Genomic DNA, 45,002 nt, shown 5'->3' on the forward strand with positions numbered 1-45,002 from the left:
TTGGCTTGGCTGAGCGGCCCCCCGCCGCGGGCGGGGCGGGGCAGGGGGGGCCCCCGCCGCCGCGCAGGCCCAACAACCTCAGGAAAGGCCCGGTGGCATGACAGGGAGCCATCCAGTCCTGACAATGGCGGGGATCACCAAGTCGTTCCCCGGGGTACGGGCGCTCGACAACGTGGACTTCCGCCTCTTCCCCGGCGAGGTGCACGCGCTGATGGGCGAGAACGGTGCCGGGAAGTCCACCCTCATCAAGGTGCTCACGGGCGTCTACGGCATCGACGGCGGCACCGTGTCGCTCCATGGTGAGCAGGTGTCGTTCAGCGGCCCCATGCAGGCCACCGCGGCCGGTGTGAGCACCGTCTACCAGGAGGTCAACCTCTGCACCAATCTCTCGGTGGCGGAGAACATCTTCATCGGCCGGGAACCGCGCCGGCTGGGTGCGGTCCGGTGGGGCGAGATGCGCCGCCAGGCCCGGGCCCTGCTCGCCCGGCTCGACCTGGACATCGACGTCAACGCACCGCTGGCCAGCTATTCGCTGGCCGTGCAGCAGATGGTGGCGATCGCCCGGGCCATCGACATCAAGGCCCGGGTCCTGGTCCTCGACGAGCCGACCTCCAGCCTCGACGCCACTGAGGTCGCGCAGCTGTTCAGAGTGATGCGCCAACTGCGCGACGACGGGATCGCGATCCTGTTCGTCACCCACTTCCTCGACCAGGTCTACGACATCGCCGACCGGATCACCGTGCTCCGCAACGGCCAGCTCGTCGGCGAGTACGCGACGACAGAGCTGCCCCAGCTCACCCTCGTGGAGAAGATGATCGGCAAGGAACTGGACGTGCTGGAGCGCCTCGACGAGCAGCCCCGGCGCGACGTCGCCGCCGCGGCGGAGGGCGCACCCCTGCTCGACGTGCAGGAGCTGGGACGCCGGTCGGCGGTGGCGCCGTTCAGCCTGGCCATCCACGAGGGAGAGGTGGTCGGCCTGGCCGGCCTGCTCGGCTCGGGTCGTACCGAGGTGGCGCGGCTGCTGTTCGGCGCCGACCGGGCCGACCACGGCAGCGTTCGGGTGCGCGGCACCCCCGCGTCGCTGCGCACGCCGGTGGCCGCCATCGGTCACGGCATCGGCTTCTGCTCCGAGAACCGGCGGGCCGAAGGCATCATCGCGGAGCTGTCGGTGCGGGAGAACATCATCCTCGCCCTGCAGGCCGCGCGGGGCTGGCTGCGCCCCATCCCCGGCCGTCGGCAGGACGAACTGGTCGAGCGGTACGTGCGGGCCCTGAGCATCCGGCCGGCCGACCCGGACATCCCGGTGGGGAACCTCTCCGGCGGCAACCAGCAGAAGGTCCTGCTCGCGCGCTGGCTCATCACCGAGCCTCGCCTGCTGATCCTCGACGAACCGACCCGGGGCATCGACATCGGGGCGAAGACCGAGATCCAGCGCCTGGTGGCGCAGCTCTCCGACGGTGGAATGGCGGTGCTGTTCATCTCCGCCGAACTCGACGAGGTGCTCCGCCTCAGCCACCGGATCGCCGTGATGCGTGACCGCGAACTGGTCACCCAGCTCACCAACGACGAGAGCGTCGACGCCGACCGGATCATGCAGGCCATCGCCGCCGGCGCGGGGCACGAAGGGGTGCCGTCATGAACCACGGAAGGACCGGCTACCGCGCGCTGACGACACACCGGCTCTTCTGGCCGGTCGTCGTCCTCGTCGTCATGCTGGCCGCCAACACGATCTACCGGCCCGGCTTCCTCTCCGTGCAGCTACGGGACGGTCACCTGTACGGCAGCCTCATCGACATCGTCCGGCTGAGCGCGCCGCTGATCCTGGTCGCGCTCGGCATGACCCTGGTGATCGCCACCGGCGGCATCGACCTGTCGGTCGGCTCGCTCTGCGCGATCAGCGGCGCCATCGCCTGCCTCTACATCAGCCGGCAGCCCGACCAGAACAGCCTCGGCGGCGTGCTGACCGCGCTGGCCCTGGCACTGGGGGCGGCCCTGGTGCTCGGCGCGTGGAACGGTGTCCTGGTCGCCGTCATCGGCATCCAGCCGATCATCGCCACGCTGATCCTCATGGTCGCCGGCCGGGGTCTCGCCCAGCTGATCACCGAGGGGCAGATCCTCACCATCAACTCCGACCCGTACAAGGCGATCGGCGTCGGCCACCTGCTGACCCTGCCCCTGGCCATCTTCCTGGCGCTCGCCGCGGCCCTGGTCATCGCCGCGGTGACCCGCCGGACGGCCCTCGGCCTGATCATCGAGGCGGTCGGCGGCAACGCGCGGGCCAGCCGCCTGGCCGGCATCCGGTCCGCGCGGATCACCTTCCTCGTCTACGTGATCAGCGCTGTCTGTGCCGCCGTCGCCGGCTTCATGATGACCGCCAACGTGTCCAGCGCCGACGGCAACGCCGCCGGCCTCTGGGTCGAACTCGACGCGATCCTCGCGGTGGTCATCGGCGGCACGTCGCTCGCCGGTGGCCGGTTCTCGCTGAGCGGCACCATCCTCGGCGCGCTGATCATCCAGACCCTCACCACCACGGTGTACGCCATGAACATCTCGCCCCAGACGTCCCTGCTGTTCAAGGCGGTCGTGGTCATCGCGGTCTGCCTCATCCAGGCGCCCGGCTTCCGGGCCCGGTTCGCCCGACGCAGAGCCCCGGTGGTCACCCAGGCCACCGTCAACGATCAGCCGAAGGCGGAGGTGCCGGCATGACCACGACGTCCCTCACCGGCGGCCGCACCTGGTCGCGCCTGCCCCGGCGGCACGTGCCGGTCCTGGCCACCCTCGCCCTGCTGCTGGTCCTCTACGGCGTCGGGGTCTCCCAATACCGGGCGTTCTCCAACATCCAGGTCATCTTCAACGTCTTCATCGACAACGGGTTCGTGCTCGTCGTCGCGGTCGGCATGACCTTCGTGATCCTCACCGGCGGGATCGACCTCTCCGTCGGCTCGGTCGTCGCCATGACCGCGATGGTGTCGGCGTTCCTGCTGCAGGAAGGGTTGCCGGCGGCGCTGGTGCTGCTCATCGCGCTGCTCATCGGGCCGACGCTCGGGTTCCTGATGGGCTGTGTGATCCACTTCTTCGACATCCAGCCGTTCATCGTCACCCTGGCCGGGATGTTCTTCGCCCGCGGCATGTGCACCTTCATCAGCGGCTCGTCGATCCCGATCACCGACGGGTTCTGGACCAGCATGTCCCAGGAGAGGATCGGCAACCCGAGCGGCAACTTCGTGTCGATCAGCGTGCTCATCGCCTTCGCGGTGGTCGCCGTCGCCGCGTACACCCTCGCCTACACCCGGCTGGGCCGCAACGTGTACGCCATCGGCGGCAACGCGCAATCGGCCCTGCTCATGGGGCTTCCGGTGGGGCGGACCCGGATCGCTGTCTACACGATCAGCGGCCTGTGCGCGGCGATCGGCGGGATCCTGCTGTCGTTCTACACGCTCTCCGGCGCCCCGCTGATCGCGGTGGGCATGGAGCTCGACGTCATCGCGGCCGTGGTCATCGGCGGGACCGTGCTCACCGGCGGCTCCGGCTACGTCTTCGGCACGGTGCTCGGGGTGCTGGTCCTCGGGGTCATCCAGACACTGATCACCTTCGACGGCAGCCTCAACTCCTGGTGGACCAAGATCGTGATCGGCGGTCTGCTCTTCGCGTTCATCCTGCTCCAACGTCTGATCGGAATCCGCTACAAGTGACCGACCATCTCGCGGAAGGCAACCCCATGGCAACGCACGCTGAGCCTGAGATCTGGTTCCTCACCGGCAGCCAGGCCATGTACGGCGAGGACACCCTCCGACAGGTGGCCGACCAGTCGCGGCAGATCGCCAAGGCGCTCGACGACTCGCCGCACATTCCCGCCCGGGTCGTCTGGAAGCCGGTCCTGACCACCAGCGCCGACATCCTGCGGGTGTGCCGCGACGCCGCCGCGCAGGGCGCGATCGGGGTGGTTGCCTGGATGCACACCTTCTCGCCGGCGAAGATGTGGATCGCCGGCCTGGACGCGCTGCGGACACCGCTGCTGCACCTGCACACCCAGGCCAACGTCCTGCTGCCGTGGGACGACATCGACATGGACTTCATGAACCTGAACCAGGCCGCGCACGGCGACCGGGAATTCGGGTTCGTCCAGACCCGCCTCGGGGTGGCGCGCAAGACGGTCGCCGGGCACGTCAGCGACCCGCGCGTGGTCTCCCGCGTCGGTGCCTGGGCGCGGGCGGCGCTCGGCTGGTCGGCGATGCGGTCGCTGCGACTGGCCCGCTTCGGCGACAACATGCGCGACGTCGCGGTGACCGAGGGCGACAAGGTGGAGGCGGAGCTGCGCTTCGGCGTCTCGGTGAACACCTACGGCGTCAACGATCTCGTCCGGGTGGTCGGCGAGGTCGCCGACGCGCAGGTGGACGACCTCGTCAAGGAGTACGACGACAGCTACCGGGTGGTGCCCGAGCTGCGCCCGGGAGGCGATCGGCACGACGCGCTGCGGTACGCCGCCCGGCTGGAACTCGGTCTGCGGGCGTTCCTGGAGGCCGGCGGGTTCCGGGCCTTCACCACCAACTTCGAGGACCTCGGCGGGCTTCGTCAGCTGCCCGGCATCGCCGTGCAGCGCCTGATGGCCGACGGCTACGGCTTCGGCGGCGAGGGTGACTGGAAGACCTCCGTCCTGGTCCACACCCTCAAGGCCATGGCGGTCGGGGTCGACGGCGGCACGTCGTTCATGGAGGACTACACCTACGACCTCACGCCGGGCCGGGAACTGGTCCTCGGCGCGCACATGCTCGAGGTGTGCCCGAGCATCGCCACGGGCGTGCCGTCCGTGGAGATCCACCCGCTGAGCATCGGTGGGCGGGAGGATCCCGTCCGACTGGTCTTCGACGCCGAGCCGGGTCCCGCGGTGGTGCTCGGCCTGGCCGACATGGGGGAGCGGTTCCGGCTCGTCGCCAACGAGATCGACGTGGTCTCTCCGCCGCAGCCGTTGCGCCGGCTCCCGGTGGCCCGGGCCGTCTGGCGTCCCCGGCCGCACCTGGCCGGCTCGGCCGAAGCGTGGATCACCGCCGGCGCCCCGCACCACACGGTGCTGTCACGCGCGGTGGGAGTCGAGGAGCTGCACGATCTGGCCGAGATGAGCCGGACCGAACTAGTCGTCATCGACGCCGACACGAACCCACGCCGGTTCGCCGAGGAGATCCGCTGGAACCAGGCCTACTACCGGCTCGCCAAGGGATTCTGAGGCATCGACGGCGGGTACCTCGCTGCCCTTCCCGTTGCGCCCGGCGGCCGGGATGCCGGCCGCCGGGCCGGGGGAGTGCTCCGGTCAGCAGGTGGAGTTGGTCTGGGTGAGCAGGCCGAGCCGCCAGGGCAGGCTGTTGTAGTCACCGCCGGCGCTCGGGTCCAGCCCCTGGTAGAGGTAGCGCAGGTTGCAGGGGCTGACGGCGAGGGTCTGGTCGTGACCGCTGCGGATCATCTCGCCGTGGCTGATGTCGCGCGTCCAGGCGCCGCCCGGGAAGGTGACGTTGTTGGCCCGCGCGAACGGGTTGCTCTCGGTGTCGGCCAGCGGCTGCCAGGGTCCGGTGATCGCCGGGGCGGTCCAGGAGCGGAAGTACCGGCGGCCGTCGCTGCCGATCGCCTCGACCAGCAGCAGGTACTGGTTGCCGACCCGGTAGACGTTGGACGCCTCGAACAGCCGGTTGCGGTCGCTGTCCTGCATGGCGATGACCGTGTTGGTCATGCCGTTCGGGAAGTTCGCCAGGGCCGTCTGCGACCGGTAGAGGTGCCCGTTGTCGTCGGAGGAGAACAGGTAGCAGTTGGCCGAGTCGCAGATCACCCACATGTCGACCCAGTAGCCGTTGCCGATGTTGTCCCTGATGATCTGGGGCATGTCGCTGTAGAAGTTCTTGGGCGCGCTCCACCCGGCCGGGTTGCTGATGTCCGGGTTGCTGGAGTACGACGCGTTGCCGGTCTGGTAGACGAGGTACCACAGCCGCTGCGGTGCGAAGTAGAAGACCTGCGGGGCAGCGCGGTAGCCGGCGCCGATCGGGGTCTGGTCGAGATAGGTGAACGGCGCCGAGCCGGCCTGGGACCAGTCGGTGAAGCTGGTGTAGACGAGGTTGTAGCCGGAGGATCGCGCGGTGCTGGCGAAGACGTGGTACTTGCCGTTGTAGTAGACGACGGAGGGGTCCTTGATGCCGGCGATGCCCCGGCCGTCGTTCTTCGGGCCGATCAGGGCGCCGCTGGAGGACCAGCGGAAGGTGCTCGGCAGGGTGCCCGTGGGCGGCGGTGAGCTGGGTGGGGGAGAGCTGGGCGGGGGCGTCGTGCCGGGCGGCGGGGTGGCTGTGCCGCCGGTGCAGGTGGTGCCGTTGAGGGCGAAGCTGGTCGGCGCGGGGTTGCTGCCGGTCCACGAGCCGTTGAAGCCGAACGACACGGCGGCGTTGGTGCCGATGCCGCCGTTGTAGCCGACGTTCACGGCCCGGACCTGGCCCCCGCTCTGGGTGATGGTGGCGTTCCAATACTGCGTGACCTGCTGACCGGCCGCGTAGGACCAGGTCAGCGTCCAACCGTTGACCGGGTCGCCCAGGTTGGTGACGGTGACGTTGGCGCCGAAGCCGCCCTGCCACTGCGAGGACACCTGGTAGGTGACCGAGCAGCCGGCGGCGGCAGCCTCCGCGGGCAGGGTTACGGCCGCCGCGGCGGCGACCAGCCCCGCGGTGGCCGCGAGCGTCACCGCCCTGACTCTCCACGTCGTACGCATCGAAGGTCCTTCCATGGTGGGTGGGGTATGCCGGCCCGGACGGCGGGAGGGGAAGCGCTGAACGAGTGATCCGGCCGGACGGAGCCGCCAGCGAGCCGGACCGCTGCGGGTGCGGTCGACCGGCCTCCGCGCGATGGGGCGCGATCGGGTCGGACGAGATCTCAGACGGGTGACCGTTGCGGCTCGGATCCGTCACCCACGTCGGCCGGGATGTGCCCGGTGCCCTTCGACGTCGGTGGTCCGAACAGGAGGATGCCCTCGGCTCCTGGGCGCAGAACATAGCATGTTATCGATAACACGCTCAACCGTGCCGGTCGGTCCGTTGTCACCTGAGCGGCAGAGTGGCGTGGCCCTCCGCATGGCGGGCCGGGTCACCATCGGTAGGTCACGATGTTATCGATAACGGGCCGCATGGCCGCACGGGAGCGATGGGTCGCTGCGGCAGCTCTCTACAACGGCGTGTACCCGGAACCCGTCCATGGCTCAAACAGCTGGAACCCGACCGGCTGCGACCTCAACGAGGCCCTGATCCGGCAGTTGCCATCCTCAGCGTCGGAAGCGCGACGCTGTGGAACTGGCCAGGCACGAGCCGGCCCTGCACGCCGGATTTGATCTGCCGTCCGCGCTCGGCAGGGCGTAGCCATGTGCAAGAGTCATCCAGCGAGTTCTCGCAGGATGCTTCTTCGGTCGTCACCCCACAGTTCAACCGAGTAGCGCAGGCCCGCAGCCGCGAGGACGGCAGCGAGTTCGTCCACTCGGGATGGATCGACGACCCCGCTGAAAAGGCACTCATCGGGTGACGGCTCGACCAGTTCGATGCACACCCACTCGTGCTCGACCTCATACGCGGTCCACGAGCTTGCGCGGGCCCGCCATCCTGCACGTACGAAAATCCCCGCCACGGCCTTCGCCCCCGGGGCACGGGGGAGGCGGCCGTAGACGTTGTTGTCGAGAACGGCCAAATGGTCGGCAAGGCGCGGCCCGGGCGTACCGCCAGAATTGAGCTCCATGTTCCCTCCCAATCTCCCGTCGTGCCCAGCGCGAGCCCTGACGTCGCGGAGCCGGTGGCGCCTCCCCGGTTGGCCGCGCCATCGGCGCGTTCACAGCATCGACACGGGCACCAGGCGCACCGCCTCGACGCCATCAAGGCGTCCGATCTCCGGCAGCCCCGTGCCACCCTTTCCGTTCAAGGGAAGCTGGAGTCGCAGCGAGGGGCGCGCCGCCTGCGGATCGAGTTGTGTCGCGAGATCGCCCTTGCCCTGGCACTGCTTGCGCAGGCGCTCGTAGGCGGCGTCACGGTCCTCGAACTCGATCGATTCACCGTGGGGTAGCGCCCGGACGGCCTCCTCCACGGAGGCTCGCTGCTCTTCCGTAGCGGTCGGTTCCAGCCGGACGATCGCCCCGATCCGCGAAGGCAGGGGGTCAACATCGGCAATCTTGAGGCCGACCCACTCGACGCCGTCGACCGTGCCCATCATCAGATCGACTGCCTCGGCGACCGACGCGTCCGTGACAGTCGCGCGAAGGGACTCCGGCAGGTTCTCCGGACCGAGATCCCCCAGCAGGTCCGGCGAGTCCTTCCGCAGTTTCTCGTAGGCCTGATCGCGGGTCTCGAAGGCGACGCCCTCCACGCTCGGCATCGCGCGTAGCCGCTGCTCCACCACATCTTTCTGGGCTGCCGTCACGTCGTGATCGAGCAGGACGGTCAATGTGGTGTGCCCGATGTCCTTCGGCTCGGAGGTGCAAGCGGACGAAGCGGTCAGGAGTAACAACGCCAATACCGGCGCAACGCGACGCATGGGTCAGATCGTAGGTGGGCGTGCGGCATCGAGTGATCCCTGGGACGTGTTGAGCGCAGGGGGAAGGAATGCCGGGACTTTAATCACGGAGCAGTCCGTGCGCAGCGGCGTAGGTCGCAAGGCGGTCCGCCAGCTCGTGGGGACGGCTCAGCGCGGGGGTGTGCCCGCCGTCGATCTCGTCCGGGGTGATGCCCAGGCGCTCTCGCGCGACGCGGCGGAGGAACCCAGCGGGGAACAGGCGGTCATCGCGACAGATCAGGATCCGCGTGGGGACATCGGGCCAGGCTCGCAGCGGCGACGGTTCTCCCATCCGGGTCTCGGACTGCGTGCGCGCCCGCTTCAGCGCCTCCGCGGCCAGCTCCGGCGGGACATCCTGGTAGAAAAGGGCGACGGCATCGTCGTAGTCGCCCCGCACCTCCTGGTCGTATCCCGTATGGACCCAGTATTCGGCGGGCGCTTCCGCCGGCGCGGGGATCATGGGCGCGATCAGGACGAGCAGTTCGACCGCCACCCGGTCGCAGACGAGCGGGGCTGTGAAGCCGCCGAGCGATTGCGCGACGACGATCAGATCGGTGCGGCCGCCGATCGCCCCGACCACGGCGTCGGCGTATTCGGGCAGGCCGGCCGAGTCGTCGTCGCACGGCAGATCCGGCGAGACAGTGTCATGGCCCCGGGCGCGGAGTTCGGCCTCCACCAGATGCCAGTACCAGCCGACGTCGCCAGCGCCGTGGATCAAGACAAAAGTCGCCACCCAGCCTCCTTGGCAAAGCCTCCGGGCCAGCACGCGCCGTCTGGTTCCCGTGTGAGTCGACCGGCGGGCCGCGGTTGGCTGTTCCGTGGGTGAGGTTAGGCGGCGATGCTGACATTCTCGGCGTCGCGCCGGGTTGATTGGCGGAGCCGTGCCAGGTGCCGGCGACGCCCGATCCGCACCGCCCCGGTCAATCGGGGTGGCGGTGATCGCCGACGGATCGCCGCCCGAACTTGCCGGCGACCGCATGCTCGGTGTCGGTAACTTCTCCCGTCTCCAGGAGCTGCTTCAGCCTGCGCAGGTTCGCGGCTACCTCGGCACCGGGCGGCTTCCCGGCCAGGGTCAGCACTACGCGGCCCAGTCTTCCGAAGGGTGTCTTCAGCACCTCGTGAACCTCGGTCCGGCCCGGGTCGGACCCTGGGGTGAACCGGACCGTCCAGCGAGATCTCATGCCGGGTGCGGCGGTCGTCTCGTACCGGAGCAACTGGTTTGTGCGCTCCTCGGTGAGCCGTACCGTGGATTTCAGTCTGACGCCGAGTGGTCCCCGAATTGTCCATCGGAATGTTGCTGGCCCGATTTGTTCGCTGGCCATGACATCGCCCAGGAAGCGGGGCAGGTTCCGAAAGTCGCGGTAGAAGTCGAAGACGTCCGCGACCCGGCGCTCGATGATCACTCTCGCCTCGGCCGGATTCTCCCCTGCGCGGTGTGGTGAGTGGCGCATCGCTGCCTCCGACGGATTGTTCCCACTACAGCCCTGCTGCGATCCAGGCCGTCTGCCCGGGTGCCCGTCCGCTAAACATCGAGCGGCCGAGCCCCCTGGCCGCCGGCCCCACCCCGACGGCGGACGACGCCGGCGCGGCCCGCGACGCCAGCCCTGAGCGCTCGGTCAGTCGGCCGCTTGTGCCGTGGGCTGCGCGCCCGGGGCGCTGCGGCAGGCCGCCGTGGCTGCCTGCCTCAGGCGGGCGGTGACTCTCCGGCGCTGTTCAAGGGAGTGCCGTCGAGAGCGGTGTCCGTCAGCGTCATGTTCAGGCGGACGTTGATTTCCGTTCTGCTGTGGGGCCAGCGGGTGAGTGTGAAGTGGATGAACCCGCTTCTGTGCTGCCCCCTGACCATCTCGCCCAGCGGTCGGCTGTCGATCCCCTCGAAGAGCCAGGCGTGCAGACCTTGAATGTCGTCCTCCTGCCAGCCCGGCAGATCGGCGGCGTGCGCTCCCAGGGCGAGCTTCTCTGCCAGGTACCCCGGATCGGCGACGCTCCGGATCTCGATATCGAGAAGATCAAACGTGTGCCCTTTGCCAAACTGCCAGTTGGCTACGACATGGGTGACTCCCTGCGAGACCGGCCGGGCTTCCAACATCCACCCGTACTCGTCGATGAACGGGGCGTGGCGTTCCCACCACATCCGCTCGTCCTCGCGCCGCACGATCCAAGGAGAGGGGATCTCCGGAACGTCGGGCCACTCGACCTCCGGGAAGTCCCAGCCACCGACCCATAACTGGACCTTCTCCCGGTTCGCGACAACCTTCGCCCTAAGAGCGTCCACGTCCTGTCGCTTCGATCGGCGGAACAGCAAGGTGCCTCCTCAGCGGTCCCCGTGGTCGCGGGCGGTGGCGGCGTCCAATAGGGATTGTCGCAGGCGTGGCAATGGTCTGGCGCCGTGCCGGCAGGTGCCGCCGGAGCCCCGGACGCAGCGGGGCTGACGCGTCGGCTGCGCACAGGTGCCGGCAGGATTGGTCAGCGCCAGCGTGGTGGTTCGCAGGATGGAACTCAGCAGTACGACGAACGACCCCTCGGAATGTGCGGCGACCCGCCGGCCTCACAGTTCCGTGTGCTGCCTCGTCGAACTGGCGAAAGCGGACGCGACCAAGGGAGCCGGCGACACCATGACCACCCGATCCGAGACAGGAGACGGCCGGCCCGATCCGAGCTTCGGCGCGATCATGAGCGAGCGGCAACGGCTGATCAACCTGGCGTACCGGCTCCTCGGCTCGCTGGCCGACGCCGAGGACGTCGTCCAGGAGACGTACGCCCGCTGGTACGCCATGTCCCCGAAGCAGCAGGAAGCCATCGACTCGCCCGGAGCCTGGCTGACGACCGTCGCCAGCCGTATCTGCCTCGACCTGCTGCGCTCGGCGCGCGCCCGGCGGGAGCGCTACGTGGGCGAATGGATTCCGGAGCCGCTGCCCGAACCGACGGAGTGGCTCGGCGGGCGGTCGGACGGCATCACCGCCGACCCGGCCGACCGGGTCACCCTCGACGAGTCGATCAACATGGCCTTCCTCGTCGTGCTCGAGTCGATGACTCCGGCAGAGCGCGTCGCGTTCGTCCTGCACGACGTCTTCCGCTACTCCTTCGCCGAAGTGGCAGAGATCGTCGGCCGTACCCCCGCGGCGTGCCGCCAACTGGCCTCGTCGGCCCGGCGTCGTATTCGCGCGTCGCGGGCTCCGGCGACTCCGGTGGCCCGGCAGGCCGAGATCGTCAGGGACTTCAAACAGGCGTGGGAAGCCAAGGACATCGACGCCCTGATCGGCCTCCTCGACCCGAATGTGACGGCTCTCGGCGACGGCGGCGGCCTCGTCAGCGCCGAACTCCGCCCGATCGAAGGCGGCGAGCACGTCGCACGCGTGCTCGTCGACGTCACCGGCAAGGCGCCCCACCTGCGGATCGTGGAGCGTACGGTCAATGGTCGGCCCGGCCTCGTGGCCCAACTGGACGGCGTCACGGTGACGGTGATCGCGTTCGACATGGCAGGCGACCGGATCACGCACATCTGGGCGGTCCGCAACCCGGAGAAACTCCGGCCGTGGACGACGGGGTGACGGGCATCTGCAGGTCCAGCCGCCGCCGCGTCGGCTGCGAAATCCGCTGTCCGATTGTCGGAGCACGGTGATGGACAGCCGCAGTGGTAATGACTCTGGACTTCCCCGTCCTGCTGCGGCTGATCGACGAACGGTCGACCGCGTTCCGGACCGCGGTCGCCTCCGCGCCCACCCTCGACGTGCAGGTGCCGACCTGCCCCGGCTGGACGCTGTCGCGCCCGGCACGATGCCCGCCAGCGCAGCCGGCGAGGAGCCGGACGCGGCCGACGCCTCCGCCCGAGGCGCGGCCAGCGAGCTGGTCCTCGCCTTTACGGCCGTATTCCGGTGGACTCCCTGGAGCTCGACGGCGACCGGCGTCTCTTCGACCTGCTCATTGCGTGGGAACCGGATGAGTAGGACGTGACGATGGGCCACCCGGTGTCGAGGGGGACACAGCCGCTCAGCTCGGCCAGCACATCGGCATCGCTTTCAAGCCCACAAGGGCGGACCGACGGCACGTCTCCGAGCTGGCCGTCCACAGGCCGCCGACCTCCGTCATAGGCTGCATCTCGCACGTGATGGACGGGAGGTCGAGGTGGCCGAGACGACGCTGACCGACGTGCTGGCCGAGCTGGCCGCGCTCGAGGACCCGAAGACACGCGAGGTGAACGAGAGACACGGTGACGATCACGGTGTGAACCTCGGCAAGCTGCGCGCCCTCGCGAATTGGCTGAAGACGCAGCAGGAACTCGCGTGCCGGCTCTGGGAGACGGGTGACACCGCGGCGAGACTGCTGGCGATCCTGGTCTGCCGCCCGAAGGCGTTCGAGCGTGACGAGTTGGACGTCATGTTGCGCCAGGCGCGCAGACCCAAGGTGCACGACTGGCTCGTGAGCTACGTGGTGAAGAAGAACCCGCACTCCGAAGAGCTGCGCGTGGCCTGGTCCGCCGATCCGGATCCGGTGGTCGCGAGTGCCGGCTGGGCGCTGACCACCGAGCGTGTGGCGAAGAAGCCCGAGGGCCTCGACCTCCCAGGACTGCTCGACGTCATCGAGGCGGAGATGAAGGGCGCCCCGGATCGCCTGCAGTGGGCGATGAACCACTGCCTGGCTCAGATCGGGATCGAGCACGCCGAGCACCGTGCCCGGGCGATCGAGATCGGCGAGCGCCTGGAGGTGCTCAAGGACTACCCGACCTCCCCGGGCTGCACGTCTCCGTTCGCGCCCGTCTGGATCAGCGAGATGGTGCGCCGACGGCACGACTAGCCGACGCGCGCGGTGGTCGGTCCCGACCCCCTCTGGCAACCCGCAGAGAATCCTGACTAAAGTCAGGCATATGAACTCGGAGCTCATCGCCACTGTGCGGCGGTTCAACCGGACGGTCACCCAACGGGTGGGCGCCCTCGACGATCAGTACATGTCCCGCGACCGGCCGCTCGCGCAGGCGCGGCTGCTGTGGGAGATCGGCCCCGACGGCGCCGAGGTCGCGGCGCTGCGGGCCCGGCTCGGGCTGGACTCCGGGTACCTCAGCCGGCTCCTGCGCACCCTGGAGGGCGACGGGCTGGTGAGCGTCGGCCCGGCCGCCCGGCCCGGCGGCGACGGGCGGGTACGCGTCGCCGCACTGACCGAGGCCGGACGGGCGGAGTGGGCCGAGCTGGACGAGCGTTCCGACGAGCTGGCCCAGTCCATCCTCGAACCGCTCAGCGACCAGCGGCGCGAGCGTCTGGTGGCGGCGATGGCGGAGGTGGAGCGACTGCTGGTCGGCTCGATGGTGGTCGTCGAGCCCTGCCCGCCGGGAGATCCCCGAGCCCGCGCCTGCGTGCGGGCGTATGCCCGTGAGGTCGCGCAGCGCTTCGACGACGGATTCGACCCGGCGCTGAGCAAGCCGGTCCGCGACGAGGAACTCGTCCCACCCGCCGGCGTGTTCCTGCTCGCCACCCTCAACGGCGAGCCGGTCGGCTGCGGGGCGGTCAAGCTCCACCCCGACGCGCCGGCGGAGATCAAGCGGGTCTGGGTGGCGGACACCGTACGCGGTCTCGGTGTCGGCCGGCGGCTGTTGGACCAGCTGGAGCGGTACGCCGCCGAGCGCGGCTGGACCGCTGTCCGGCTCGACACCAACCGCAACCTGACCGAGGCGATCGCCATGTACCGCGCCGCCGGCTATCGGGAGATCGAGCCGTACAACGACGAGCCCTACGCGCACCACTGGTTCGAGAAGCGCCTGGCGCTGTGACGTGACAGGTGTTCATATCTGGGCGATACGACCCGATGGGTATGGCCAAAAATCCATTGATATCAATACGCTGTCCGCAATCTCGAAGCAGGTGCGCTCCCCGAGGCGCACCGGTCCTGATGCGGAGGAATCCATGGTTCGCTGGCGCACCCTCACCGGCCTGTTGGCCGCCGCGCTGGCCGCGGTGACCGGCGACCCTGGGCGTGGTCGACCTCCAGTCGTCCAGCCGGATCACCGTCCGGTCGAGCCCCGGGCTAGAACGGCAGCGGCAAGGACTGGGCGCTGATCCGGCTGGCCACCCCGGTCACCGGGCTGAGCACCCTGAAAATCGCCAACACCACCGCGTACGACAACGGCACGTTCACGATCGCGGGCTGGGGCGCGGCGACCGAAGGGGGCGGGCAGCAGCGGTACCTGCTCAAGGCGACCGTGCCGTTCGTCAGTGACGCCACCTGCAGCGCGAACTACGGCGGCGACATCATCCCCGCCGAGGAGATCTGCGCCGGTTACGCCGCCGGCGGCGTGGACACCTGCCAGGGCGACTCGGGTGGTCCGATGTTCCGCCGCGACGCCACCAACGCCTGGATCCAGGTCGGCATCGTCAGCTGGGGCAACGGCTGCGCCCGGCCCAACTACCCGGGTGTCTACACCCAGGTGAGCTACTTCTCCTCGGCGATCGCCTCGGCCGCCGCGAGCCTCGGCGGCTGACCGTACGACCGGACGGGCGGCCCGGCTCACGACCAGCCGGGCCGCCCTTGCCTGCGCCTCGTCGGCAGGCCGGGTCAGGCGTAGAGCGGACTGCCGGTCTCCAGCAGCGACTTCAGGTCGCTGAGGACCTGGGCCCAGCCGCCACCGGCGCTCTCGACCTCGCCGTTGACCTGCGCCATGGTCTGCGGCGCGCCGGCCAGCTCGTGGGTCACCGTCAGCGAGGTGACGCCGTTGCCCCGCTCCGCGATCTCGTACGTCAACCGGGTGGCCGGCTCGTCCAGCCAGGTCGGCCGCCAGGTCTGGACCAGCCGGACCGGCGGGTCCACCTCGATCACCTCGCCCTCCACGGGCACCTCCGGCATGCCGGCCTCCCGGTGCTCGGGGATGGCCAGGGCCCGGTACCGGCCGCCCGGCCGCAGGTCGTAGTCGGCTATGCCCTGGTAGCCGTACTTCCGGGTCCACTCCGGCTTGGTGATCGCGTCCCAGATCGCCTGCGGGGTGGCCTTGATGTAGACCCGGTAGACCTTGGTCGTCCCGGCCGTCGTCGTGGTGGTCATCGGTTCTCCTTCGGGTCGTCGCGTTCGAGTTCCGCCTTGAGCTCCAGCAGTGTCGCGGTGTGGTGCTCGGTGTACTTGTCGATCCACCGGGCGTGGATCGACCGGATCGGCACCGGGTTGAGAAAGTGCAGCTTCTCCCGGCCCTGGCGTCGGGTCACGACGAGGCCGGCGTCCTCGAGCAGGCGCAGGTGCTTCATGACGCCGAAACGGGTCATCGCCAACGCGGACTCCAGCTCGGTCAACGTCTGGCCGTCGCGAACGAAGAGCCGGTCGAGCAGGGCGCGTCGGGTCGGGTCGGCGAGCGCCTTGAACACCAGATCGTCGTCGTCGCTCACGGGACCAGCATAGGTGACCAAAAGGTCACATGTCAACGATGGCCGGGCCCGTGCCGGGGCCGGGGCAAGCCGCAGAATAGGGATCGATTCGCTGTTCGACCGACTGGTGCTCCGGCCCGGGGTGTTCGGTCAGGGCGAACCGGCCGCCTTCCTGGCCGCTGCGGACAGTCACGGGGATCGTGCTGCCATCCTCGAACGCCAGCGTGAAGGCGGGGTCGAGGTCGCAGAGGAAACGAAGCCCCTCGTGCTCGTCGATGTCATCGCTGATCAGGTGGCCCTCGGCGTCCCAGCCGCCGGCGGTGGCGGCAATGACCACCGCGATCTCCGCGACGAACGCGGTGGAGGAGTTCGCCCACCAGTTCAGCTGGCAACGGCCCTCGAAGCGATCCATGCCCGCCATCATCGTGCTTCGCCCGACCAGGGGGCGGGGCTCGCGGCAAGTCCGGTGCAGGCGTGCAGGTCCGCGTACTCCCGGCGGATCCGGGCGGCGCCATCCCCTCCGGCGAGTTCGGGTCGACCCACGCCTCGGGAGATCACCGCGGGCACCAGTTCCGTCTTCGAGATCGCCGAACCGTCGAGGGTCACCCGCAGCACACCCGTGTCGTTGCTGTACGCGTCGTCCCGCCACCAGAGGAAGTTGCCGAGTCCGTACTGGACGAAGGTCTTGCCGAGCCATCCGTCGCCGAGCAGCAGGTGGGCGTGGGTGCCGACCACGAGAGTGGCACCCGCCTCGGCCATCTCGGCGGCGAACGCGCGAGCCTCGGGGGGTGGACACGCCTCGCCCTCCGTGCCCCAGTGGACGTATACGATGACCACGCCGGCCTGGCGCCGGGCGGCGCGCACCGCGGCGACGGCGCGCGGCAGGTCCCGGGTCATCGCGATGCCGGCCCGGGTGTCGGTGGCTCTCCACTCCGACCACAGCTCGGAGACCTGGCTGAAGCCGAGGACGGCGATTCTGGTACCGCGTATCTCGGTGATCCACGGCCGGTACGCCGCCGCCGCGTCGGCGCCCGCCCCGACGGCCGGCATCCCGGCGGCCCTGGCCGCGTCCACGGTGTCGGCCAGCCCTGTCCGCCCGTAGTCCAGCACGTGGTTGTTGGCGATCGACACGACGTCGACGCCGGCCGCCTTCACCGCGGCATACGCGCTTGCCGGTGCCCGGAAATGGAACTCCTTCGGCTCGGGAACCCCGCGCGCGGTGACCGCCGTTTCCAGGTTGACCATCGCCAGGTCTGCGGCCGACAGGGTCGACGAGATGGACCCGAACGCGGTCGCCGGATCGGCCAGCAGATCCGCCGTACGGTCGGCGAAGTGCACGTCGCCCGCGAAGGCCAGGGTGATCTCGGCGGGGTGCGACGGGGACGCCGCCGCCGGGGCGGAGCGGGTGGGCGCACCGGCTGGTGGGGTCCGGGCGGCATCGCACGCCGTGACCGCCAGGGTCACCGCCAGCGCGACGAAGGATCGTGCCCACTTCACTCCGGCAGCGTACGGAAACCCGCCCGACCCCGGGCCTGCTTGGCCGGGATTGCCGTCGGCCTGACCTGCGGGATGTCGAAGCCGAGAGGCAAGTAGGAGACAACGGGCCGGCACCCGAGCTCTCGGGTGCCGGCCAGCGTCAGTTCCCGTCATGGGCGAGGGCTGCCCCGGCCCTGTGAGCAGCACCCCGGCATAAGGATGAACCGGCTCAGGTCATGCGACGAAGCGACGACGCCGTTGCGCGAGAAGCAGTACGAGGCCGACCGCGACGAGGCTGCCTCCCGTCGCGGCGAGTCTGCCGAGCGTCGGACCGGAGATTCCCGCGTCGGTCACCGGCAGGCTGGCAGGTGTCCCGCCGGCCGCCGGGCAGGTCTGTGCCAGGTCGAAAGTTCCGTCGCTACCCGTGATCACCGCCGTGGCGCTGGTGAGGGCGAACGGATTCACCACCTCGCCGGTGGAGGACAGGCCGGCTGGCGTCCTGATCCACGCCCTGTTGCCGACGATCGCGCGGTCAGCGGCGGGTGTGGTCGTGATGGTCTCCGTGACGGGACCACCCTCGGTGGCGAACTCGATGGTCAGTGAGATGAAGGTGCCCTGATTCGCAGCCGGCAGGGCGAAGACCCAGACGTCCTCGGCCTGGAAGGGGCCACCACCGAGGTTCGGGTCGCACGTATGAGTGCCGAACGCCGCCGCCGTCGGGGGCCGGAGGTCTGTGATAGGCGACCGGCTTGCGGGTTGCAGGGCGCGGTGAGCCGGCGGCGCACGGGCTGGGGGTCACGCTCGATGCCGAGCTGGTGGTGGTCGTACCTGCCTCCTAGTCTCGGTGGGTGACCGTGCACACGCTGTCCCGCGGCGACGCCCGCCGCCTCGCGGTGCGCGCCCAACTGCTCGACGCCCACCGCCCGAGCGACATGTTCGACGTCGTACGCCGGTTGACGCTGCTACAGAACGACCCCACGTCGGCCGTCGCGCCCAGCGCCGATCTGGTCCTGTGGAGCCGTCTCGGCTCCTCGTACTCCCCGGCGCAGCTGCGCGACGCCCTCGACGAGCAGACCCTGCTGGAGCTGCACGGCCTGGTCCGTCCGCCGGAGGACCTCGCGCTTTACCGGGCGGAGATGGCCGAGTGGCCCGGCCGCCCACCGCTGCGCGATTGGCAGGAGGGCCTACGTGACTGGGTCGATGCCAACAACGGCTGCCGGCTGGACATCCTCACCCGGCTCCGCACCGACGGCCCCCTGCCCGCTCGCGAGCTGCCGGACACGTGCGTGGTCCCATGGCGCTCCTCCGGCTGGACGAACGACCGCAACGTCCGGAAGATGATCGATTTCCTCGTTCAGCGGGGAGAGGTCGCGGCCGCCGGTCGGCGCGGCGCCGATCGGCTGTGGGACCTCGCGGAACGGGTCTACCCGGACGAGGTGGTGCCCTACGAGGAGGCGTGCCGGATCCGTGACGAGCGGCGGCTGCGCGCGCTGGGCATCGCGCGCGCCCGGGCTCCGGAGAGCCCGGGCGAGCCGAACGACGTACGGACCGCGGGCGAGCTCGCGGTGGTCGAGGGCGTGAAGGGCCAGTGGCGGGTCGACCCCGAGCTGTTGGACCAGGCGTTCACCGGCCGCGCGGCGTTGCTGTCGCCGCTGGACCGGCTCGTCTTCGACCGCCGGCGGATCGCCGAGCTGTTCGAGTACGACTACCAGCTGGAGATGTACAAGCCGGCCGCCAAACGCCGCTGGGGATACTGGGCGCTGCCGATCCTGTACGGGGACCGGTTGGTCGGCAAGCTCGACGCCACCGCCGACCGCAGGGCCGGTGTGCTGCGGGTGGACGCGATCCACCAGGACGTTCCGTTCACCAGGGAGATGACCGCCGCGGTGCGACACGAGATCACCGAGCTGGCGAACTGGCTCCGGCTGACCCTTTCCCTGACGACCTGAAGCCGCGGCGCCGACCCAGCTCACCGGCTTCGATCCTCGCCGCTGGGCGGGTCCGATGCCGGGACAGCTCGGAAGGCGCGCCGATCCGGCACCGGGGGTCAGGGCCGATCGGCGATCATCACCCGGCTGTGGCGCAGCGAGATGGCGCGGCGGACCGGTAGGCCCAGCGCCCGCGCGGTGTCGAGCAGGTGCTCGTCCCGGGTGACGGTGTAGCCGTGCCGGGCGAGCAGGGCGGCCATGGCGGCGGGCTTCCAGGTCGAGCGCCACGGCTCGTTCGCCCAGACGCTCGACCGGCCGGTGGAGGCCGTTAGCAGCCGGGCCAGGACCCGGCCCAGGTTGGTGGAGGTGGCGGGACTCTGGAAGTTGACGATCAGGCGACTGCCCGGCGCCGAGCAGGCGGCTAGCGCCTCCACCGTGGCGGCCACCTCGGCCCTGGTCAGGTACGGCACGACGCCCTCCCAGATCCAGGTCGTGGCGAGGTCGGCGCGGTGCCCGTGGGCCGCCAGTGCCTCGGCCAGCCGGTCGCGCCCGAAGTTCACCGGGACGAACCTGGGCGGCGCGCCGGCCAGGGCGGCGGCCCGGTCGCGCTTGTCCTGCTGGGTGGCTGGCTGGTCGACCTCGAAGACCGTCACCCCGGCGAGTTCCGGCATGCGCCAGGCGCGGCCGTCCAGCCCGGCGCCCAGAATCACCACCTGGGGAGACGGATGGGCGCGTACGGCGTCGTCGATGGCAATCGTCCGGGGCGCCATCAGCCCGGCGGCGGCGCGTACCGTCTCGTAGTCGATCCGCTGCTGCCACGTCCGGGGCGGCACACCGGCGCGTACCCACTCGACGGCCTCCCGCTCGTCCGGGCGCAGCAGGGGCAGGGCGGTCGGATCCGCGAAGCGGCCGGGGGCGATCAGCGCGTCGGCGGCGGCGCGACCCTGGCACACCAGCACCGCGGTGCGGCTCGCTCGCGGAGTCCTCGGCATCACGTCCTTCTTCCGGCGGGGACGTCGGCTCTGCGGCCGACGTTAACGCCGGCCTCGGTCCGGCACCGCTGACATTTGTCACGGCTCAAGACGTCGTCACGAAGCCATCCACCTGATGCCGGCGGCGCGTCCGACTGCGCTGCCTGGCATTATTTCAGGTCTTGAAATTAATCATCATCGAAAGTTAGGCTCCGGGAGCGGGAGCTGATCATCCCCGCCCGTGTCTCCGAGACGCGAGTACCACCCTCCACTCGCAACCACGGACGGCACCGACACCGGCGCCTGCCGTGAGGACACTCCTATGACAACCTGGAGGCGCCGTGAGGCAATCCATCACCGCGGCACTCGCCGTCGCATCGGCAACGGTCACCGTGCTCGCGGCCGCGCCCGCGTCGCCGGCGGCGGCCGGCCGCGGCTCTGTCGTGACCGGGACATACTCGACCGGCGCCGAGCACCAGTGGCAGCCGTTGCCCACCAGCCGCGTGGGCAGCGACCCGGGCGGACCCGCCGACGCGACCATCGTGGTCGACCCCAGCAGGCCGCGTCAGCCCTACCGCGGCGTCGGCTTCTCCATCGACGAGACGAGCGTCTCGAACCTGTGGAAGCTCGACCCGGCGAAGCGGGAAGAAGCCGTCCGCCTGCTCGTCGACCCGAAGACCGGGGCGGGCCTCGACCGGTTCCGCGTGACGATCGGCAGCCCCGACCTCATCGAGCACCTGCCGTTCTGGTCCTACGACGAACTGCCCGCCGGCGTCACCGAAGACTTCGAGCTGAACCACTTCTCCATCCAGCGCGACATCGACCTGCACATCATCGACACCATCAAGTTGATCCAGCGCTACAACCCGCACGCCACGTTCTTCGCGTCCGCGTGGAGCGCCCCGGCCTGGATGAAGACGAACAACCGGTTCACCGGCGAGGTCGCTCTCCGGCCGGGCAGCACGACCAGCTACTACCAGGTCGGTAAGCTGCGCGACGACTGCATCGACGTGTTCGCCCGCTACTACGTCAAGTTCGTCCAGGCGTACGCCCGGCAGGGCATCAAGATCGATGCGTTGACCCTGCTGAACGAGCCCGGCATGGACGTCGTCTATCCGGCGATGGACATCAGCGTGGAGCAGCAGCAGAAGCTGGCCATCGCGGTCAAGCGCGAACTCGCCGCGGCCCGGCTCGGCACCCAGCTCTTCGTGCACGACTTCAACTTCTGGGACTGGCGGGACCCGAACAGCACCGAGACGAAGAACTACTACCGCATCTTCGAAGACGCACCGGATGGCTCGGTGACCGGAGCCCAGGTCCAGGCAGCGGCCGACGCCATCGCCTTCCATCCTTACTGGGGCGACCCGACCGTCATGCGCGAGGCGTACGAGCAGTACGGCAAGCCGGTCGAGATGACCGAGACCGGTAGCGTCTCCCCGGATGACCTGCTGAGCTACTTCCGCCTGGACGCCAGCTCCTACATCATGTGGGCGCAGACCACCGACCAGGATGGTGGGACGCTGCACTGGACGCCCGCCCGCGACAACAACGTCGACTGGGCAGAGGTCGGCCGGACCACGAAGTGGCCCAACCGCCTGGTCACTGTCAACACCACCACCCGCGACTTCACCGTCCGCGACGAGCTGTACCAGTTGGGGCAGTTCGCCCGCTACCTCAGCCCGGACGACGTACGCCTGGCGTCGAGCGCCCCGGCGAACGGCATCAGCAACGTGGTCTACCGGGACAGGGCCAACAACTTCGTCGCCGTCCTCCGCAACAGCAACGCGGCTGACACCAGGGCACGCGTGGTGCTCGCCGGTCAGTCCTTCGTCGCCACCGTACCGGCGCAGTCGTTCGCCACGTTCCGATGGAAGGGCGAGCGGCCGAGGACGAAGAACAATCAGGCCCCGGTGTTGAACGACGTGGCCGGTGTGGTCGCCGACCAGTACAGCACCGTGCAGGTGCCGCTGACGGCGACCGACGCCGACAGTGACCCGCTCGCCTTCTACGCCACCGACCTGCCGGACGGCGTCGGCATCGACGGCACCACCGGGCTCGTGACGATCCACCCCACGGTGGCCGGCGAGCAGGACCTGACCTTCGTGGTCACCGACGGCCAGGCGAACGACGAGGTGACCGTACACGTGACGGTGCGGCCGCACGGCGCGCCCGTCGGCGCCCGGGTGGAGGCCGAGTCGTACGTCGAGCAGCACGGCTGGGTCGAAGGCGGCTGCTGCTTCGTCGAGAGCAACCCGGCCGCCAGCGGCGGCCGGAACATCGGCTGGACGGCCGCCGGCAACTGGCTGAAGTACCGCATCGACGTCGCGCAGGCCGGAACGTACGACCTGGAGCTGCGGGCCGCCAACGGCACGGGTGCCGTCGCCGCGAACGCACTGTCGTTCCGCGACGCGAGCGGCCAGGTGCTCGCCACCGCGTCGGTGCCGGACACCGGCGGCTGGGGTACGTACCAGTCGGTGCACGTGCCGGTGGCTCTCCCGGCGGGCGATCAGCTGGTCACGGTGTACTGCGAGACGGGCGGGTTCAACCTCGACTACTTCCGGCTCGCGCCGTAGGTCGGCCTCCCGGCGCTCGCGCGGCGAGGTCGAGTCCGCCGGACTCGACCTCGCCGCGGACGTCGTCCGGAGCGATGTGCCGGCCGCGAGAAACCGGGTCCGCCGGCCGTCCACCGGCGTAGCCGCCACATCCACCTCAAGCGGCAGGAAGCCGCCGTCCAGCATGCGCAAGATGCCCTAAAGTTCGGATAAGGGATGTTTCGGGCAGCGCGTCGCGAGGGGCGGTAGGAGTCCTTTGACAGCCGGTACAGGGCAACAGGGTGAGGCTGATCTGCTGGCGGACCCGCCAGGCCCGCCACCGACCCGGCGTTCACGCCGACGAATCGTCACGGTGCTGATGCTGGCGCTGGCCGTTTTCCTGCCCATGCTCGCGCATGCCCTCGAACTCAGATCGAATCGGGTGGCCGCTCCGCCCGTGATCAACACCTATCACGTCAGCCCGACCGGGGATGATGCCCGGGATGGCTCGTCGCCCGCCACAGCATGGCGATCGCTCGACAAGGCCGCCGCCTTCGCCTTCAAGCCGGGAGACAAACTCCTCCTCGAAGGGGGCGCGCACTTCCGCGGAAGCCTGACCTTCGGGCCCGGCGACGCGGGTGACGCGGCAAATCCGGTCGTCGTCACCACCTACGGCGCCGGTCGCGCCACGATCGAGGCCTCCGGCGGCCCAGGGATCAGGGTGCACAACACCGCCGGCGTCGAGATCCGCGACCTGGTGATCGTCGGGGGCGGCGCGGACAGCAGGACCACCGGCGGGATCGAGCTCTACTCCGACGTGACCGACGGCCGGAGACTCGACCACGTGGACATCTCCGGGGTCGAGGTGAGCGGATTCAAGAACGGAATCCAGATCGGTGCCGGCCCGCGTTCCACCGGCTTCCGAGGCGTACGGATCCGTGCCGCCGACCTGCACGGCAACACGGAGAACGGGCTGATCAGCTTCGGACCCCGGTTCGACGCCGCGGCGCCGCGCTATGCGCACGAAGACGTCGTCGTGTCGGAGGTCGAGGTGCACCACAACCTCGGCGACCCGGCCAACCACTTCAGCAACACGGGAAGCGGAATCGCGCTCGGAAGTGTGCGAGGCGGGCGCATCGAGCGGTCCAGCGCGCACGACAACGGGCGGTCGGCCGCGGCGCCCGAAGGTCCGGTCGGCATCTGGACCTGGGATTCGACCGCCGTGGTCATCGAGCGCAACGTCTCGTTCCGCAACCACACCGCCGGCCAGAAGGACGGCGGCGGCTTCGACATGGACCAGAACGTGTCCTCGTCGATCCTGCAGTACAACCTGTCCTACGACAACGACGGCTCCGGGTACCTGCTCTACAGCGGCCAATCCAATGCCGCGCACACCGGCAACGTCGTCCGTTTCAACATCAGCCTCAACGACGCCCGCAAGCTGCCGGAGTACGCCGGAATCCACCTGGCCGGGTCGGTCAACAACGCCGAGGTCTACCACAACACCGTGGTGATGGAGGGGAAGGGCCGGGCCCCCGCGGCCGTCCGCCTGCACAACTTCTTCCGTGGCTTGTCCAACGTCGCCCTGCGCAACAACCTGATCGTCTCTGGCGGGACGAACCTGCTGATCGCCGACAAGTTCCCGACGGCCGCTGTCCTGTTGCAGGGCAACAACTTCTTCGCCGAATCGGGCACCTGGGCCGTCTCGTGGGCCGGCGCCTCCTATGCCGATCTGGAATCCTGGCGCGCGGCGACCGGGCAGGAACGCCTCGGGGGGAAGGCGCGCGGATCGAGCGCAGACCCGCGTTTCACGACGGTCGGTCGCTCCGGCTCGCCGGCCCAATGGGCGGAAGCCCTCACGCCGCGCCCCGATTCGCCGCTGGCAGGCCGCGCCCTCGACATCCGTTCGCTTTTCGACGTCGATCCGGGACCGGTGGACTTCCTGGGCCGGCCGATCGTCGGGGCCGGCACCGTCGGCGCCATCCAGCCCGCCCCCTAGTCGCCGAGGACCCGCTCCCACAGCAGCCCGTCCCGCCAGCTCCCGTCGAGGAAAATCGAGGAGTGCGCGACGCCGTACGGGGTGAACCCGTTGCGGCGCAGCACCCGCTGCGACGGCAGGTTCTCCAGATTGGTGGACGCCTCGGCGCGGTGCAACCCGAGTTCGTCCGTCATCACCCGGAGCACAAGCCCGACGGCGTGCCCGGCATGCCCTTGATTCTGGGCGACGCTGGCGATCCAGTATCCGACGGAGCCGCGGCGCAGGTGCGGCTGCGGCAGGATGCCTGAGACGGTGACCTGCCCGATCACCTGGCCGTCGGCGAGCACCACGCCCGGCCAGACCGCGCCGGCCCGGTATCCGGCCAGCAGGCTGTCGATCCGCTCCGCCTGGCCCTCCGGGGTGAAGTAGCCGGCCGGCCGGGCCGGTTCCCACGGCCGGAAAGCCTCGACGTCCCGCGCCCGGTGCGCGGCGATCGGGGCGGCGTCGGCGGGCTCGATCAGGCGGATCCTGGTGCTGCTGGGCATGGGCTGATCCTCGTCGCAGGTGCGTCGGATGAGATGGCCAGCCTATGCAGCGCAGCGGTCGAGCCCGAACTCGACGAAGCCGAGCGGCGCGCTAGTTCGCCAGGCTCCTGGTCGTCGGATCCGGCGTATCGAGCGATCGGGCGGTCGGAATGGCGGCATGTGCCGTCAGGTCGTCGTCGAGTCCGGCGGGATTCAGCAGCTGGAAGCGCCACGCGTCGCGGCACATCGCGGCGAGGTCCCGGGTCGTGCGCCAGCCCCACTTCCGGGCCGCCGCGCCCGGGTCGGCAACCAGTGTGGCTACATCGCCTTGCCGTCGTCCGACGATCTCGTACGGCAGGGACCGTCCGCACGCCGCGCTGACCGTCCGTACGAGGTCCAGGACCGACGTCCCCACGCCGGTTCCGAGATTGAGGGTCTCCAGTCCCGTCACCTCGTCGAGACGCTCCAGTGCGATGCGGTGCGCCTGGGCGACGTCCATGACATGGATGTAGTCGCGCACCGCCGTCCCGTCCGCGGTGGCGTAGTCGCGGCCGAAGATGCTCAGCCGTTCGAGCCTGCCGACTGCGACCTGCATGAGATAGGGCATCACGTTCTGCGGGATGCCGCGGGGGTCCTCGCCGAGCATCCCGCTGGGATGTGCGCCGACCGGGTTGAAGTACCGCAGCGAATAGGCCGCCAGTTGCGGTTGCTGCCGGCAGGCGTCGGCGATGATCTGCTCGCACATCCATTTCGATCTGGCGTACGGGTTCGTCGGCCGGGGCGGGGCCTGCTCGTCGATCGGGATCCGAGCCGCCTCCCCGTAGATGGAACACGACGAGGAGAAGACCAGGCGGTGCACGCCGTTCTCCCGCATGCTTCGCAGCAGGCTCGTCGTGCCGCCGACGTTCGTGTCGTAGTAGTCGACGGGGATACCCACCGACTCGCCGACCGCCTTCCGCCCGGCGAAGTGAATGACCGCGTCGATGGCGTTCTCCGCAAGGATCGCCGAGAGCGCTCGAGGATCACGTACGTCGGCCTCGTAGACGCCGAGCAGGGGACGGCCCGCCACCTTCTCGACCCGGGTCGGTGCCGCTCGTGAGCTGTTCGCGTAGTTGTCGACGACGCACACCTCGTAGCCGTGCTCGAGCAACTCGACGCAGGTGTGGCTCCCGATGAAGCCGGCGCCGCCGGTCACCAGGACGGTCTTCGGACCAGACATGGGAATCTCCTTCCGGTGCGTCCGCGCATCGGGGTTATCGGGTATGGAGCGGCACCGCCGGGCCGGCGTAGCCGGCGATCGCCGCGGCGAGCGGGAGGAGCGCCACCACGCCGACGAGCAGGGGCCCGGCGGCGGTCGGAACGGCCGACCGTAGGCGCAGCCCGGCGGCCCGGGCTGCCTCCATCACATGCAGGGCGGGCACGGCGAGGCCCGCGGCCGCGTAGCAGAGCGCGCCGAGGATGCAGAGGAACACGTACCCCGGCGTGTGTGTGGACCGCTCGCCCAGCAGGGCGGCGGCGGACAGCACCACGGTGATCACCGCATAGGGCAGGACGAGTCGGGTGGGGAGTGGCTCCAGGCCGGTGCGCGCCTTGGGGGTGACCTTGAACGAGACCTGCCTGGGCCGCGCGTTCAGCCGGGTCGCGGCCAGGACCCCCCACACGACGTACGGCCAGCGGGTCAGGGCGAACAGGACACCTTCCCAGCTCAGGACCGGCACGGATCGGGGGCGTAACAGCCCCCGCCGGCGGAGCAGCAAGGTCAGGAGCGGCAGCCACAGCGATACCGCGGCGAGATGGGCCAGGAACTCCAGGTAGTTGACGTTGACCCACGGCAGCCCGGTGACCGCGGCGAACGGGGGCAGGGCGAGGCCGACGACCGTCGCGATCGCCAGCAGCGGGTAGTAGGACAGCTGAAACGCGAAGCGCAGCCGCAACGCGGCGCCCATCCGCCGCAGGTGATCGGGCGCGAGGTCGTAGCGCAGCGTGGTGAGGCTGCGCGACCACTGGAACTCCTGGATCAGCATGTCGGCGACCGTGAGCGGGCCGTCGCCGTGCGCCTCGGCGTCGATGGCGAAGGCACCCTGCCAGCCGGCGGAGGTGAGCAGGAACGTCGTGGAAAAGTCCTCGGCCAGTTCGGGGCCGAGACCGCCGATGTCGCGCAGCGCCTTCGTCCGTACCGCGTAGTGCGAGCCGATGCACAGGGGGGCGAGGCCGCGGTTGTGGCCCAGCTGGACCGGGCCGTGATAGGTCGCCTCGCGGTGCAGCCGTCCCCGCGCCGCCCACGAGTTCGCGCTGTTGGCGTCGCAGACGCTCGGTGCGGCGACGTAGCCGATGGCGGGATCGGCGAATGGTCGCGTGATCGCGGCAAGATAGGTCGGCTGGGGCACGTGGTCGCAGTCGAGCTGGGCCACCACGTCGTAGTCCCGGTAACCCCAGTGGTCGTAGAAGTAGGCGAGGTTGCCTTCCTTGCAGCGGGTACGGCGAGGCCAGGTGGCCCGGTGGTAGGCGGCGACGCCACGCCGACTGGACACCCGGACCCCCCTCGCGACGCACCATCGCAGAGCCTGCTCGGACGGGTCCTCGTCGCAGAGCCAGACGTCGTACGGGTAGGGGTACCGCTGGGCCAGCATCGCGGTGAGCGTGCGGTGGACGAGCGACCAGGGTTCCGACGGTGCGCGGGTCACCACAAAGGCCACCCGCAGCCGGGGCACGCGGAGCGCGGGATTGACCTGCCGGAATCGCGAGACGGCGAGGAGGTAGTAGGCGGGCAGCCCGGTCAGATACAGCAGAAGCAGACTGTTCAGGGCCAGCCCCGCCCAGCCGACGCGGTGCGAGGGCTGCCACCACCACAACCAGAAGGCCACGAAGCAGGTCGCCCAGCCGGCGGTCAGCCCGGCGACCGCCACCCGGTCGCGCCGGCGCAGGGTCGATACGAAGGTGGATGCCCGGGTGGCGCGCAGCTGCCGGACGGGCGCGAGGGTCGGTCCACCGGGCCCGGCGCGGAGGACGTTGCCGCCCGAGAGATTCCGGATCTCCGTTTCCAGCGCCTCTGGCGCTGGCCGGGTCGGCGCGCTCATGCCGCGGTCCGTGCCCGCGGCCCGGCCCAGATCTCGGGCGCTCCTCCCGATCGCCGGACGCCCTCGCCGGGGCAGTGGTGCCGACCGGAGTGTTCCCTACCGGGTGCGTCCGTCCGTCGAGGCCCGCCGGCTCGCCGATTCCCCGAAGTCTGCACGTGCACTTGCGTCCCCGTATCTATATCGACCAGCATCGATGCCATGGCGCTCAGTGGTTCCAGGTCTGTCCGACAGGAGGCGTCCTGGATCAGCGCGAAAGCGACTAAAGCGATGCTAGCGGGAGCAAACTCCCAAAACCCGAATACCGGGGCATAGGGGACACCATCGGGGTGCCGCGGAACCTCCGGGGACGAGGACCGCGCCCGCAGGCGCTCGACGACTCGTTCAGCCGGTCATCGTCCGCGGCCGCGTCATCGAGTGGTCGATCATGTCGTCGTCGGTCCTACCGCCGGCTCGGCGGGTCGGCCGACCAGCGCGGCCAGCTTCTTCGGGGCCAGGACGCAGTAGCTCTCGGTGAGCAGCTCGCCGACCTCGTCCCAGTCGACCCCGCCGTCGAGCACCATGCCGACGACGTCGGCGCCCCAGTCGGGCTTGTAGAAGGGGTGGCCGCCGGCGAGCAGCGCGGCGATCTCGTCGCCGGGGGAGCGGAAGGTCAGCACGCAGATCGGCTCGTCCGAGGCGGCGGCACGGGCGTGGGCGGCCGGGTGGTCGGGGCCGACGGTGAGCACGTGGGCGAAGGTCCGCTTACGGATCCGCCAGCGGGTGCCCACCCACGCCGGTTCCTCGTAGGCCTCCGGCAACCCGAGGCAGACGGGCCGGAGCCGGTCGAGGATCTCGGGTGGGACGTCGCCAGGATCGCTCACGCCCGGGACGTTACGCCGCCCCTCCGACAGTTCCCCGTCCCGGTTGCAGTTCGTCGAGCGGCACGTCGGGGTCGGCCAGTCGGTCGAGGTCGACCGGCTGGGCGCCCGCGACGAGCCGCCGGATCGACGGGACGACGTCCCACACGTTGACGTTCATGCCGGCGAGCACCCGCCCGCCGGCGGTCCAGAAGGCGATGAACTCGCGCTTGGCGACGTCGCCCCGGACGACGACCCGGTCGGACGCCCCGGGCGGGGCGTGTCCGACGTACTCCATCCCCAGGTCGTACTGGTCGGTGTAGAAGTAGGGCAGGTCGTCGTAGCTGACCGCCTGTCCCAGCATGGCGCGGGCCGCTGCGGGGCCGCCGTGGAGTGCGTTGGCCCAGTGCTCGACGCGCAGGCGCCGGCGCAGCACGGGATGGTAGGCGTTGGCGACGTCGCCGGCGGCGTGGATGTCCGGGTCGGCGGTGCGCAGGGACGCGTCGACGAGGATGCCGTTCTCGACGGTGAGGCCCGCCGCTGTCGCCAGCTCGGTGTTCGGCTGCACGCCCACGGCCGCCACCACGGCGTCGGCGGGCAACTCCGTGCCGTCGGCCAGCAGGACCGAGGAGACCCGACCGGTGCCGCGGACCTCGCGGACCTCGGTGTCGAAGTGGAAGGTGACGCCGTGGTCCCGGTGCAGGTTGGCGAACACCCGGGCGATCTCGTCGCCCAGCACCCGGCGCAACGGCAGCGCGGCCGACTCGACGACATCGACGGTGGCGCCGCGCTGCCGGGCGGCGGCGGCGACCTCCAGGCCGATCCACCCCGCTCCGACGATCACGAGGTGCGCGCCGTCGACCAGCGCCGCGGCGATCCGCCGGCTGTCGGCGAGGGTGCGCAGCCGCAGCACCCCGTCCAGGTCGACGCCGGGTACCGCGAGGTGGCGGGGCGCAGCGCCGGTGGCCAGCAGCAGCTTGTCGTACCGGACGTGCCGGCCGTCGGCGAGCCGGACCTCGCCCGCGGAACGGTCGACGGCGACGGCGCGGGCGGTGGTGCGCAGGTCGACGTCGTGCTCGGCGTACCACCCGGCCTCGTGCACGAACACGCTGTCCGGTTCGGCGCCGCCGGTCAGCAGGCCCTTGGACAGTGGTGGCCGCTCGTACGGTCGCTCGGGCTCGTCGCCGATCACGACGATGCCGCCGTCGAAGCCCTCCTCCCGCAGCGTCTGCGCGGCCCGCGCGCCGGCGAGCCCGGCTCCCACGATCACGAACGTGCCGGTCTTCGACATCGGTCCAGCTCCTTTCGGGGGTACGGCGATCAGCGGGGGCCGACCCGGGCCAGGGTGAAGAACTCGGCGCGCGAGCGGTGGTCGTCGCGCAGGGTGCCGAGCAGGGTGGACGTGATGGTGCTGCTGCCCACGGCCTGGACGCCGCGCAGCGTCATGCACAGGTGTTCGGCTTCGATGACGACGCCGACCCCGCGTGGGCGGAGCTGGCTGGTCAGCCAGTCGGCGATCTGTTTGGTGAGGCGCTCCTGGACCTGCGGCCCGTGAGCGAACAGTTCCACCACCCGGGCCAGTTTGGACAGCCCCAGGATGCGTTCGCCGGGCAGGTAGCCGACGTGCGCGACGCCGACGAACGGCAGCAGGTGGTGTTCGCAGACCGACCGGATCGGAATGCCCCGGGCCAGCACCAGCTCGTCGTAGCCTTCGTCGTTGTCGAAGGTGGTCAGCTGGAACTCGCGTGGGGTGAGTAGTTCGGCGTAGGCGCGGGCCATACGGCCCGGGGTGTCGGCGAGCCCGTCGGCGGAGAGGTCCACGCCGAGCGCGGCCAGGAACTCCGCCGCCGCCCGTTCGGCCGCCGCCGGGTCGCGGCGGGGGCGCTGGTGCTGCACGCGCAGTGCGGTGACACCCATCAGGAGCTCTCCTCGTCTGCTGCACCGAGCGGGATTTTCGCCAGCGCTCATTGGTGTTATCGATCATGCTGCCCCAGCGCGACCGGAATTTCAATAGCCTTCGTTGGTGATAACCTCCGGACTGTGAGCACGGGGGAGCGTTGGAGCGCGATGGCCGCTCTCGTCGACCGGTCCCGACGGGCGCTGTACGACTACGTGTGCCGGGCCGACCACCCGGTCACCCGCGAGGAGGCGGCCGAGGCGCACGCCATGTCCCGCAACCTCACCGCTTTCCACCTCGACAAGCTCGTCGAGTCCGGGCTGTTGCGGGCCCACTACCAGACGCCGGCCGACCAGCCCCGAGGGCGCGGCCGGACGCCGAAGGTCTACGAGGCGGCCGGCGACGGCGTCGCGATCACCGTTCCCGAGCGGCGCTACGAACTCATCGCCGAGATCCTCGCCGACGCGGTCGCCGACGACCCGCACGACGCCCCCGAGGCGGCGCGGCGGCACGCCCGGCAGCGCGGCCGGGACATCGGAGCACGGGTGCGGGACGCCGACGAGGACCTCATCGCCGTGCTCGCCGGCCTGGGCTTCGAACCCGAAGCGCTCAGTGACCATGTGCTGCTGCGCAACTGCCCGTTCCACGCCCTGGCCAGCCGGCAGACCGCCCTGGTGTGCGGGCTCAACCACGCGTTCCTCGCCGGCGTGCTCGACGGTGCCGGACGTGCCGACCTGCTGCCCCGGCTCGCGCCGCGTCCCGGGGCCTGCTGCGTCCGGCTGGACGGCGTGCCGGACCGGTAGCCGCGTCTCGGCGCGCTGCCGGTCAGGGTGAGATGCGGACCTCGACCGAGCTGATGTACCACCGGAAGTCGGAGCTGCTGTCGATGGAGACGTCGTTGGTGCCGCTCTTGTCGAAGGAGCGCGTGCCGGCGCACACGATCACCGACTGGCCCGCCGGCACCGGTCCCGCGCTGAACAACTGCGCGAAGTAGTGGGCGCCGCGGGTCAGCTTCTCCTGGTGGAAGCTCTCGTCGTCGTCGGTCGTCTCGTCGAGGTTCGACATCTCGGCGTACGACGGCTCGGCCACGTTGGGATGCAGGACGTCGAGCATCAGGAAGTTCTGCTGGCTGGTGTGGGAGTTGGACCAGCCCCACTCGTCCGTCGTCTCCAGCCGGTGCGTCGCCTCGACGCACTGCGCGTCGATGAGGATCTCGACCAGACCGGTCGTCGGCGGAACGAACGCGAAGGCTATCGCGCTGAAGGCGTCGCCGGACGCGTAGTCGAAGTCGCCCGCGTCCCCGTCCTCCATGGTGATGGAGATGCCGACGTCCCCGACCGACGGGTTCAGCGTGTGGACGCGATCGACGACGAAGTTGTCGTTGTGCACCGGGACGAAGCCGAAGTTGAACCCGAAGAAGGGCGGCCGGAACACCTCCCACCGGTGCGGGTCGTCGCTGTCGTCCGGCTCGAAGACGCCCCAGGGGAGCGCGCGGTCGTGGAACGGCGACAGGCTCAACCACTTGTCGAGGTTGTTCGAGAGGTGGTAACCGGGGCTGACGTTCTCGTCGGTGGCGAACACGTCGCTGATCGCCCGGTGGTAGTCGGCGGCGATCGCCACGATCGCTTCACGGCGGACGTCCCGGCTGCGCAGGAACGCCTTGGCCGTCCGCCGCCGGGCCCGGTTCACATCGTCGTAGCTCGCCGTCAACCCTCGGGGCGGTTGAAGCAGGTCACGAAGAGTCAGGCGTTCCTGTCGCATCAGGTCCCGCAGGTCCGCCCAGGTGTCGTCGCCCAGGAGGCGCCGCAGCCGGTGACTCGCCTCGGCCGACGCCTTCTCGGCCCTGCTGCTGCGCTTCCGGGTGACGGCCCGGAGGCGTTGTTCGCGCTCCTCCGCTGACGCCTCGGCCGATCGCCGGGCTTCCAGGGGGAAGTGACGGAAACCGTGAACTGCCAGGTCGGTGCTGACCATGGGAACCACCCATCAGAGCCTTGCCTACATCCTGCTGCGGAAAGCTCCGGCGGGCCATACGGGTTGTGCCATGCTGGCAACGCCGCATCTCCTGGCAAAAGGTCCCAATCAACGCGGCCCCCACGGAAGTGGATCTCTGCCGTATGGTGCGCTGATGCGTCGCCGCGTACCACTCACCTTGCTCCTCGCACCGCTGCTCGTCACCGCGTGCACCACCGATCCGTCCGCCCCGGCCGCCGGCTCCTCCGCCCCCACGACCACGCCGAGCCCGACCGTCCCCGCAGTCGACTACACCGCCTGGCAGGCCGGGCGCTCCGCCCCGGTGGCCGACCGGATCTACCCCGCCCGGGGCACCGACGCGCTGGACGTCCTGCACTACGACCTGGCGCTGGACTGGGCGCCGCCGACCAAGACCCTCACGGGCACCGCAACCCTGCGGATCCGGCCCACCAAGGACGCTCAGAACCTCGCCCTCGACTTCATGCCCTACCAGGTCGACGAGGTGACCCTGGACGGTGCGACGGTCACCGGCGCCGTGGCCAAGGAGAAGCTCACCGTCACCGCCCCGGTGGTCGCCGACAAACCGGTGACGCTGGTGGTGAAGTACCACGGCCGGCCGAAGACGACGCCGATGCCGTCGCACCGCAAGGACGTGGAGGACCTCGGCCTCACCGTCACCAAGGAGGGTGGCCTCTGGACGATGCAGGAGCCGTTCGGGGCCTTCACCTGGTATCCGGCCAACGACCAGCCGTCCGACGAAGCCCTCTACGACATCCGGGTGACCGTCCCGGCGGGTTGGTCGGCGATCGCCAGCGGCACCCCGGCCGGGCAGTCCGGCAACACGTTCACCTACCGCAGCGCCGACCCGGTAGCGACTTACCTGACCACCCTCGCGGTCGGGAAGTTCCAGAAGCTGACCGCGAAGGGCCCCCGTGGCATTCCGCTGACGTACTGGTACCGCAAGGGCGCCGACGACAAGCTGCTGCCGTACCTCAAGAAGTCCCCCCAGTACCTGGCCTGGCTGGAGAAGAAGTTCGGCCCCTACCCGTTCCCCTCCGGTGGCGTCGTGGTGGTGGACTCGGCGTCCGGCATGGAGACCCAGCAGATGATCACGATGGGCCGGAAGATCGAGAACACCAAGGCCCGCCGGGACCGCTGGGGCGGCGACCTGCTGCACGAGTACGCCCACCAGTGGTTCGGCGACTCCGTCACCCCCACCACCTGGACCGACCTGTGGCTGAACGAGGGCTGGGCCCAGTACGCCCAGGACCTGTACACCAAGGAGACCCGGCACCTCAGCGACGCCAGCCTGGACGGGTACCTGCGGGACGCCGACGCCGCCATGCGCAAGAAGCTCGGCCCGCCCGGCAAGCCCAACCCGAAGAACTTCGCCGAGGGCAACGTCTACCTCTGCCCGGAGGCCATGCTCCACGAGATCCACCGGCAGTTGGGCGACAAGGCGTTCTTCGCGCTGGCCCGCGCCTGGGTGCAGGAACAGCGCAACACCCAGCAGGACCGGGCCTCGTTCATCGCCTTCGTGAACAAGCAGACCGGGCGCGACTTCACCAAGCTCATCAACACCTGGCTGGACTCGAAGACCACGCCGAAGCCGATCACCGTCACCTGAGCTTGGCTCCGCGGCACTGATCGCGGCCGGTTCGGGCAGCACCCGCGCGGCGCTGCCCGAACCGGCCGCTCCGGCCAACGCCGGCCGACCCTGCGGTCAGGAACTCCCGAGACGGGGCACGACCGGCCGGACCACGACCGGGGCGCCCGGGGCACCGCCGGCGCGACTCCGGTAGGCCGGGACGCCCACGCAGGTGAAAAGCAGCGTCGCCAGGTCCGCCGGCTCGGACAGCAGAGCCGGCACCTCCGAGTCGACGAAGGTCATCCCGGAGGCGCCCGCACCGAGCGCGTACGCGGCCAGGTGCAGGCGGCCCTCCACCAGCCCGGCGGCCAGCTGGGCGTCCCGGTAGCTCCGGTCGTCGAGTGTGGACAACCGGGTGGCCGCGATGACGACGTACGCCGCGTCGGCGGCGAGCGACTGGTCCAGGCAGATCCGGAGCAGCTCGTCGCGCAGGTTCCCGGCCCGCAGCGGCGTCGTGAGGTCGGGCCACCGGTAGAGGCCGGGCGGCACGTCGTCGACGCCGTGGACGGCGACCCAGTGCGGCACGGCCACGCCACGCAGGGCCGCGGTCAGCGGCCACTCGAGCAGATGGCGCGGCAGCGTTCCCGTCCGGTCCATGCGCCGCTGCGAACCGCGCCGGCGCACCACCTCGTCGAGCGGGTCGGAGGGCGGGAAGTCGGGCAGCGTGGGGGCCTCCGGCCAGGGTGCGCCGACCTCGTCCCGCTCGCCGGCGCGCTGGGCGGCGGTGCACAGTGGCAGCTCGACCGGGGGCAGCACGCCCGCGACGGCCGGCCCGGTGGGTTCGATCGCCGGCTCGCCGTCGCCGAGGGACAGCAGGGCCAGCGGATATTCGTGCACCCCGTCCGCGCCGACGAGGTCGCGGACCGTGGCGTCGGGGAAAAGCGAGCGTAGCCGGGGCGACAGGCCGGCGGTCGCGGCCGCCGCCGACAGCTGGGACAGCAGGGTCCCGGCATCCCAGTAGAGGTGCCGCCATCCGCGCTCGGCGTAGCGCCATCCGGTCCGCCAGGGCACACCGGTCACCACGAGCGTGGTGACGTCCCCGGCGGCGGCGGGGGCGACCTGGACGAGCGCGTGCCGCGCCGCGTCGTACCAGTGCACCCCGTCCGGCACCCCGGCGACACCGCGGGTGCTCGCGTAGAGCTCCAGGGGGAAACGTGCCCCCGCCGATCCGGAGGCGCGGTAGAGGATGCGCCGGCCCTGGCGGTCGGCGGTCCGCACGACGCCGGCGCCGAGGAAGAGCACGCGGCCGAGTTGCGCCGCGTCGAGCGGCCGCGCCGGAGCGGGTACGCCCGCGAGAACCGCCGTTGCCGGAATGCCGGGATCGGGGAGGTCGCGCGGCAGAGCCAGGACGGGACGATCGTCCGGGTAGCCCTTCATCGGCGACGGCACGGTGGCCGGATCGTTCGGAACGAGATCGTGGCGGATGCGTGGGTCGCCCACGGCCACGTCCCACTCGCGGTCCGGCACGTATGACGTCAGCCGGTGCAGCAGCCCGGCGCCGCAGTTCAGGTCCACCGGACCATCCTGCCAGCATCCCGCGGGCCCATCGGCGACCAGGCCGGGGCGGACGGCGGCTGACCGGCCGGCCGGATCACGGCCGACGCCGACCCGGGGAGCGGCCCCGGTCCGGTCTTCCCCCGGCCCGACTGCCCGCACTGCCGGGGCCCCGCCCCGCACTGCCCGGGCCCAGCCGAACCGGGCCGCCCGCCCGGCAGGTGGTGCCGGTCTCCGGGCCGGCGACGTCCGCCCGACGAGGCGGGCGGCGGACCGCGGCGCGGGCGGTGATCGTCGCGGCAGTCCTGCTCGCCCGACGTGGCGCCGCCGGCGTCGTCGCCGCGCCTACGGCCGGCGGCGTCAGATCGTCCACCTCGCGCGCGTGCCGCAGTGGCGACAGCAGCAGCGGGACGGGCGCCAGGGCGAGGCCGACGCCGATGACCAGCAGGGTCGGGCGGACGCCGAGGGTCTCCCCGAGGGCGCCGCCGAGCAGCCCACCGAGCGGGAGCGCGCCCATGACCAGGAACCGCATGGTGGCGTTGACCCGGCACTGGAGCCGGGCGGGCACGGTCGCCTGCCGGTAGGTGGTCTGGGCGATGCCGTAGACGACCTGGCCGATGCCACTGCCGAGCAGGCCCACGACGAAGAAGGCCAGGCCCCAGCCGCGGCCCGTCAGCGGAACCAACAGGTTGAACGGGCTGCTCACCGCGACGGAAAGCCAGATGACGCGGGCCAGGCCGACGCGACGGGCGAGCCGGCCGGCCGTGACGGCGCCCAGCAGAGCCGCGGCGGGCGCGGCGGACAGCAGTACGCCGACTGCCCCGGGCGCGACGCCCACCGTGTCGACCAGGAACAGGATGATCAGGGCGGTGGCGGCGGTGAACAGCACGTTGACCAGGGCGCTCGTGGCGGCGATCGCGCGCAGCACCGGATCCCGCAGGACGAAGGCCAGACCCTCCCGGGCCTGGTGCAGCGTGCCCGCCCGCGCGGGCTGCCGGGGCATCGGCTCGCGGACCCTGATCCGGGCCAGGCAGGCGGCACTCACCAAGAAGCTCACCGCGTCGACAATCAGGGTGTTGGTCGCGCCCACCAGCTGCGTGAGCCAGCCACCCAGGCTGGGGCCGGCGACCTGCCCGGAGGAGCGGACGGTCTCCAGCGTGCAGTTGCCCCGCAGCAGATCCGTCCGGTTCAGCACCTTCGGCAGGTACGACTGGTGACCGATGTCGAACAGCACCCGCATGGCCGCCATGACGGCGGCCGTCGCCATCAACAGCGGCAGGGTCAGCCGGCCCAGCGCGGCCGCCACGGTCACCGTGACGAGCGCCGCGGACCGGACCAGATCGGTCGTGATCAGCACCGGCCGGAGCCGTCGCCGGTCCAGCCAGACGCCGGCCGGCACCCCGAGCAGGAGGAACGCGCCGTTCTGCACGGCCACCAGCACGCCCAGTTGCAACGGTGTGGCGTCCAGGAGCAGCACGGCGATCAGCGGGAACGCGATCGCCGTGACGTCGGTGCCCAGTTGGGTGACCGTCTGGCCGGCGACGAGCAGCCGGAAGTCTCCGGACCGCCAGGGCAGGCCGTGGGGTCGAACTGTCATCTGCGCCCTCGCACGTGCATCCCGGGTGCGTCCGTCCCGGCGATCCGAGCGGCGACCGGCCGCGGAGGCGGGGACGGCGCGCAGGGGTCACCGTGGCGAGACGGCTGGGTGGAAACGGACCGTCGGCGGACACCGCCGCCGGGGGAGCCGGCCACCGGCCCGCCGGTCGGCGGCGGGCGGGAGCGTGCGAAGAGCGGCTCGGGGCGTTGGGGGAGACCCGCGGCCCTCGGTCAGAGGTTAGCCCAGCGGCGTCCTCTCGTGGCGCGGTATGCGTGTCAGCGCCCCGGGACGCGTGTGGCCGGAGCGGCGCCGGCCGGCGGTGCGGGCCGCTTCAGGTCGGTGCCGGTCGCGTAGCTGGCGTAACCGATCAGGTAGTCGCGGGCTTGGGCACGAGTGACCGAAGTGCCGGCGATGATGTGGTAGCCGTACGCGTCCTCGAGCGCCACGAGGTTCCGGGCGGCCTCGGTGGCCGGGAGCGCGAGCGTGAACGCTCCTTCGTCACCGCCTGCCGTGAGCAGGTCCGCGTACAGCTGTGCCTGTTGGTCGAAGAGGCCGCGGCGGAGCGTGGCGTCGCCGGGCCGGCGCCGCGCCTGCGGGGAGAACTCGTAGAGCAGACAGCACAGTTCGTCGTCCTGGCTGTGGGGCAGGCCGGCGTCGATCGCGGCGAGCAGCTTGCCGGCGGGATCGGTCCGCTGCCGCATGGCCTGTGCACGTTGCCGGTGGAAGCGGTCGACGGCGTCCTCGTAGACCTGTTGGAACAGGTCGTCGAGTTGGCGGTAGTAGTAGGTCACGGTGCCCGGGGACATGCCGGCGGCTTCGGCGACGTCCCGGATCCGGACGTGCGACAGGCCGTGCGTGATGATCGCTCGACGGGCCGCCGCGGCCAGGTGAGCGCGCTGTTGCTCCTGCAGCTTGGGACGGGCCATCTGTCTCCCCAGGTCGTCCGACGGCTGCGCCGTCCGGCTCACGCTATCAATGCCGCCACGCTCTCAGCGGCGCGGCTCAGCTCGGTTAGGTTTGTCGTCGCACACGACGAATCGAGGCGCCGGAGGGGTCCGAACGATGGTTCGCGGACAAGCAGCGAAGGCGGCCGCCCGTGAGGTGGGCGTTCCGCTGCTCGGGGAGCCCGGTCCGCACAACGCGATCACCGACGTGCCCGGAGTCGAGGTGGGCATGCTGACCCTGGTCGAGGGCTCCGGGGCCCTGACGGTGGGTACCGGCCCGGTGCGGACGGGGGCCACCGTGATCCTGCCGCGGGGACGCGCGGGCGTGGGTTCGGCGTGCGCTGCCGGGACGTCGGTGCTCAACGGCAATGGGGAGATGACCGGAGCGGCGTTCGTCGAGGAGGCCGGCCTGCTGGATCTCCCCGTGGTGCTGACCAATTCCCATGCGGTCGGTGCGGCGCACCGTGGGGTGATCGACTGGGTGGTGTCGAACGTTCCGCAGCGGGCGCAGCGGTGGATGCTACCCGTGGTCGCCGAGACCTACGACGGCTTCCTGAACGACATCAACGGTGCGCACGTCCAACCGGCGGCCGTCGCCCGCACGATCCAGGAGGCCAGCGGGGGACCGGTGGCGCAGGGCTCCGTCGGTGGCGGCACCGGAATGTGTTGTTACGGCTTCAAGGGCGGAACCGGGACGGCATCACGGGTGGTGACCTTCGCCGGCCGCGGGTACGTGGTGGGGGTGCTGGTCCAGGCCAACTTTGGCGCCCGTGACGAACTTGTCGTCGCGGGGGTGCCCGTGGGTCGCGCGCTACCGGACGGGTCGCAGGTGGCGGAGGCATCCCGCCCGCCGGCCGGTGCCGGCTCGGTCATCGCCGTCGTGGCGACCGACGCGCCGCTGCTGCCGGGCCAGTGCAAGGCGCTGTCGCGGCGCGTACCCCTGGGACTCGCTCGTACCGGCACCAGCGGTTCGCACTTCTCCGGCGATCTCTTCCTGACGTTCTCCACCGCCAACGAGGGAGCGCTGCGCGCCGGGTACCCCCAGGCCACGCGCGAGCGCCTGGACGAGATGTCGTTCGTGCCGTGGAGCTTCATCGACCGCTTCTTGGACGCCGTCGTGCAGGCCGTCGAAGAAGCTGTCCTCAACGCGCTGTTCGTCAACGAGAACATGACCGGCCGGGACGGCCACACGATGTCGGCGTTGCCCGTGGAGCAGGTGATCGCCATGGTCCAAGCCGGCCGACGACCGTAGGAACTGCCGGCCGGCTCGGTGCCCGGCGTCAGTAGCCGTTCGGGGTCAACACGTCCACGAAGATCGGGTCCGGCTCGGTGCCACCCAGGGTGATCGAGTCGACCTTGACGTAGCCGTAGTAGGCATTGGCGTCGATAGCCTGGTTGTTGCCGATGTAGACGCCCGTGTGGTCGAGGTCGCCACCGTAGCGGATGCCGTCGTTGGGATCGGTGTCCCAGAAGATCAGATCTCCCTGGCGGGGGGTGGTGGTGCGGCGGCCCTGATTGATCTGACCCTGGAGCCAGTAGTTCAACTGGAGCCCGCGGCCGGTGGCCGCGTAGGTGCCGTCCCAGATCGCGTGTCGGTTCAGGCACTCGCAGTCCACCGCCGCCGTGCCACACGTCCAGCCGTAGGCCAGCCGGTACGGCGTGCCGAGATACGCCCTGGCCGCGCTCACCACGCTCGCCCGGACGCCGGCCGCGTAGGCGGGACCGGTGGCGACATGAACCGAACCGGCAGTCACCAGGATGGCGACCGCGATGATTGAACCCGCCCGACGAGTGAACCTTCGCGCAGCGCCTCTCATGCTCATGCCAACTCCTTACCGCCTTGACGCCCCAAGTTGAGGAAGCGCCGAGAATTTATCGTCTCGAACAGCAAAGAATAGACGTCCTTCGCTGTCAAGGGCTCTCGCGCGTCGCCGTCGGCTTCGCCGCACCTTGGGCGGATCCCTGGCGGGGCCTCACCGACGCGGACCACGCCGGGGGGCCGGCGCTGGCTCACCGGGCTGACGCGGGGCCCCGCGCGCCTGCGGGGCCCCGCGCGGCCTCACCGGCCCTGGAGAGCCTTAACGTTGTCGCCGAAGGTCCAGCCCTTCGACCCGTCCCAGTTGACCGACCAGGTCATCAGGCCCTTGAGGCCGCCCCGGTAGGTGTTCCACGCCTGGGCCACCAGCGACGGGCTCAGGTACCCGCCGCCGGCCCCGGTCTGCGCGGGCAGCCCGGGGACCTGCTTGTCGTACGGGACGCGGATGGTGGTGCCCTGCACGACCAGGCCGGTGTTGAGGCAGTCGGTCTGGACGACGAAGCCCTGCACGGTCCCGGCGGAGTACGAGTCGCCGGCGCAGCCGTACATGGAGCCGTTGTAGTACTGCATGTTCAGCCACCAGAGTCGGCCGTTGTCCGCGTACCGCTTGACGATCGGCAGGTACGCGCCCCAGATCGAGCCGTAGGTGACGCTGCCGCCGGTGACGTACGCCGTCTCCGGGGCCATGGTGAGCCCGAAGCCGGCCGGCATCTGGGCGAGCACCCCGTCGATGATCCGCACCAGGTTGGCCTGCGAGGTGGAGAGCTGGCTGATGTTGCCGCTGCCGGTCAGCCCGGTTTCGATGTCGATGTCGATGCCGTCGAAGTTGTACCGCTTGAGGATCGGCACGACGGTGGCGACGAACCGGTCGGCGACCGCGCTGGAGCCGAGGTCGATGCCGGCGGTCGCGCCGCCGATCGAGAGCAGGACGGTCAGCCCGGCGGCCTTGGCCTGGCAGACCTCGGCCGGAGTGGGCACCTTCACCCCGGCGTCCATGCCGTCCTCCCAGAGCACGGTGCCGTCGGAGCGGATCACCGGGAAGGCGGCGGTGACCACGTTGTAGCCGTGGGCGGTGATCCGGGAGTCGGTGATCGGGATCCAGCCCATGCCGGGATGCACCCCGTTGGCCGCGCCGTCCCAGTTCTCCCAGTAGCCCTGGAGCACCTTGCCGGCGGGCCGGGACTTCAGCGCGCAGGTCGTCCCGCCGGGCGGCGGCGTGGTCGGGGCCGAGGTCGGGGTCGGCGTCGCGGTGGGGGACGGGGACGACGTCGGCGTGGGGGTGGGGGTGGGGGAGGGCGGCTTCGTGGTGGGGCTCGGGGTCGGGGCGCCGCCGTCGCAGGCGCCCAGATCGGACCAGAGCGCCGGGGTGGCCGGCGGGGTCCAGCCGGCGCCGGCCGGCGGGGTGTGGGTGACCAGCGCCTGGTAGAGGCGGGCGGCGTAGGTGGCCCGGCTGCCCGCGGTCCAGGTCACCCCCTCGGCCCAGGCCGGGACACCGGTGCAGGCCACCAGCGCGGTCTCACCGGCGGTGGCGGCGATCCCGGTGGCTGCCGGCAGGGCGGCGGTGGCGGCGAGCAGGGCGGCGCCGCCGAGCAGTGCGGTCAACCCGCGTCGAAGTCGCATGACATACCTCCTCATCGATGCGCCGGAGGTTATCAGTTAACTTTGTTAAATGTAAATGCCGGTCGGATCAGGGAGTGGCCGGCTCCGGACCCTCGCGCTACCGGCGGACCCACTCGGCAGCCGCGACGCCGAACAGGACGAGCGTGGCGACCAGGCTCAGGACCAGGTTCGGCAGGCGCGGGGCGGCCGGCACGACAGCGACCGCGGCGAGCACGCCGACCACGTGGGAGAGCGGGATGCGCCCGAGGACCTCGTGGTCGAGCGTGGCCCGGCCGATCAGGAACAGCGCGACGCCGCCCAGCACGAGCGCGGTCTGGTTCGCCGACGGCCGTGCCCCGGGCTGTGCGATGACCCGGCTGAAGCCCGCCGCGAGGCCCACCACCCCGACCACCATCAGCCAGTGGGCGTACGGGTTGGTCTGCACCAGCCGGTGCCGGTGCGGGGCCCCCTCGATCGCCTCGCGCAGCCGGGCGCCGGCGCCGCGCGCGTAGCTCCACCACAGCAGCACCGCCGCCACGAACGCGGTGGCGAACGCGCAGACGCGGTCCGCGCTGAACGGTATGTGGCTCAGGGCGAGGACCGTGACGAGGATCAGCTCGCCCAGGGTGAGGACGTAGATCTGCTGGTACCGCTCGGCCAGGTGCTCCGGCACCACGTCGTACTGCGGCAGCGGGGGCCGGCCGGGGATCGGGAACCGGAAGCCGAACGCCACGTAGTCGACGGCCAGCGCGGCCAGCCACACCGCGAGCCGGGCACTGGGGTGGGAGACCAGGCCACCGGCGACCCACAGGACGCCCGAGATGGTGGTCCAGAACAGGACCCGGATCGGCCGCTCCCGCTCGGGACGGCCGCGCAGCGCGGGGATGAGCACCAGCGCCCGGGTCCAGTTGATGCCGGCCCAGGTCGCGCCGAAGATCAGACCGTGGCCGCCGAACGCGGTCGGCAGGGCGGCCGACATCGCATGCCGCCGAACATGATGCCCAGCACCACCAGCTGGATGGGGCGCTCCTGCGGGCTGTAGAGATCGGTGAACGAGGTGGTCGTCACCCAGACCGCCCACAGCGTCGACAGGGTCAGCAGGGACTGTGCCAGGCCCGTCCAGCCGTTGCCGGCCATCTTCTCCGACGTCAGGGCCAGGCTGGCGATGAGCGCGAGATCGAAGAACAGCTCCAGCAGATCCGATCGGGATCCCGCCATCATGGTTCGCGTTATGGGCCGACGTCCGCCATCCGTCACAGCAGGCCTTCTTGATCTCGCGGCGCCGAGGGACCATGCCCCGGGGCCGGCCGGCGCCGCCCCAAGGCCCAAGCTAACCGACGCCCACCGCCGTGATCGGCCGAACGCGGAACCCGGGCCGTGGCGGGCGGCGGCCCGGGTTCTTCACTGCTTGGTTCATCGCATTAACCTTGGGTGACGTATCCGGGGCGGGTCGCCGCGGTGGTGACCGGAGAGGTAGGCGGACATGGACGCCAGACGCACCACCGTGCGCGACATGCGTCGGGCCAACCGGTCGGTCCTGCTCACCCGGATCTGGCTGGACGGCCCGCTGAGCCGGCACGAGCTGGGGCAGTCCACCGCGCTCAGCCTGGCCAGCGTGAGCAACCTGGTCGGCGAGATGATCGCCGAGGGCCTGGTCGAGGAGGCCGGCTCGGTCGAGTCCGACGGCGGCCGCCCCCGGGTGCTGCTCCGGGTCGCACCCGGCTACGGCTACCTGGTCGGCGCCGACGTCGGCGAGACCCGGGTGCAGGTCGAGCTGTTCGACCTGGCGATGACCGCCCTCGCGAAGGCGGAGTACCCGATCGCCGCCGCCGAGCCCGACCCCCGGCAGGTCACCGACCACCTGTTGCACGGTCTCGCCGCGGTGATCGAGCAGGCCGGCGTCGACCCGGCGGCGGTGCTCGGCTTCGGCGTCGCCGTCTCCGGCACCGTCGAGCGCACCGCCGACGCCGTGGTGCACGCGCAGACCCTCGGCTGGGACGGCGTGCCGCTCGGCGCCATGCTGCGCGCCGGCACTGACATCCCGGTACACATCGACAACGGCGCGAAGACCCTCGGCCAGGCCGAGATGTGGTTCGGCGCCGGGCGCGGCGTCCGGCACGCGGTGGTCGCCCTGGTCGGCTCCGGCGTAGGGGCCTGTGTGGTGGCCGACGGCGTGGGCTACCGCGGCGCGCACAGCAGCGCCGGCGAGTGGGGCCACACCACCATCGTGTACGGGGGCCGCCGCTGCCGCTGCGGCAACCTCGGCTGCCTGGAGGCGTACGTCGGGGCCGAGGGGGTGCTCGACCGGTTCCGGCTGGCCAACCGGGGCCGCCCGGCGGCCGGCGGCGACGAGGAGAGCGCCTTCGGTGAGCTGCTGCGCGCCGGCAGCCGCACCGCCGCGAAGGTGCTCGACGAGACGGTCGGCTACCTCGGCGCCGGGGTGGCGAACCTGGTGAACCTGTTCAACCCCGAGCGGGTGGTGCTCGGCGGCTGGGCCGGCCTGGCCCTGGGCGAGCGCTACCTGCCGCAGATCCGCGAGGTCACCGCGCGGCACGCGCTGCGCCAGCCGTACGCCCAGACCTCGATCGAGCTGTGCCGGCTCGGACCGGACGCGGTCGCGATGGGCGCGGCCACCCTGCCGATGGCCCGGCTGCTGCGCGACGGCGGTGTGCCGCGCGAACCGGTCGCCCGCGTGGTGCCGGCGCAGGCGCGGCGGCCCCGGACGCACGCAGGAGCGGGCGGCGTACGTGTTGCGGGAGGCGTTCGACTACCCGTACCCGCAGATCGCCGCAATCCTGCAGTCCACCGAGCCGGCCGTGCGG

Annotated in this window: 38 protein-coding genes and 3 pseudogenes; 16 read left to right on the forward strand and 25 right to left on the reverse strand. The window is 70.8% G+C overall.

Going from position 1 to position 45,002, the window contains the following annotated elements; genetic code table 11:
* Positions 1–97 precede the first annotated feature (97 nt).
* From AB0F68_RS32800 to araA, 4 genes are read left to right on the forward strand one after another with little or no spacing between them, the layout of a single operon-like run.
* On the forward strand, positions 98–1,639 hold the full coding sequence (locus AB0F68_RS32800) for a sugar ABC transporter ATP-binding protein (RefSeq protein WP_357345337.1): 1,542 nt from the start codon (positions 98–100) through the stop codon (positions 1,637–1,639).
* Positions 1,636–2,706 (forward strand): ABC transporter permease, encoded by a 1,071-nt coding sequence (locus AB0F68_RS32805; protein WP_357345339.1) that lies wholly within the window; start codon positions 1,636–1,638, stop codon positions 2,704–2,706. Before AB0F68_RS32800 ends, AB0F68_RS32805 begins: the two co-directional genes overlap by 4 nt.
* Positions 2,703–3,692: a galactofuranose ABC transporter, permease protein YjfF gene (gene yjfF / locus AB0F68_RS32810; RefSeq protein ID WP_357345341.1), complete on the forward strand. Its 990-nt coding sequence runs from the start codon at positions 2,703–2,705 to the stop codon at positions 3,690–3,692. Before AB0F68_RS32805 ends, yjfF begins: the two co-directional genes overlap by 4 nt.
* A gap of 26 nt (positions 3,693–3,718) precedes the next feature.
* Positions 3,719–5,221: an L-arabinose isomerase gene (gene araA / locus AB0F68_RS32815; protein WP_357345343.1), complete on the forward strand. Its 1,503-nt coding sequence runs from the start codon at positions 3,719–3,721 to the stop codon at positions 5,219–5,221.
* Positions 5,222–5,305: 84 nt separating this feature from the next.
* On the opposite strand, the gene AB0F68_RS32820 is transcribed toward araA, so the two are convergent.
* The 6 genes from AB0F68_RS32820 to AB0F68_RS32845 all read right to left on the reverse strand — a co-directional run bounded on the left by AB0F68_RS32820 (position 5,306) and on the right by AB0F68_RS32845 (position 10,858).
* Positions 5,306–6,739 carry a non-reducing end alpha-L-arabinofuranosidase family hydrolase gene (locus AB0F68_RS32820; RefSeq protein ID WP_357345345.1) on the reverse strand — a complete coding sequence of 478 codons (1,434 nt, stop codon included), beginning with the start codon at positions 6,737–6,739 and terminating at the stop codon, positions 5,306–5,308.
* 653 nt (positions 6,740–7,392) lie between these two features.
* Positions 7,393–7,749: a hypothetical protein gene (locus AB0F68_RS32825; protein ID WP_357345347.1), complete on the reverse strand. Its 357-nt coding sequence runs from the start codon at positions 7,747–7,749 to the stop codon at positions 7,393–7,395.
* A gap of 90 nt (positions 7,750–7,839) precedes the next feature.
* Positions 7,840–8,538: a permease-like cell division protein FtsX gene (locus AB0F68_RS32830; protein WP_357345348.1), complete on the reverse strand. Its 699-nt coding sequence runs from the start codon at positions 8,536–8,538 to the stop codon at positions 7,840–7,842.
* Between the two features lie 79 nt (positions 8,539–8,617).
* Complete coding sequence (locus AB0F68_RS32835; RefSeq protein ID WP_357345350.1) at positions 8,618–9,289, reverse strand: alpha/beta hydrolase; 672 nt, start codon at positions 9,287–9,289, stop codon at positions 8,618–8,620.
* Positions 9,290–9,476: 187 nt separating this feature from the next.
* The gene (locus AB0F68_RS32840) at positions 9,477–9,959 is read right to left on the reverse strand and encodes an SRPBCC family protein (protein WP_357345353.1); all 483 of its coding nucleotides are present in this window, start codon (positions 9,957–9,959) and stop codon (positions 9,477–9,479) included.
* 281 nt (positions 9,960–10,240) lie between these two features.
* Positions 10,241–10,858 carry a hypothetical protein gene (locus AB0F68_RS32845; protein ID WP_357345355.1) on the reverse strand — a complete coding sequence of 206 codons (618 nt, stop codon included), beginning with the start codon at positions 10,856–10,858 and terminating at the stop codon, positions 10,241–10,243.
* 157 nt (positions 10,859–11,015) lie between these two features.
* Here AB0F68_RS32845 and sigJ point away from each other — a divergent pair, with 157 nt between their 5' ends.
* The 4 genes from sigJ (at position 11,016) to AB0F68_RS32865 (ending at position 15,022) form a co-directional block, all read left to right on the forward strand.
* A complete protein-coding gene (gene sigJ / locus AB0F68_RS32850) occupies positions 11,016–12,104 on the forward strand; it encodes an RNA polymerase sigma factor SigJ (RefSeq protein ID WP_357345357.1) in 1,089 nt (362 codons plus the stop codon).
* A 574-nt stretch (positions 12,105–12,678) separates the two neighbouring features.
* Positions 12,679–13,347 carry a DNA alkylation repair protein gene (locus AB0F68_RS32855; RefSeq protein WP_357345359.1) on the forward strand — a complete coding sequence of 223 codons (669 nt, stop codon included), beginning with the start codon at positions 12,679–12,681 and terminating at the stop codon, positions 13,345–13,347.
* 70 nt (positions 13,348–13,417) lie between these two features.
* Complete coding sequence (locus AB0F68_RS32860; protein WP_357345361.1) at positions 13,418–14,314, forward strand: helix-turn-helix domain-containing GNAT family N-acetyltransferase; 897 nt, start codon at positions 13,418–13,420, stop codon at positions 14,312–14,314.
* A 327-nt stretch (positions 14,315–14,641) separates the two neighbouring features.
* On the forward strand, positions 14,642–15,022 hold the full coding sequence (locus AB0F68_RS32865; protein ID WP_357345406.1) for a serine protease: 381 nt from the start codon (positions 14,642–14,644) through the stop codon (positions 15,020–15,022).
* 74 nt (positions 15,023–15,096) lie between these two features.
* Here AB0F68_RS32865 and AB0F68_RS32870 read toward each other — a convergent pair whose 3' ends face one another.
* The 5 genes from AB0F68_RS32870 to AB0F68_RS32890 form a co-directional block, all read right to left on the reverse strand.
* Positions 15,097–15,579, reverse strand: coding sequence for an SRPBCC domain-containing protein (locus tag AB0F68_RS32870; RefSeq protein ID WP_357345363.1), 483 nt, complete (start codon positions 15,577–15,579; stop codon positions 15,097–15,099).
* Entirely contained in the window at positions 15,576–15,914 is a 339-nt protein-coding gene (locus tag AB0F68_RS32875) for a metalloregulator ArsR/SmtB family transcription factor (protein WP_357345365.1), read from the reverse strand. Before AB0F68_RS32875 ends, AB0F68_RS32870 begins: the two co-directional genes overlap by 4 nt.
* Before the next feature lie 25 nt (positions 15,915–15,939).
* Positions 15,940–16,305: a hypothetical protein gene (locus AB0F68_RS32880; protein ID WP_357345367.1), complete on the reverse strand. Its 366-nt coding sequence runs from the start codon at positions 16,303–16,305 to the stop codon at positions 15,940–15,942.
* A gap of 8 nt (positions 16,306–16,313) precedes the next feature.
* Positions 16,314–17,390: a CapA family protein gene (locus tag AB0F68_RS32885; RefSeq protein WP_357345369.1), complete on the reverse strand. Its 1,077-nt coding sequence runs from the start codon at positions 17,388–17,390 to the stop codon at positions 16,314–16,316.
* A 213-nt stretch (positions 17,391–17,603) separates the two neighbouring features.
* Complete coding sequence (locus tag AB0F68_RS32890; RefSeq protein WP_357345371.1) at positions 17,604–17,834, reverse strand: hypothetical protein; 231 nt, start codon at positions 17,832–17,834, stop codon at positions 17,604–17,606.
* A gap of 383 nt (positions 17,835–18,217) precedes the next feature.
* On the opposite strand from AB0F68_RS32890, the gene AB0F68_RS32895 reads away from it, so the two are divergent.
* A complete protein-coding gene (locus AB0F68_RS32895) occupies positions 18,218–19,318 on the forward strand; it encodes a crosslink repair DNA glycosylase YcaQ family protein (RefSeq protein WP_357345373.1) in 1,101 nt (366 codons plus the stop codon).
* Between the two features lie 98 nt (positions 19,319–19,416).
* On the opposite strand, the gene AB0F68_RS32900 is transcribed toward AB0F68_RS32895, so the two are convergent.
* Complete coding sequence (locus tag AB0F68_RS32900; protein WP_357345375.1) at positions 19,417–20,289, reverse strand: class I SAM-dependent methyltransferase; 873 nt, start codon at positions 20,287–20,289, stop codon at positions 19,417–19,419.
* Between the two features lie 320 nt (positions 20,290–20,609).
* On the opposite strand from AB0F68_RS32900, the gene AB0F68_RS32905 reads away from it, so the two are divergent.
* Both AB0F68_RS32905 and AB0F68_RS32910 read left to right on the forward strand, forming a co-directional pair.
* A complete protein-coding gene (locus AB0F68_RS32905) occupies positions 20,610–22,841 on the forward strand; it encodes a carbohydrate-binding protein (RefSeq protein ID WP_357345377.1) in 2,232 nt (743 codons plus the stop codon).
* Between the two features lie 337 nt (positions 22,842–23,178).
* Positions 23,179–24,798 (forward strand): right-handed parallel beta-helix repeat-containing protein, encoded by a 1,620-nt coding sequence (locus AB0F68_RS32910; RefSeq protein ID WP_357345408.1) that lies wholly within the window; start codon positions 23,179–23,181, stop codon positions 24,796–24,798.
* Here AB0F68_RS32910 and AB0F68_RS32915 read toward each other — a convergent pair.
* The 6 genes from AB0F68_RS32915 to folE all read right to left on the reverse strand — a co-directional run bounded on the left by AB0F68_RS32915 (position 24,795) and on the right by folE (position 31,131).
* Complete coding sequence (locus AB0F68_RS32915; RefSeq protein WP_357345379.1) at positions 24,795–25,322, reverse strand: GNAT family protein; 528 nt, start codon at positions 25,320–25,322, stop codon at positions 24,795–24,797. The two genes, AB0F68_RS32910 and AB0F68_RS32915, sit on opposite strands and share 4 nt — an antisense overlap.
* 91 nt (positions 25,323–25,413) lie before the next feature.
* Positions 25,414–26,520 (reverse strand): UDP-glucose 4-epimerase GalE, encoded by a 1,107-nt coding sequence (gene galE, locus AB0F68_RS32920; RefSeq protein WP_357345381.1) that lies wholly within the window; start codon positions 26,518–26,520, stop codon positions 25,414–25,416.
* 34 nt (positions 26,521–26,554) lie between these two features.
* On the reverse strand, positions 26,555–28,378 hold the full coding sequence (locus AB0F68_RS32925) for a glycosyltransferase (protein WP_357345383.1): 1,824 nt from the start codon (positions 28,376–28,378) through the stop codon (positions 26,555–26,557).
* A gap of 422 nt (positions 28,379–28,800) precedes the next feature.
* Positions 28,801–29,238, reverse strand: a complete 438-nt coding sequence (locus tag AB0F68_RS32930) for an MmcQ/YjbR family DNA-binding protein (RefSeq protein WP_357345385.1) — start codon at positions 29,236–29,238, stop codon at positions 28,801–28,803.
* A 10-nt stretch (positions 29,239–29,248) separates the two neighbouring features.
* Entirely contained in the window at positions 29,249–30,505 is a 1,257-nt protein-coding gene (locus tag AB0F68_RS32935) for an FAD-dependent oxidoreductase (protein ID WP_357345387.1), read from the reverse strand.
* 29 nt (positions 30,506–30,534) lie between these two features.
* Positions 30,535–31,131, reverse strand: a complete 597-nt coding sequence (gene folE, locus AB0F68_RS32940) for a GTP cyclohydrolase I FolE (protein WP_357345389.1) — start codon at positions 31,129–31,131, stop codon at positions 30,535–30,537.
* Between the two features lie 123 nt (positions 31,132–31,254).
* Between folE and AB0F68_RS32945 the strand changes: the two genes are divergently transcribed.
* The gene (locus tag AB0F68_RS32945; protein ID WP_357345391.1) at positions 31,255–31,914 is read left to right on the forward strand and encodes a helix-turn-helix domain-containing protein; all 660 of its coding nucleotides are present in this window, start codon (positions 31,255–31,257) and stop codon (positions 31,912–31,914) included.
* Positions 31,915–31,936: 22 nt separating this feature from the next.
* Here the strand turns inward: AB0F68_RS32945 and AB0F68_RS32950 are convergent, their stop codons facing one another.
* Complete coding sequence (locus AB0F68_RS32950; RefSeq protein WP_357345392.1) at positions 31,937–33,082, reverse strand: hypothetical protein; 1,146 nt, start codon at positions 33,080–33,082, stop codon at positions 31,937–31,939.
* 154 nt (positions 33,083–33,236) lie between these two features.
* On the opposite strand from AB0F68_RS32950, the gene AB0F68_RS32955 reads away from it, so the two are divergent.
* A complete protein-coding gene (locus AB0F68_RS32955; RefSeq protein ID WP_357345394.1) occupies positions 33,237–34,709 on the forward strand; it encodes a M1 family metallopeptidase in 1,473 nt (490 codons plus the stop codon).
* 96 nt (positions 34,710–34,805) lie between these two features.
* On the opposite strand, the gene AB0F68_RS32960 is transcribed toward AB0F68_RS32955, so the two are convergent.
* From AB0F68_RS32960 to AB0F68_RS32970, 3 genes are all read right to left on the reverse strand, one after another.
* The gene (locus AB0F68_RS32960) at positions 34,806–36,245 is read right to left on the reverse strand and encodes a hypothetical protein (RefSeq protein ID WP_357345396.1); all 1,440 of its coding nucleotides are present in this window, start codon (positions 36,243–36,245) and stop codon (positions 34,806–34,808) included.
* 76 nt (positions 36,246–36,321) lie between these two features.
* The gene (locus AB0F68_RS32965; RefSeq protein ID WP_357345398.1) at positions 36,322–37,821 is read right to left on the reverse strand and encodes an MFS transporter; all 1,500 of its coding nucleotides are present in this window, start codon (positions 37,819–37,821) and stop codon (positions 36,322–36,324) included.
* 275 nt (positions 37,822–38,096) lie between these two features.
* Positions 38,097–38,747: a TetR/AcrR family transcriptional regulator gene (locus tag AB0F68_RS32970; RefSeq protein WP_357345400.1), complete on the reverse strand. Its 651-nt coding sequence runs from the start codon at positions 38,745–38,747 to the stop codon at positions 38,097–38,099.
* Positions 38,748–38,883: 136 nt separating this feature from the next.
* Between AB0F68_RS32970 and AB0F68_RS32975 the strand changes: the two genes are divergently transcribed.
* Positions 38,884–40,017 carry a P1 family peptidase gene (locus AB0F68_RS32975; RefSeq protein WP_357345410.1) on the forward strand — a complete coding sequence of 378 codons (1,134 nt, stop codon included), beginning with the start codon at positions 38,884–38,886 and terminating at the stop codon, positions 40,015–40,017.
* Positions 40,018–40,045: 28 nt separating this feature from the next.
* Here the strand turns inward: AB0F68_RS32975 and AB0F68_RS32980 are convergent, their stop codons facing one another.
* The 3 genes and pseudogenes from AB0F68_RS32980 to AB0F68_RS32990 all read right to left on the reverse strand — a co-directional run bounded on the left by AB0F68_RS32980 (position 40,046) and on the right by AB0F68_RS32990 (position 43,401).
* Entirely contained in the window at positions 40,046–40,588 is a 543-nt protein-coding gene (locus tag AB0F68_RS32980) for an NlpC/P60 family protein (protein ID WP_357345402.1), read from the reverse strand.
* Between the two features lie 236 nt (positions 40,589–40,824).
* A complete protein-coding gene (locus AB0F68_RS32985; RefSeq protein ID WP_357345404.1) occupies positions 40,825–42,201 on the reverse strand; it encodes a glycosyl hydrolase family 18 protein in 1,377 nt (458 codons plus the stop codon).
* A 97-nt stretch (positions 42,202–42,298) separates the two neighbouring features.
* A pseudogene (locus AB0F68_RS32990) lies at positions 42,299–43,401 on the reverse strand (low temperature requirement protein A).
* Between the two features lie 568 nt (positions 43,402–43,969).
* On the opposite strand from AB0F68_RS32990, the pseudogene AB0F68_RS32995 reads away from it, so the two are divergent.
* Together AB0F68_RS32995 and AB0F68_RS33000 are read left to right on the forward strand one after the other, a co-directional pair.
* Positions 43,970–44,758, forward strand: a pseudogene (locus tag AB0F68_RS32995) (ROK family protein); the annotation flags it as partial.
* A 154-nt stretch (positions 44,759–44,912) separates the two neighbouring features.
* Positions 44,913–45,002 (forward strand): annotated as a pseudogene (locus AB0F68_RS33000) (sigma factor-like helix-turn-helix DNA-binding protein); the annotation flags it as partial.

The sequence above is a fragment of the Micromonospora sp. NPDC023966 genome (genome assembly GCF_040639095.1).
GTDB lineage: Bacteria > Actinomycetota > Actinomycetes > Mycobacteriales > Micromonosporaceae > Micromonospora.

What these genes read in the sequence shown, in the direction of transcription:
- AB0F68_RS32860 (WP_357345361.1), top strand. Translation starts at nt 13,418, where the DNA reads ATGAACTCGGAGCTCATCGCCACTGTGCGGCGGTTCAACCGGACGGTC.
- AB0F68_RS32830 (WP_357345348.1), bottom strand. Translation starts at nt 8,538, where the DNA reads ATGCGTCGCGTTGCGCCGGTATTGGCGTTGTTACTCCTGACCGCTTCG.
- galE (WP_357345381.1), bottom strand. Translation starts at nt 26,520, where the DNA reads ATGTCTGGTCCGAAGACCGTCCTGGTGACCGGCGGCGCCGGCTTCATC.
- AB0F68_RS32975 (WP_357345410.1), top strand. Translation starts at nt 38,884, where the DNA reads ATGGTTCGCGGACAAGCAGCGAAGGCGGCCGCCCGTGAGGTGGGCGTT.
- AB0F68_RS32825 (WP_357345347.1), bottom strand. Translation starts at nt 7,749, where the DNA reads ATGGAGCTCAATTCTGGCGGTACGCCCGGGCCGCGCCTTGCCGACCAT.
- AB0F68_RS32820 (WP_357345345.1), bottom strand. Translation starts at nt 6,739, where the DNA reads ATGCGTACGACGTGGAGAGTCAGGGCGGTGACGCTCGCGGCCACCGCG.
- AB0F68_RS32950 (WP_357345392.1), bottom strand. Translation starts at nt 33,082, where the DNA reads ATGGTCAGCACCGACCTGGCAGTTCACGGTTTCCGTCACTTCCCCCTG.
- AB0F68_RS32970 (WP_357345400.1), bottom strand. Translation starts at nt 38,747, where the DNA reads ATGGCCCGTCCCAAGCTGCAGGAGCAACAGCGCGCTCACCTGGCCGCG.
- folE (WP_357345389.1), bottom strand. Translation starts at nt 31,131, where the DNA reads ATGGGTGTCACCGCACTGCGCGTGCAGCACCAGCGCCCCCGCCGCGAC.
- araA (WP_357345343.1), top strand. Translation starts at nt 3,719, where the DNA reads ATGGCAACGCACGCTGAGCCTGAGATCTGGTTCCTCACCGGCAGCCAG.
- AB0F68_RS32880 (WP_357345367.1), bottom strand. Translation starts at nt 16,305, where the DNA reads ATGGATCGCTTCGAGGGCCGTTGCCAGCTGAACTGGTGGGCGAACTCC.
- AB0F68_RS32935 (WP_357345387.1), bottom strand. Translation starts at nt 30,505, where the DNA reads ATGTCGAAGACCGGCACGTTCGTGATCGTGGGAGCCGGGCTCGCCGGC.
- AB0F68_RS32925 (WP_357345383.1), bottom strand. Translation starts at nt 28,378, where the DNA reads ATGAGCGCGCCGACCCGGCCAGCGCCAGAGGCGCTGGAAACGGAGATC.
- AB0F68_RS32800 (WP_357345337.1), top strand. Translation starts at nt 98, where the DNA reads ATGACAGGGAGCCATCCAGTCCTGACAATGGCGGGGATCACCAAGTCG.
- AB0F68_RS32900 (WP_357345375.1), bottom strand. Translation starts at nt 20,289, where the DNA reads ATGCCGAGGACTCCGCGAGCGAGCCGCACCGCGGTGCTGGTGTGCCAG.
- AB0F68_RS32805 (WP_357345339.1), top strand. Translation starts at nt 1,636, where the DNA reads ATGAACCACGGAAGGACCGGCTACCGCGCGCTGACGACACACCGGCTC.
- AB0F68_RS32980 (WP_357345402.1), bottom strand. Translation starts at nt 40,588, where the DNA reads ATGAGCATGAGAGGCGCTGCGCGAAGGTTCACTCGTCGGGCGGGTTCA.
- yjfF (WP_357345341.1), top strand. Translation starts at nt 2,703, where the DNA reads ATGACCACGACGTCCCTCACCGGCGGCCGCACCTGGTCGCGCCTGCCC.
- AB0F68_RS32870 (WP_357345363.1), bottom strand. Translation starts at nt 15,579, where the DNA reads ATGACCACCACGACGACGGCCGGGACGACCAAGGTCTACCGGGTCTAC.
- AB0F68_RS32955 (WP_357345394.1), top strand. Translation starts at nt 33,237, where the DNA reads ATGCGTCGCCGCGTACCACTCACCTTGCTCCTCGCACCGCTGCTCGTC.
- AB0F68_RS32985 (WP_357345404.1), bottom strand. Translation starts at nt 42,201, where the DNA reads ATGCGACTTCGACGCGGGTTGACCGCACTGCTCGGCGGCGCCGCCCTG.
- AB0F68_RS32965 (WP_357345398.1), bottom strand. Translation starts at nt 37,821, where the DNA reads ATGACAGTTCGACCCCACGGCCTGCCCTGGCGGTCCGGAGACTTCCGG.
- AB0F68_RS32915 (WP_357345379.1), bottom strand. Translation starts at nt 25,322, where the DNA reads ATGCCCAGCAGCACCAGGATCCGCCTGATCGAGCCCGCCGACGCCGCC.
- AB0F68_RS32910 (WP_357345408.1), top strand. Translation starts at nt 23,179, where the DNA reads ATGCTGGCGCTGGCCGTTTTCCTGCCCATGCTCGCGCATGCCCTCGAA.